Genomic DNA, 57,671 nt, shown 5'->3' with positions numbered 1-57,671 from the left:
TGGTGGTGGACTTGCCGGAGCCGTTCGGGCCGATCAGGCCGTAGACCTCGCCCAGGGCAATGTTGATCGAAACCCGGTCGACCGCGAGCAGCGGCTCCTTCCGCCCGGCGGGGCGGAATTGCTTCACGAGGTCCTTGATTTCAACGGCGAGATCCATGGGCGCGGGCGGAGGATAGAGGGCAAAGCGGCACAGGCAACGTGATTCGCTGATAGAGAAGGGACGCAAGGATGAAGGAGCGGTGAAGAATTCGCGAGGATAGACAGGTTGGCTGCGCGAGACGAAGTTCCGGCTGGCGATCCGGATCGGAACGAAGTTCTCATGTTGTCATGAGACGAATTCTCTCCGCCGCACTCGTGACTGCCGCATGCCATGGGCAAGAGATGAACCCGGAAGTCATGAAGGAGGCACTCGCCTTACAGGTGGAATCCTTCGAGGAATTCAAGCTCTCCGGCGATGGAAAGGCCGCCAGCTTCGAGATCGAGCTGGGCGAGAAGCCGGCCAAACTCGAGGAGGAGGTCTTCGACGGTTTTCGTTTCCGCTGCCCGGAACTGGCCGAGGGCACCGACTTCGTCTGGTACTTCAACGCTCCGACGAACTGGGGAAACTGGTACATCTTCCCTGTGGAAGGCAAACCGGGCCAGGCCTTTCGCAACTGGCTGGATGCGGACAAGCTCTACGAAACTTACGATCAAAGCGGTTCGCTGGGCCGACTGCGGATCCTCCAGACTTTGAAGGGCTCCTACTTCAAGCCGGGGAAAGAATACATCATGTGGTTCCGCAGGACCGAGGAGGGCAAGGGTCGAACGCTGCAGGGCATCGCGGCCTTCGCCAAGGGAGAGGACTCCTGGGACCACGACGACATCGAGAAGGCGCTGAAGCTGAAACCGGCCCCCGCCGCAGCGCAGGTGGCCCTGCTCAAATCACGCGGCGGGGAGATCTTGCTCAACAAGGACTTCTTCGATCCCCGCTATGCGGAGGGACGGATTGATTCCGCTTTCGATAGCATCCGCAGCACGAAGCGAATGCGTGGCGGCTTCTTCATCACCATGCACATCTCCGTGCCTTCCTGCACGACCGAGCCGCTGCTGAAGGAGATCATTGCGAAACACGGTGAGCCGGATTTCATTCGCACGGGGGAAGAACTCGTGACGGTCCGCAAGAAAGCCGGCGGCGACCCGCCGGATGAGGACGATGCAAAGGTCACGACGCACTACTACGACCACTTCGGCTTCGAGGTGGAGACGGGAGCCGCGGAACCGAAGGTGCTGCGCGTGACCACCACGGGCGCGAACTTCCGCGACCTGAAGGGCGAGGAGAAGGGAGACAGCTATGGCAGGATCGATATCGAGAACCTCGTGGTCTTCCACAAGAACAGCATCGAAGTGGGACGCGCCTACTATTTCCTGGAAGGCGGAAAGACCCCGATCTTCATGAAGGAACCGCCGCCGGGGGAATACAAGGGGGGCGATAGCCTCCTGATCGCGAAGGGCAAGGGCGAGTGGGTCTGGGAGAAGCGCTTCGACGACGGCAAGGTGGCATCGCGGATTCCGATGAAAGCCCATCAGCTTCACGGCAAGGCCGAGGGTTTCTACGAAAACGGCGAGCCACGTTTCAAAGCGGAGTATCGCAAGGGTGAACTCGACGGTGAGCTCCTGCAATACAACGAGGCCGGGAAGGAAACCGGGCTGCGCAAGTTCAAGGAGGGCAAGGAAGAAGGCTCCGGAGAGGAAGGCGAGGAGTAAGCGGAGACTCTGAAAGCCTTGTCATCGTCCCAAGCCCGCGCAAGTCGGAGATCAACTTCGGCAATTACACGGAGAATCTCCTGCGCGAAATCCCATCGACATCCCCGCAGCGAGCCATTGTTCTGTATTCAATGGCTGAAGCTTCCTCGCTCCCGCTCTGGGCCACCGAAATCGTCGCGCGCTATGAGAGCGGGGCGGCGGGACAGTTTATCCTTCATGGCAATGTGGCGGATCGCATGCTGATGCGCCTGCCGGAAGGAGCGAAGCTAGGACGGCTGAACGACTACCTGCTGGATGTGCTGCTGCCGCGCTTCCAAGTGGTATTGTCCTATGACCCGGGATTCGGGCTGCGGGTGGAGCGCGGGCAAGAAACCTTTGCCACGTGGCCGGCCTTGAAGGAGCTGGGCGAGATGCCCTCCCTGCCACTGCCGGCGGTGCGGGCAATCGCGCGCTACCTCCAATTCGCTCGCAACCTGCGCGCGGTGGGGGCGAAGCCGGTGAGCGTGGCCGTGGTGATGCGGGATGCGCAACTCTATGTGCCGGTGCTGCCGCAGACGATAAATCACGAGCTGAGCGCGATCGCTTCGATCCTGCGTTCCTGGGGCGGCGACACGACTTTGGCCGCGCAGGGGCAAGCGGTTTTCCTGGTGGCGGATCGCATCAGCCATTTGCACCCGCTGGTTTCTAACAACCCGCGCGCTGCAGACATCGAGATTCCGCTGCCCGATGTGGGCGAGCTGGCCGGAGCGCTGGAAGTGCTGGCGCCGGAATGCCCCCGCGCCTTGGAAGGCACCACGGACTTCAAGCGGATTGCCTCACGGCTTGCAGGTACATCGATTGCTGCGCTCGAGGCCTTCCTGCGCCGCCGGAACCACAGCGGCAAAGCTCTGGGCGACGCCGACCTAGGCGATCTCCGCAAGGCCTTGGTCGAACGTGATGCGGGTGAACTGATCGACTTCATCGAACCGGACCGGACCTTGGACGACGTGATCGGTCTGGAAGGCGTGAAGAAACGCCTGAAGCAGGATCTCGAACTCTGGCGCCAGGATGAAATCGGAGCGCTACCGATGGGCTATCTCTTCTGCGGCCCCGTGGGGACCGGGAAGACCTATCTGGCGGAATGCCTGGCCGGGGAGGCAGGCGTGCCGGTGGTGGTGCTGCGGAATTTCCGCGACCGCTGGGTAGGCTCCACCGAGGCGAATCTGGAGAAGATCTTCGCGCTGCTGCACGCGCTCGGCCGCTGCATCGTCTTCGTCGACGAAGCGGACCAAGCCTTGGGCAAGCGGGCATCGGGCTCCGGGGATTCCGGGGTATCAAGCCGCGTCTACTCGATGCTGGCGGCGGAAATGTCGAACACGCGCAACCGCGGCAAGATCCTGTGGGTGCTTGCCTCCAGCCGCCCCGACCTGATCGAGGTGGACCTGAAGCGACCTGGCCGGATCGATGTGAAGGTGCCGATCTTCCCCACCTCGACGGCAGAGGAAGGCATGGTTCTGTTAGGCGCGCTGTGCAAACGCCGCGGCATCCCGCTTGATGATGCTGCCAAGGCTTCGCTCCTCCCCCTCGTGCCGAAGTGGCTCACCCCGGGTGCCGCCGAGGCACTCGCCGTGAAGGCCTACCGTCTGACGAAGACCGGCACCCCCGCCGCCGCCGATGCCCTGAAAGCGAGCCTGCAAGGCTACCTGCCCCCCGTCGATCCCGCCATCATCCGCGCCCAGATGCAAATCGCCGCGGAAGAGGCCACCGACGCAGAGTTCGTGCCGAAGGAGGTGCATGCGTATTTGCAAGAGCCATGAACATCGGCGAGAAGGAGGACTCGACCGTCGAACACCACTTCATCGAGCTGGCCACGCGCACGCTTGAGAACGATCCTGCAACCCGGGATGAAACGCGCGCCGAATTGGCCAGCCGGCTTGCCCGAGAGCGGTCCCGGGGGAAGGAGCTTCCGGTCGAAGCCGCACTCTATCAGCTCGCGAAGTTCGTGCCAGTTAGACAAGGCATCGGAAGCATCCTCGCCGGTGCCGTCGTCATCCTCATCCTTGCCGCGATCGCGCTCCTCCAAGTCGGGGCGACCTTGCCCGAGATCAAGCTGCTGCCGATCGCGATGAACGACAACCCTTCCGCTCAGAAGTGGTTCGATCGCCTGCCCGCGGAGGATCGGGAGTTCTTTGCGGCAGGTCTCGGGGAAGGCCTGTTCATGCTCCGCCTTTCCGATGAGGTCTTACAGCTCGAGTCCCTCGACAAACTGCGGCAGCAGCACCCCGCAGATCTTGGCCTCTTCGAACTCTACTCGTTCAGGCACGTGGGTCTTCACGGCGACGTGCCGCCCGGCTTCCGGGAGACCTGGCAAAAGCTGGATCCGGGAAATGGCATGTGGGATCTTCTGGAAGCCGCATCCCTCGCCATGGGTAAGACCTCTGGCGTCAAATGTTCAGAACAAGACCGGGCACGTGCCGTCCAACTCTTCCACCAAGGCGCATCATCCGGTCGGTTCCAGACCTACCTGCCTGAACTGCGAGAGCGGAAGCTCGCCCGGCTCCCGGAGTTCCCGGCCACCTACGTCGGCAACGCGGCGCTGGCCAATCTCGCGAGCCCCTTGCGAATCGATTTCGATGAACTCACCTACCGCCAGCGGGCCCTTGCCGTCTTGGTCTATACGATGAGCGAGGAGCTCTCGAAAAATCAGGAGAAGGCGGGCCTGAGAACCTTGGCCGAGGATTGGAGAAAAACCTCGCTCGGTCTTTTGGCCGCTTCCCGGAACTGGGAAGATCTCAACGCCAACATCTACTTCGTTTCCTTCATCGAGTATCTCGCGGACTCCGCGAGAAATCTTGGCCTCACCGAAGAAGAGAAGCACTTGAGGGCGCTGATGGCGGAGATCGCGCTTGAGACGTCTCCAGTGCCGGCTTCCTTCCGTGCGGGCTCGGTACTCACCCTGAAATCGGCGGTGGACCCCAAGCAGTTGGACAGCATCTCACGCCAGACTGCGAGACGATATCCGCTCCCTCTCGACATCACGCGTCAGGATGCGGGTCGCCTTGCCGAATATCTCGCCGCCGAGCGAGGCTTCGCCCTTCTGGCATCCATTCTGGTTCTCGTTGCCCTTACTCTCGCATGGCTGGAATCCTTCCGCCGTGGCAAGCGCGTAAATGGCATGGCCGATGGCCTCGCCCCCCTGCTCCAGTGGCGGGATACCGCATGGATCCTCGGCCTCGGCGTCATCGCGCCTTTCCTGTGTTATTGGACCATCACCCGCCATACGCCTTTAAGCGCGCGCGATATCGGCATGACTTTCTTCACGGGCTTTCCGCCGGTCCTGATCCAGATGATCTCAGGTCTTCTGCTGCCCGGGGTGCTCACGCTCCAGATCATCCAGTGGCGGATCAAGCGCCGGCTCGGTGTTCTAGGTTTGGGTGGTCGCTCTGCCCTCGCCGGATGGGGGGTGGTGATCGTCACCGCCTTGATCTTGCCCGCAGCTGGAGCGATTCACTGGCTACCCGTACACGAAGACCCCATCTCCAAGGGAATCGCCGCTGCCTGTGGCATCCCCCTGCTCTGGATGCTTTGGCAAGGGGGCTCGGTGCTGTTCTCCCCGACGTCCGGAGCCCTCGGCGGCGTTTTGCTCTGCCGGACTATCGCCACCCCTCTCGCGCTGGCGTGTCTCATCCTTCTCCGCTGTGGGCCGACTTTGAGATCGATTGAGGAGTCGCGGATGATCCAAGCCTCCATCACCAACCTGAATCTCTCGGAGGTCGGCACTCTTCCCGGTGAAGCCCGGGCGGTGGCAGACCTGACCAAAAGAATCACCACGATCCTGGAGGCCAACAAGCTCCCCGACCCGTGACCGAAAAGCGGTTGCCTCCGACAATCCGCCCATGGCACGGCTTTACTCTAACAATGTCCGACTCCGATCCCAGGCTGGAGACCTTTCTCAATCTCGCAACACGCAACTTGGATGCGGATCCGCCGGCTCGGGATGAAGCCCGCGACGAGTTGCTTGTGCGGGTCCTTTCGGCGGAGGAAGCCGGAGATGCCGCGAATCGGCTGAAAGACCGCAAACCCGGGCGAACTTGGATTCATGCCGGGATCGCATTTGGCGCGCTAATCATTCTCGGCACCATCGCAGGCATTCTGATCCATGGCACCGTGAAGGAGATGTGGTCGCTCAAGAACTTGTCCGCGGGCAAACTCGAGCTGGATGAGATCGAGATAAGGCCCGAAAGCGAACGCGATTTCGTAAGTGCCCGACTGGCAGAAGATTTGCCCATCCAGCTCCGCAACGTGGAGCGACTTGTCCAGGAACGACCCGAGGATCGCGGTCTCTTCGAGGAATATGTCGGCTTGAGCGTGCAGGCCAACAACACACTGCCGCCGAACTACCGCGAAACCTGGCAGAGGATCGATCCGGGGAACGGCGCCTGGCTACTCCGGGAATCGATGATGAGGGCGGACAGAGCATTCAAAGGTAGCGGCGGCAGCGGTCCGGTCACGGACGAAACAGCCTTCACCGAAGCACTCGTCCTGCTGAAGCAAGCGGCGGATGCGGGACGATTCGAGAGCCACGCTGCGGACCTCCGCCGACGCAGGATGGCCTCCCTCCCGGAGCCGGAAACCTTGGCCGATGAAGCAAGGGCGATGCTTCTCTCGATCTCCACTCATGACATCTCGTGGTCGCGTATCCAGCAATTCTGCGGGGCAATCATCCGCGAGCAATCGAAGCGCTTGGCCGACGCGAATAATAAGGAGGGCCTGCGGGAACTGATCCGGGTCTGGCGCGAACTCTCCCTCCATCTCGGCACCCGCTCCTCCACGCTCCTTGATTCGGTCACCGCACTGGGCTTCACCATCCACGGGAAGGAGGCTCTTCTCGACGCAGCCACCCGGCTCGGCATGGTGGAGGAACAAGACCGGCTCAACGCCGTGGACGATCTGGGCACAGAGGCATCCTCCATCTTTCGAGCCAGCCCGCATCGCAAGTCAATGTCATGGATGGCGGGAGGCTCGGGCTTGGCCTCGCCGCCCCCGGATGTCGCGGGCAATCCCGCCCTGTTCACGGCAGGGCGCGGGGTCGAGTATGCCTTGGTCGATCGTCTCTACGCTCTGGGTTCCGGAGTGCTCTGCCTGCTCTTGCTGGCCATCGCCGGCGTGGAAGGCATCCGCCGGGGCATGGTCCTGAATGCCGTGGCGGACGGCTTGGCCCCGCTATTCCGCCCGGCAGATACCGCATGGATCCTTGGCCTGGGCCTGCTGGTGCCGGTCGCCTACTACTGGGTCATCACCCGGTTCACGTCTTTGGGTTGCCGGGATATCGGGGCGATCTACTACCCCATTCCCCCATCAGCCCTGCAGACTTTGGCCGGCCTCTTGCTGATATGGGCGTGCCTGCAGACACTGGTCCGCTGGCGGGTGGTCAAGCGGATCTCTTTCTTGGGAGCGCGCGCCGGCTTGCGCATCGATCTCGCCACCGTCGTGCTACTTGGCCTACTGGTCGCCGCGATCGGCGGGGTGCGATGGCTCGGAAAGAATGAGGAAGACTACCTGAAAGCCATGGCGGCGGCCTGCGGCCTGCCATTCCTCTGGCTGGTCTGGCAGGCAGGCGTGGTGCTGCTGGCCCCGAGGGCCGCCGCACTGCCCGGGATTCTATGCGCCCGCAAGCTCGTGCCGCCGCTGGTCCTGCTGACGGGAGCCCTGCTCGCCTCGGTGCCGTTGCTGCGCGGGATCGAGCGGGATTGGCTTCGGCAAGATACCCTGGGCCGGGCACCACGCGGTGGCGGAGGCATCACCATGGCTGAAGAGCTATCGGTGCGATGGATCGCGGAGCGCTTCGAGAAGGCGCTCGCCGAGAAGCCTTGAGTAGCCCCATCGAACTCTCTAACCTTCCCAACGAGGCTGGAAAAACGAGCGATCATCCCTGCGCGGAATCGCAAACTCGGGAATCTGCGGGGTCTACCCACTCGGGAATTCACCTGCGGATATGCTCCGATGGACGCTTTTCGACCATTAAGTCCCGACCTTTGTTAGACAGTTCCCCCATCCCGGGAAGCCCCTCATTCCCATCAATTTCTGCTCCGAACCTAACCGATTCAAATGAACAGAAATCCGAAGTGGGGAATCTAAGTCATACGCAATGGCACGCAAGCAGCTTTCGAAACCCTACCACTAACAGTGGATTTTAAGGTTGCCGACCCCCGGCAAGACCCGTAAAAGCTGGAGTCTCGAATAACGCGATCCGTTCATTATCAAGCACGCCTAACAAACCGCATGATTTTCCGCCTCGCTTCCGCCGCCGCGCTCGCTGCCCTTTTTCTTTCGAGCTGCGCCTCGGACTCCGACCTGAAGGTCTTGTCCAAAACCAACATCAAGCCGTCTTCTTCCTCGTCTCGCGGCTACTACGATTATTCTTCCTCGAACCCTGCGCTTTCCCAAGCCGGAGGGTTCACCACGGCCCAGCCGTCCTCCGCGGTAGTCGCGCAGACCGCTGGCAAGCCGAAGGACAAGCACGGCATGCCTTTCTACAAGGCTTCCGACCGTACCCGCCTGGTGCGCACGACCGCCTACACCTGCTCCGAGGATGACCACATCGAGTATGGCTCGATGAACGCCGCCGGCACCCCGCTCCGCTACACGGACCGCGTGCGCAGCGCCGCCGCCGACTGGGCCGTCTATCCGCTCGGCACCGTTTTCCGTATCAAGGGCATGTCCCAGCTCTTCGTGGTGGATGACTACGGCTCGGCCCTTACCGGCACGAACACCGTGGACATCTACACCCCGTCCAAGGCCCATATGGGCGCTTGGGGCCGTCGCAATGTCGAGCTGACCGTGGTGCAGTGGGGCTCCTACGCCCGCAGCGCCGAGGTGCTCTCGAAGCGCACGCACTACGCGCACTGCGCGCAGATGTATGCGGCGATCAACAAGATGACCGCCGGCCGCACCGCTGCCACGGCCTCCCGCTAAGCTTCACCCGATGACCCGGGCCGAACGTGCCAAGCACGTGGACCGGCGGCTCGCGGAGCTCTATCCGGAAACGCCGATCCCTCTCGATCACCGCGACCCGTACACGTTACTGGTCGCGGTCTTGCTTTCCGCGCAGTGCACGGACGCCCGGGTGAATACCGTGACGCCTGCGCTCTTCGCTCTGGCCGACACGCCGGAGAAGATGGCGCTGGTGCCGGTGGAGAAGATCAAGGAGATCATCCGCCCCTGCGGGCTTTCGCCCAGGAAGTCGCAGGCCATCCGGGATCTATCCGTGATCCTGGTAGAGCAGCACGGCGGCGAGGTGCCCGCGAGTTTCGAGGCGCTGGAGGCCCTACCCGGAGTCGGCCACAAGACCGCCTCCGTGGTCATGGCGCAGGCTTTCGGCGTACCGGCCTTCCCCGTGGACACGCACATCCACCGGTTGGCGAAACGTTGGAAGCTTACCGAAGGGAAGAACGTCGAGCAGACCGAGCGGGACCTGAAGAAACTCTTCCCCCGCGAGCGCTGGAACGTGCTGCACCTGCAGATCATCTTTTACGGCCGTGGCCACTGTACCGCACGGGGCTGCGACGGCAGGTCCTGCCTGCTCTGCGGCGAGTTGTTCCCGCCCAAGTTAAAGGGCACCCGGGTGGCCCCCGGATGCCCTTTGCGTAACGACGTACCCTGAGATGTTCAGTTCGTGTTCAGGACCACGCGGTAGAACACCTTGCCGGACGGAGGATTGGTATCGGTCCAAGTTCCGCTGGTGCCCGTGGTGTTCACGGTTCCCACATTCTCCCAGCTACCGAGAGTGGTGCTGCGCTGCACGGTGAAGCCGAGTCCCGCCGCGGCAGGCCAGGTGAGCGTATTGCCGCTCAGGCTGCCCTTGAAGAAGGAGCTGCCATTGGCCGGGCTGAGACCGAGCAAGTACTCGACGAGGTTCGAGGTCCCATCGCCATCGAAGTCACCGCTGGCAGTCTGGGCGAGGCCGCCGAAGTTCGCCTGCTCCCAAGTGTCATCGAGTCCGTCGCCATCGCTATCGTTGCTGGTAACGGGAATGAGGAATTCGGAAGGCGCGAGCACCTTCGGGCTGATCCTCACCTCATCGATGTTGCCGCCGAAGGGATCGGCATCCGCGCCGTTCCACTTGCCGAGGCCGATGACCCATGGGGCATTCACTCCGGCATAGTTGTAGAAGGCACCGTTGATCGGCAGGGTGGCCTCAAGCACATAGTTGGCGTCGCCAGCGGCCTTGAGCCAGAGCTTGAGCTCGGTGGCACTGGCGGTCACCGCGGCCGAATACCAGGAGCCGGTCGTGATCGAGCGAAGGCTTACCGCTTCGCGAGCCGTGCCGGAGCCGTCCACCATGCCGGCCAGCAGCTTGTTGTCGGTGGCGCGGATCTTCAGCGAGAAGGGCGGCTGTCCTCCGATCGGGTTACCACTCTTGCCGATCACCACCTGCCACACGTTGGTGGCCGTGGTGTTGAAGCTGGCTTCGATCGTGAAGGCGCTGAAGACCTGGCTGTTCAGGGGGACTGCGCCGGTGGTGTAGACGTTGTCGGTGATGAAGAGGTTCCCCCCATCGCGGGCGAAGGCGAGCGAGGCCGTATTCGTCGCCCCGGTGAGAGGCACCGTGGCAAAGGGCAGGTTCGTCGAATAGGTCGGCGAGGTATAGTCGCGCCAGGTCATCATGTGATTCCCCAATCCGGAGGAATCGAGCACGGTGTTCGCCTGGTTGCCGCCGCTGTTATCGCCGACAGGCACGACACCCGTAGTACGTTCCTCGAAGCGCCAGTAGGCCACCGAGGTGGGATAGGAGGAGGCGCTGGTCGGATCCGTTTTCGCCGCGAACTCCATGCCGTTGGTGAAGCTGTCGCCATCCGGATCATCGGTAGCCGACTGCTTGGCAATAACGGTCGCAAGCGACTCTCCCGGCAGCGCGAAATAGTGCACCTCCCAGCCATCCGCCAAGCCGTCCATGTCGCTGTCCGGGGAGGACAGCTGATCCGTCGGGTCCGTGCCTGCAGTGAACTCGTCCAGGTTCGGCACCAGGTCGCCATCCGGATCCGCCGAGGGGATTCCCGCCGCAATACTGCCAAAGTAGTGGATCTCCCAACCATCGTTCAGACCGTCGCCGAAGCCGTCTTCGGTGTCGGGGTAACTGCCCGCGAAGCCAGGGTCCGTTCCCGCCGCGAACTCCACCGCATTGCTGTTGAAGTCGCCGTCCGGATCACCGGCCGCCGTCTGTGCCAGACTGTTGTTGAAGTAGAACAGCTCCCAACCGTCGCCCAAACCGTCCCCGTCCGTGTCCGGATAGGAGTTGGCGTTGGCCGGGTTGGTGCCCGCGAGGTACTCGGCCAGGTTGGTCGAGAAATCGAGGTCGAAGTCGCCGCTCGCTCCTTCGGTGAGATTCCCCGCTCCGAAGTTCGCATATTCCCAGGTATCGGGCAGGCCGTCGCCGTCGCTATCCCCGGAAATGCGGGTCAGCACGCCGGAAGCTTCCGAGAACTGGTAGGTCCCGGACGCCGAGGTCCAGATACCTTCGTTCTCGGTGAAGCCCGCCACGGTGAAGGCGGCGCCGAAGGTTTCAGTCAGCGTGCCGACGTTCACCAAGGTCCAGCTGTTGCCGACGGTGTTGCCCGCGTCAGCGAGGTCGATAGTGAAGGTGCCGTTGAAGGTCGCAGGTCCGGTGCCGCTCACCGAGTTGTTCACTCCATTGGCGCCGATGTCGAAGACCAGGCTGCCGGTGTCTGCCAAGGTGAAGGCCCCGTTGACCACCAGGTTGCCGGTGAAGGTATTCGCCGCAGCGAAGGTGGTGCCGAGGTTGGCGATGATGGTGAGTTCCCCGGTGCCCGCGATCGGGGCGGTCACCACGATCGGGCCTTGCGTCGCGGAGAGGCGCGAGCCCGTCCCCGTCACGGTGAGATTGCCCGCCAGGGTGAAGACCTGATCGAAAGCGTTGAGGTGGTCAATCAGACCACCGGAGAGGATCAGGTTCGGCACCGTGATGACGGCGCTGCTGTTACCCTTGAAGGTCATGTTACCGGCGCTGGTGGCGATCGTCAGCGACGAACCGGCAAAGGTGAAATCACCGGTGGCGGCGGGGGTGCGGAGGCGCAGGATGGAAACGACGTAGTCGTTACCGGCGACGGGCGCACCGGAGGGATTCCAGTTGCCCGCCGTGTTGAAGGAAGACGCTCCGAGAGCGTCCAGGGCGGAGAGGTTGACCGTCGCGGCATGAGTGCCACCGGCGGTCACGAAGGCCAGAGCGAGACCGGCCAGTCGCGCCGGAGCCCGGTGGGCCATGTGGATGTTTCTGATCGGGTTCATGTGTTTCGTTGGGTCCAACAAGCTCACGGAGGGGGGACGGGGAATGAGCTTTGCATGCAATTTTAGCACTGCGGATACCACCGCCAACGCTGATCCGAAAAGGGACTGGGGAATCGGCACAAATCGCGTCGATTCGGCGCGATTGGCAGTCCTGACTCAGAAACGGAACAAATCCCCGAGACTCATAAATGGTATGTTTCCGCCACTTGGAGCAGAATACATCCACCTCTTGACCGGCATTCCTCGGAAAAGGACTCAGAGAGACTCCAGCCAGAGATCCAGGATCGCAACCGCTGCGGCCTGATCAATGATCCCCTTCTGTTGCTTCGCATTTCGGCCCGCTTCGCGCAGCTTCGCGGAGGCATCCATGGTCGTGTAAGCCTCGTCCACATACACGAGAGGCAATTCAGGGAGGCGCTTGGAAAGCTTTGCGCCGAAGCCGCGAACCTTCTCCGCTGCCGTGCCTTCCGTGCCGTCCACCCGCACCGGCAGCCCCAAGACAAGGGTCTTCACCGAGCGCTGCCGCGCAAGGATGGCAATGCGTTCGATGGCATCAGTCTTCCGGACCTCGATGGTCTCCACCGGGTGCGCGAGAATTCCCAAGGGATCGGTCGCGGCGATGCCGATGCGGGCCTCGCCGTGGTCGATCCCGAGCGCCGGGTGATGATCGCTGCCATCCACGCCGCGACGATGCGCCGCCCGCCGACGGCAGATCAAGCTTCGCGGTGGAAGCACATCGGTCACTTCTGCCCAAAAGCCGTGATAAGACACGATTCGTCATCAATCATGTGATTACCAATATGATTGCGCGATCAACCACATCAAAAACGGACACTAATATCTTTTATAAGCCTAAATCCATACATTTTTATTCAGACATTCTTGACACTTGCCGGTATTTTCATCTACGGGCTTAGAAATCCCAAAAAGACCGATTTCCGGCGTTTGGGAGACAAAAAAGCCACAATGAACTCCCAAGTCCAACAACCCGGCATCCGCATGAAGGCGCCCTCCCGCTTCATGATCTGGATCGCCTTGGCCATCGCGACGCCCTTCGCGAAGGCCGACTTGGCTGCCGACTTCGGCAGCATCACGAGCACCTCGGCCGGCCTCACGGTTTCCGGCTGGGGCTCGCCCGGTAGCATCGCCCGCCATGGCACCGCCTCCTTCCCGGTGCTGATGGATGCCAATGGCGTCGCCATGATGGCGGCCGGCCGCTACAACGACAGCTATGCCTCGACGGCCGCCTGCGCGGTGGCCTTCTCTCACAACGGGCCGCTGAACGGCGGCGCGAACTCCATGCCCGCCCTGCTGGAGGCGAGCGTGAAGTGGGCAAGCCGCAAGACCACTCCCTCCACCATCACGGTCGGCTGCGGTGCGGGCATAAATACCAGCTTCTGGACCAGCCGCGGCTATCTCGTGAAGTCGGTGACCACAACGATGAGCTCCTCCACCAACGACCTGAGCGGGGTGGACGTCTTCGTCTTCGACTGGCACTCGGGTTACAGCGCCTCGGCCGTGACCAAGATTCAGACCTTCACGGCAGCTGGCGGCGGGATCGTCTGCGGCGCAACGCCATGGGCTCTGGGTGCCACGCCCTCGGCAGATGCCTATGCCGTGATGGGAGCCTTCGGCCTTACCTACAGTGGCTCCGGCTGGGATGGCGCGAGTCCCGCCACCGTGCCATCCGCCGCGCCCTCGCCCTATTACAGCGCACTCAATGGCAGCGACGACCTGATCGATGACAAGGAGGGACTGATCACGATGAGCCTGGCGAACAAAGTCATCGCCGCGGCATCGATCGATCAGGTGCTCGCGGTGCGCACGAACGTGGCTGCGCTGAATGCGGACATGGAGACGCTGGGTGACTCAAGCCACTACGGCGTGATCGCACCCACCGCGGCGGCACCGATCGCCAAGGCAAGCAAGCCGGTGGAAGCATCCTTGGCGCGCTACCAATCGAACAAGTACGACGCGATGACACCGGCCCAGTTGTTCGCGCACCCGAGTGCGAGCGACTTCCCCGGCGCACCGCTGGCCGGCAGCACCGTCAGCAGGACGGTCTCGGTCAACGGGAACACTGCTGCGGACTTCTACATGAACCAAGGCAGCAAGCCGGTGCGGATCGAGACCGGCGTGTATGCCGCCCCGGGGGCAACCATCACGATCACGATTCCCTCCGACAAGACGGGAGCGGGCCTGCAGGCCCACATTTCCCCGAACGGCAGCGAGGACCAGATCTGGAACCAAAGCAACTGGACCTTCTTCCCGAAGCTCTGGCGCAGGGTGTCCCTGACCAGCGCCACGACCCAGACCGGTTACGTGATGGGTGGCTTGGTCACGATCCTGGTGCCTGCCGGCTCAAGCCTCGGAACCTTCGATGTGACGGTAAGCGGGGCCCTGCCCGCACCGGCCTTCACCCTGGGAGTGAATACGGATGCGGAGTGGAATAGCACGCTGAAGAACAACCCCGCGCCCTACGGCTTCATCAAGACCGACAAGCTGGTGATGTATGTCGAGCGGCCGCAGCTCGCGGCTCTGACCAATCCCACGCAGATCGCGAACCACTGGAAAGCGGTGATGGACACCGCGGACGAGTACTATGGCTATAGTGCCTGGCGGAAACGCGGCGAGGCCATGGCCAGCGCGCGCTACGTGGCCTACGGTGCCGCCTACGCCGGCTATCCCACCGAGAACGGCTGGGGCGTGGGTGAAGATGTATTCCTGAATGCCGCGCTGACAAACTCTTGGGGGAATTACCACGAACTCGGACACGGATTCCAAGACAACTTCGACGGTGCCTTCGTGATCGCCACGCATGCCGAGGTGGACGTGAACCTGCTACCCGGGATGGTCACCACCATGATCCACAAACGGACCGCATGGGACAACGCGAGCCACAGCACCTTCGATTCTTCGACGCGGATCAGCTCGCGTGCCTCTTTCGGAGCACTGCCTGCCGCGCAGCAGACCTGGGCGGAAGCCTGCGGGAACACCGTGGGCTACGACTTCTACTTCAACATCGCGGACTCCTTCGGCTGGGTGGCCTACAAGACCGCGCTGACGCGCCTGATGAACTACCTCCAGAACCCCACCGGTTCTACGGACAACGACATCAAGAACCTCAACACCAGCGACCCGAACTTCAAACGCAACCGCTTCTACATCCTTTTCTGCGATGCGACCGGCCGGAACCTCGACAGCTACTTCCAGCGCTACGGGCTGGGCGTGACAGGACGCGGCTACGAGATCACGCAATCGGTGAAGGATCTGGTCGCGGCCAAGGGCTATCCGGTCTGGACCGATAACACGGCACCGAGCGCGATCAGCAATCCTGGCACGCTGACCTTGGCCGAGGATACCATGCAGGGCACGCTGATCCATGACTTCAGCGTGACCGATGTGGACCCCGGCGAGACCCACACCTATGCGATCACCGCAGGTGACTCGAATGGCGACTTCAGCATCGATCCGCTGACGGGTGAGCTTCGGGTCTTCTCGCTCGATTACGAGCGGGCGACTTCCTATTCGCTGACGATCACGGCATCCGGCAACGCGGTTCCCTTCAGCGGCACCCGCCACACCATCACGCGCAGCTTCACGGTCAACGTGACGAACACGCCGGACGCCCCGGTGGTGGATGGCGAGCTCTTCACCGCAAGCTCCGCGATGAGCGCCGGCACGGTTCTGGGCACCGCCAGCGTGACGATCGATCCCACCCGCACGGTCAGCTCCTGGACGATCACCGCCGGCAATGGCAGCGGGATCTTCGCGATCAATGCATCGGGCCAAGTGACGCTGCAAACACCGGGCTCGCTCGGCTCACCGGCAGCCTACCAGCTCACGGTGCGCGCGACCGACAGCGCGGGACAATCCGGCTACGGTCAGGTCATCGTCTATGCGAATGCCAGCCTGGGCCTGAGCGAGGAACGCTGGACCGGCCAGGTGATCTCGGGCAGCCCGGGCTACACCGGCCACCTGACCTCCTTCACCTCCGCACAGAACGTGGCCGAGAACTACACGCGACGCCTGACAGGCTGGCTCTTCCCGCCGAGCTCCGGTCTCTACACCTTCTGGATCGCCTCGGACGACGGCTCGACGCTTTCGCTCAGCACGAACTCCAGCTCGGCGAACAAAGCCGCGATCGGGGCGGTCTCCGGTTATACCGGCTTCCAGTCTTGGGACCAGCAGGGTTCGCAGAAGAGCAAGACGGTGTTCCTCAAGGGCGGACAACCCTACTACATCGAGGCAATCCAGAACGAAGGCGGCGGCGGGGATCATGTCGCGGTCGCGTGGCAAGGTCCGGGCATCACCCGCGCGGTGATTCCGGGCTCCGCATTGATTCCCGCGGCACCAGGTGTCGCGCTGAATGATTACGCACCAGCCGCCCCGACCATCACGCTGACCTCACCGACGAACGGCGCCAGCTACGGCAGCCCGGCGAGCATCGCGATGGCGGCCACGGTGAACGACAACGGCAACAACATCACCAAGGTGCAATTCCTCGATGGTGCCACGCTCGTCTCGGAAGACTATGCCCCGCCCTATACAGCGACGCTGAACACCTCGGCAGCCGGAAGCCATCCGCTCAAGGCGAAGCTGGTTTACGGCACTTCCACGCTCGACTCCGGAACCGCAACGGTGACGGTGACCAGCTCACCAACCGACACGGATGGCGACGGCTACCCTGACACGCTGGAAACGGCACTGGGCACCAATCCTAACAGCTCGTCCTCGCAGCCATCATCCCTCTACAGTGGCCTGAAGTCGTGGTGGAGGCTGAACGAAAGCTCCGGCACCAGTGCCGCCGATAGCTCCGGCTATCAGCGCACGGGCACGGTCAGCGGAGGAACCTGGACCACGGGCAAGGACGCGAACGGCCTGCTCCTCGACGGAACCGACGACACCGTGCTGGTCGGAAACAGCGCAGCGCTCACGGGCACTACCGACTTCACGCTCGGAGCTTGGGTAAAAGTGAACTCCGGTTCACCCTTGGGCACGGTGATCCAGCAGCGCGAACCGGGCGGCAGCGGCTACATCGGCGAGTATATGCTGAACGTGAACGCGAACGGGACGGTGAACTTCTTCGTCTACGGCAGCGGCGGGTATCAGTTCGACCTGACCAGCACGACGGCGGTGAACGACGGCCAATGGCACTACCTGAGCGGCGTGCGCAGCGGGACCACGGGCTACCTCTACATCGACGGCGTCCAAGCGGCCACCGCCACCGGCACGGTGCAATCCTTGAACGCGCTGGCCGTGAGCATCGGCTACGACTACCGGGACACGAACAAGCACTTCACCGGGACAATCGATGACGTGCGAATCTACTCGCGGGCGCTCAGTGGCACCGAAGTGATGTCGATCGCGAATCCCTACCTGTTGCCCTCGCCATGGACGGCACAGGACATCGGCAGCACGGGGGTGGCGGGAACATCCACTCACAGTGCAGGCACCTACACGCTGAATGGTTCCGGCGCGGACATCTGGGGAACGGCGGATGCCTTCCACTATGTCTGGCAGCCCTTGAGCGGAGACGGGCAGATCATCGCCCGGGTGGCCTCGGTCGAGAATACCGATGGCTGGGCCAAGGCCGGCGTGATGATCCGCGAGAGCCTGACCACCGGATCCAAGCACGCGATGATCGTGATCTCGCCAAGCAACGGGGTCTCCTTCCAGCGAAGGACGGCCACGGGCGGATCGAGCACGAGCACCACCACCGCGGGCATCACCGCTCCGCGCTGGGTGAGGATCACGCGAACCAACAACACGCTGGCCACCTCGTATTCCTCGAACGGGACCACGTGGACAACCTTGGGAAGCGCCACCATCTCGATGGCGGCGAACATCCAGATCGGTTTGGCAGTGAGCTCGCATAATAACACGACGGACTGCACCGCGGTCTTCGATAGCGTGACGGTCACGCCCTGAAATCCCCCGGAACAAGAATCCACCCCGACGGCAATCCATCATGAGACCTATTACTCGGGTTCAGGTGCTGATGGCGGCTCTTGCCGCCGGGGTTTGGATCGCGATACCGCCCGCCAAGCAGGCGGCGAGCGAAGCCCTTCCGGCCAAGTCCGGAAGGAATCTTCCCCGAACCTCACCCGCTCCATCGCACTTTGCGATGCGGGCGGGAGAGCGGCCGGAGGAAGCGATCGAGGAAGCTTGCCAACTTGAAGGCCGGGTGCGCGACGAAGCCTTGGCAACAGTGGCGGTGGAAGCTGCTGTATCTTTCCCCGAGAAGGCGCTGAAAGCAGCCCACATGATCGCGAATCCGCGGATGCGGGGCGACATGCTCGGCTTTGTCCTCGCACAACGGGCGGCCACCGATCCGGATGCCGTCTTCAAGTGGCTGGAATCCGATCAACGCGACGAGTCGATGCGCTGCGCGATCGAGCGCAACGCCTTGGCCGCCTTGGCGGAGCAAGATCCCGCACGGGTGGCGACATGGCTTTCCGACGACAAGGTCAGCATAGGCGCCGTTGAAATCGTGCTCGCGGCGACGATGCAGCGCTGGAGCCAGCAAGATGCTCCGGCAGCGGCGGAATGGCTCGCCAGCTTTGAAGAGGCAGCGCTGATCCGCGCGGCAGTGCCACGCCTGATCGAGCACTGGGTGCGAACGAACAAAACAGAAGCGATCAAGTGGATCGAGGCCCAGGAGCAAGGATTGCTGCGGGATGAAGCCTGCGCCGCCTGCGCGATCGCGCTCACACTCCGCGCCCCCGATGAAGCACTCGCTTGGATCGGGAAGATCGAGGCCGAGAACTTGAGGGCGCAGACCCGGGAGAGAATCGGAGTATGCAGGTAACAGCGGCTCTCAGGCCACGCCCTACTTCTGATAGATCCGAACGTAGTCCACCTCGTATCTCTGCGGGAACGAGGTGCCCGAAGGATCTCCGCCTTGCGGCCCGCCGATGGCGAGATTCAGGCGGAAGGCATGAGGGGCGAGGAAGGGATTCACCACGGGCCCATCCTGATTCTGCACATGCTTCATGAGCTGGGTGTTCAGCATTTCCCCGTCGAGCCAGATGCTCATCTTCTCTTCGTCCCACTCGAGCACCCAGTGATGGAATTGATCCTTCCATGAGTCTTCCTTCACAAAGCGCCCGATGGAGTGCGAGCCGGTGTTCCAAAGATCGCGGCCATGCTTTCCAGCCCAGCAGAAGTTCGCGTAAATACGACCGCTGTAGTACTCGAGGATGTCGATTTCACCCCCGTGCGGCCAGCGTCCGCGACCCGTGGTCCAGATCGCTGGCCAGAGACCGGGCAGCGGGGTGAATCGGGCCCGTACTTCGAAGCGCCCGAACTTCCAGTCATGCTTGCCCATCGTGGTGATGGACGCAGACGTGTACTCCGCCTCCCAGCGATTCTTCTTCCAGTCGCGCGAGCCCTCCTCGAAACGCGGATTGCGGACCTTTTCCCGGCGGGCCTCAATCACGAGCAAGCCGTCTTTACGAACCGCGTTGTCTTTCTGATACCACTGGAGTTCGTGGTTGCGCTCGAAGCCTTGCTCGAAGCGCCACTTGCTTTCATCCACCGGACCGTCGCCATCGAATTCATCCGCCCACACCAGCTTGTAGGCCGGATCACGGGGCGGCTGCACGACCTCCTCGGCAGGGGCGAGCGAAACCAAGGCGAGGACGAGGGCGGGGAGTCGGATCATCGGCAGGAAGAACGCTGAATGGACACGAAAGGTTTCGGACCGCGGGCACGAAATCGACTCCTCTTTTCAGGGGAGACGGTTCAGGTTGCCAGAATGACTGCCCCTGAAGTCCTCGCCGAACTCGAATCACTGGGAAGCGAAACCGTGAAGCGGATGCTGATGAAGAACCACGGCATCAAGGAACCCTGCTTCGGCGTGAAGATCGGCGACATGCAGCCGTTGCGTAAGCGGATCAAAAAGGACTACCAGCTCGCGCTCGATCTCTACCAGACCGGAAACTATGACGCGATGTATCTGGCCGGCTTGATCGCGGACGACGAGCGGATGACCAAGAAGGACCTGCAAGGCTGGGTGGAGCAGGCCTATGGCGGCTCGCTTCCCGGATCAACGGTGGCAGGAGTAGCCGCGGCCAATCCCCATGGACGCGAACTGGCGCTGAAATGGATCGACTCAAAGAAACCGCAGATCGCCGCCGCAGGATGGTCAACGCTCAGCGGGATCGTGGCCCTGAAGAAAGACGAGGGACTGGACCTTGAGGAGTTGAAGTCGCTGCTCGCACGGGTGCAGAAGCAGATTCACCAGGCCCCGGACGAAGCGCGCTACGCCATGAACGGCTTCGTGATCAGCCTCGGCGGCTATGTCGCCGCTCTCACCGAACTAGCCATCCGGACAGCAGAGGAGATTGGACCGGTGACCGCGGACCTCGGCAACAACAGCTGCGAAGTCCCCGCGGCCGCGGACTACATTCGGAATATGCAAGCGCGGGGGAGCATCGGGAAGAAGCGGAAGACGATGAAGTGCTGAACTCCCTCGATGCAGCTTAGAACTCCGGCAGCTTTCTCTTGCGGCGGATCGAGCGCCACACTCCGCGCACAGCGATGAATAGAAGTAACGTGGCAACACTCATCTTGAAGATCGCCGTGGTCAGCTTCAATATCCTATCCTCGCCGGAGAGTTTACGATGCGTTACACTCGGGGTGGTAGCTTCGCCCTCACCATGAAGCGGGCGCGTGTTAATGAAACTGGCGGCGGTCTTGTCGAAGAGAGCTCGAACATCGGACTTTTTTTCCACGGGACCACCCACCTGAAGTTGTATGGCTTCGTGCGCGAGAGGGATTTGGAGCGTATAGACCCCCATCCTTCCTCCCTCTGGCGTCGGCGTTGTGATATAGAGGAGATCCATCTTGTGGCCCCGCCACTCGAACTCCGAGTGTTGGATTTCCATACCCGAGGGAGCTTGAAATTTGGATGGATCGTTGCGGCTTCCGACCTTGATCGTGCCACCTAAAGCTTCGATGTGGATTACGGTAACCGACTGGCCCGGCTCCTCAGAGGGTCGGACAAACTGGTAAATCGCTTCTTTTTCCTTCGGATCGATATCCAGCGGGGTGAAATCATCCGGCACGGTGAGACGGAAGCCATACTTCGGATCGTCGACTTCCAAAGCACGGGCAAAGGAGGCCACCATCAGGACAAGGGCGACCAGAAGGCGCCACGGCTTGATAAACACAAACTTCATTGCCCCAATTAGTAGGAGCGGGGCAATGGTTCCGGCAAGACTGCTGTCCCTTAAAGCAGCTCCGGCGGCAGCTTGTCCGCGAGCTTCTTGATCGCATCCGCCTGATGACGATTGGCGATCAGCAGCGCGTCCTCCGTCTGCACGATGATCAGGTCATCGACGCCGAGCAGCGCGACGTGCGAGCCTTTCCTCGCGTTGAAGACGATGTTGTTCTCCGAATCGATCTCGGAGACCGGGGTGTTCACGCGGTTGTCGCTGCCAACGTTCTCGAGATACTTCGCCACGGATAGCCAGGAGCCAACATCGTCCCAATCGAAGGTCGCTTCGATGTTCAACACCCGGCGGGCTTTCTCCATCAGGCCGTAGTCGATCGAGATCGGCGTGAGCTTCGGGAACTGCGCGGCCACCGTGGCGGCCACATCGCCGGAGCGGCGGAGTTCGGAGACGAAGGAAGCCAGCTCCGGTTGATGCGTGCTGAGCTCGCGGATGACCGTGGGGATAGACCAGACGAACATCCCGGCATTCCAGCAGAAGCCGCCTTGCGAAAGGAACTGCTCGGCCAGCTCGGTGCTCGGCTTCTCGCGGAAGCGCTTCACCTCCGCCGGCATCTGCTCGCAATCCAGACCGGGGATCGAGGCCCGCTGGCCGCGCTCGATATAGCCGTAGGAAGGGCAGGGCCAGGTCGGCTTGATGCCGATCGTGACGAGCCCGTCCGACTTCTCCGCCGCTGCAACCGCGTCTTTCATCACCGACTGGAAGGCGGCGGTATCGCGGATGAGCTGGTCGGCAGGCAGGACGATCATGACCGCATCCGGATTCCGGGCGGCGACGAGGCCAATCCCGAGGGCCACCGCCGGGGCGGTGTCGCGCTTGGCGGGCTCGGCGAAAATGTTCCCGGCCGGCAGTTTCGAGGCCACCTGACGGACCGCCGCCTCCTGCTGGGCATTCGTCAGGATCAGGATGTTCTCCAGCGGCACCAGCCCTTCCAAACGGCTGATCGCCTGCTCGAGCAGGGTCTCTTCACCGAAGAGATTCAGAAGCTGCTTCGGCTTCTCATTGCGGCTGAGAGGCCAGAAACGGGTGCCGGACCCTCCGGCGAGGATCAGGGCGTAGGTGGATGCAGGGTCAGGCATGGGTGGGGGGAATCTAACGTCTCCACCCGGCGGGGAAAGGGTGAAACCGGGGTTTTTCGGACACCTCCCCATCGCCGGGAAGGCCAGCGCTATTATGTCGATCCCGGAAGAATCCGCCCCGCGATGGCGTATCGTTTCCGGGATTGTGTGTCGCGGGCCCGGGTGTTAGGGTGCACCCATGAACCCCGACGACGACGGAGAACGGGATTGGACCGAAGCCACCGCGCTTGCGGCGCCGGCCCTGCTGGGTGCGGCTGCCGGTCTGATCCTGGGTGATTTGATGAACCCGAATGCGCGCCGCGGCGTGGCGCTCGGTGTCGCCGCGCTTGGCGTGGCCAGCCTGCTGCCCCTCACCGTGGGCTTCGTCGTCGGCTTGGTGAACGGCCCGGAGAGCAAGTTCGGCGCCCGCCGCCGCCTCCGGAAGATCCGCGACGCCGGTGTGGGTGCCGGCTACGCCGACGACGATATCGACGAACTCCGCGCGATTTGACCGCGTGCGGCTCGCGATCACCGGTACCACGGGGCGAGTCGGTCGGGCACTGGCCGACCGGCTGTCACGGGACCATGAGGTGATCGAACTGCCACGCACCCGGCTGGATCTCGCCGACCCAGCGTCGGTGGAGCAGCTGGAGGACCTCGATTTCGATCTGCTTCTCAATCCGGGTGGCCTGACGAACCTCGAACAATGCGAGGATGACCCGGATCTAGCCTGGCAGGTGAATGCCGAGGCCCCCATCCGGATGGCGGAGATCTGTCGCCGGACCGGGCGCAAGATTCTGCATTTCAGCACGGACTACGTTTTCGACGGCATCGAGCCAGGAAGGCGGAGCGAAGAGGATCCCCCCTCCCCCATCTCGGTCTACGGCCGCACGAAGGAGAAAGGCGAGCGGGGCGTGCTCGCCACCGGAGGCACGGTGCTGAGGGTTTCTTGGGTCTTCGGCCCGGAAAAAGCCGCGTTTCCCGATCTGGTACTGGCCCGTGCACTGGCCGGTGAGGAGGTCTCCGCCGTGGCGGACAAGTTCTCGCTGCCCGCCTACACCCGCGATCTCGGCGAGTGGACCTCCGCCCTGATCACAAAGGGCTGCCCTTCCGGCCTCTTCCACGCCTGCAATGGCGGCCCTGTCACGAGCTGGCACGGTATCGCCGTGGAGATCTTGGCCTATCTCAAGGAGACCCGGGGGATGAATCTTCCGGCTCCCAAGCCTCTCCTCTTGGCGGAGATGAGCGCCTTCCGGGCCCCTCGCCCGAGGCACACCGCGATGGCCACGGAACGCTTGGAATCCCTGCTGGGAGAGCCGCTCCGCGACTGGCGTCTTGCCCTCCGCGAGCATCTGGATTCGCGGATCTTATCCCGTTGACCCTCCCCCGGTGGCGTGGCACCTTGCCCTCACTTACATGAAGCGGCATCTCCTCATCTTCGGCTCCTGCGCCCTTGTCCTGGCCTCTTGTCAAACCGGTGAGGTGGTGAGCAGCGGCAGCTTCGATCCGCTCGTCGCTCCGGGATCCGGCCGCACTCCGGTGTCGTCCCGCGCCGGCTACAAGCCCGGCAGCTTTGTCCGCACCAACATGGACAACGTGGCCTTCTTCTCGAAGCGCCCGCAGGGCGACATGTCCGCCGAGAAGCAGCTCGCCGGGAACACCGAAATGAAGGTGATCTCCGACGACGGCACTTATGTGAAGGGCGAGCTCAACAGCGGCGAGGTTGGCTTCGTCCTGTCGATCCAAGTCACCGACCAGAGCTCCGCGCTCCCGGCCGTCGGCTCGGTGAACGAGTTCCAAGTTTACCCGCCGCCGCCGGGCGGTGTGATCCCGCTGCCGGTGGACGGCGAGGTACCCACCATCCCGCCGGTGATCGATCCGACCATCCCGGAAGTTCCAGCCACGCCGGACGCTCCTTCGCTGGAAGACCCCTCGGTGCCTCCGGCTTCACCGGATGCCACGCCGGCCCCGGCTCCCGCCGCGCCGCCGCAGTCCACCCCGCTCCCGCCCGGAAATGAGGCGGAGCCAAAAGTGGAACAGTGAACCACCTCCAATGAAAAAGGCCGCGGGTGATTCCGCGGCCTTTCGATTATCGGGGGATTCGCTCGGAGCTTAGGCCAGCGACTGCAGGGTCGCCTTCACGCCGGCGAAGTCCGGGAGATCCTTCGGGTGATCCTGGATGTCGAGGAAGCGGACCACGCCTTCCTTGTCGATCACGAAGGCCGAGCGCTTGGCCACGCCGCCCATGATCAGGTTCGCCTCGGGCAGGAATTGCTCGTAGGCCACGCCGTAGGCCTTCGCCACGTTGTGCTCGTAGTCGCTGAGCAGCGGCAGGGTGATGCCGGACTTCTGCGCCCAGGCTTCCTGCGCGAAGGGGCTGTCACCGGAGATGCCGAAGACCTTTGCGTCCAGCGCCTCGTATTCGGAGATGCCTCCGGAAATATCACAGAGCTCCGTGGTGCAGACGCCGGTGAAGGCCATCGGCACGAAGAGGAGGACGATGTTCGACTTGCCGATCTCGTCCGACAGCTTCACCAGCTGCGGGCCTTCGGCGGTTTTCGTGACGAGGGTGAAATCCGGTGCTTTGTCGCCGACTTGGATAGCCATGGGAATTTGAGAGGTTGTTCTTGAAAGAGCGGCCACTATAGGGTCACCCACTCGCCGGTCAACGGCACCCGCGTTCATGAGCCACGAATTCTCCAACATGGGCCGGCAGCTTGCCGGCGGCAGCGGCATCGAGGAACTGATGGAAGACTTGGGCAATGCCCTCGCCTCCGGAGGCCCGGATATCTGCATGCTCGGCGGCGGTCAGCCCGCACACATCCCGGAGGTGAATGCCATCTGGCGGCGGCGCATGGAGGAAATCATGGCCGAGCCCGGTGCGCTGGAGAAGATGCTGGCCAACTATGACCCGCCGCGCGGCAACCCGCGCTTCATCGCGGCGCTGGCGAATCTTTTCCGCCGCGAGTTCGGCTGGCCGCTGGGGCCGGAGAATATCGCCATCACCTCGGGCGGGCAGACGGCCTTCTTCTTCCTCTTCAACACGCTCGCAGGCGACATGCCGGGCGGCCGCAAGAAGAAGATCCTTCTGCCGCTCGTGCCGGAATACATCGGCTACGCCAACCAAGGCTCCTGCGGCGATCTCTTCCGCGCCGTGCCGCCGAAGATCGAGAAGACCGGCCCGCACGAGTTCAAGTACCGCGTGGACTTCGACGCGCTGGAGGTGACGGATGACATCGCCGCCATCTGTGTCTCCCGCCCGACCAACCCGACCGGAAACGTGCTCACCGATGAGGAGATCGCCCGCCTTTCGGATCTGGCGAAGAAGCACGGCATCCCCCTGATCATCGACAACGCCTACGGGGCCCCCTTCCCCAACATCATCTTCACCGAGGCGAAGCCGATCTGGGAGGAGCACATCATCCTCACCCTGAGCCTCTCGAAAATCGGCCTGCCGGGAACCCGCACCGGCATGGTGGTGGCTCACCCGAAGATCGCCGCGGCCATGGCCTCGCTCAGCGCGGTGGTGGGACTGGCGAATCCGAACATTGGCCAGACGATCGCGCTGCCGCTGGTGGAGAGCGGCGAGATCCTGAAGATCGCGAATGAAACCGTGAAACCCTTCTACGTCGAGAAGTCACGCCAGGCACAGGAGTTCGTCGCCACCAGCTTCGGGGAGGATTTCGAATACTACATCCATCGTAGCGAAGGCGCCCTTTTCCTCTGGCTCTGGTTCCCGGGCCTGCCGATCACCTCGCGCGAACTCTACGAGCGGCTCAAGAACCGCGGTGTGCTCATCATCTCCGGCCACTACTTCTTCTTCGGTCACGACGACGAGTCATGGCGTCACCGCCACGAGTGCCTGCGCATGACCTTCACCATGGATGAAGGCGTCGTGAAGCGCGGAATCCAGGCGATCGGGGAGGAAGTCCGCCGCGCGCATGAAGAGGCGCGAGGTCTTGCTACCGCGTAAGCCGCGGGTCAAATGCTCGCCCGCACCTCGCGGGCGATGCGCATGACCGCCTCCATCGAGCGGGCCGCATTCGCCATCCACTCCTGGCCGAAGCCCTCGAAGCCGAGCGGCTTGGCCGTGGCGCACAGCAGGGCCGCGAGCACGAGCTGGTTGGCCAGGTAGATGATCACCAGCGAGAGGAAAGTACCGTTCTCCCGCAGATCCGGCTGATCCCGCGGGATCATCCACAGCGTCCATAGCAGGTGGAAGGCCCAGAAGAAGCCGACATAGCCGAAGAGGATCTTGTCAGACACCGGCGGCAGCTCGATTGCCAGGCCTAACAGACCGTGGATCACCACGCCCACCACCGACCATAGCGGCACGAAGTAAGGCGACAGTGCGATCGCGATGTTCGTCTTGTCCGTGGTCACGTAGCCGCCGTCGAGGCTCACCCCCCAATCGCTCACCCGGCCGCGGCAGGCCCAGATGAAGAGGATGTGCGTGAGTTCGTGACCGAGCACATAGAGGTAGAGGAAGAAGGGACGCAGCAGACCGGAGAAGAACCACCCCGTCATCAGCACCACACCGGTCGCGAAGTACCAGAAAGCCGGCATCTTCCAGAAGCCGTGATCGAGTGTCGCATCCGAGAACTGCGAGAAGAAAGTCCACGAGGTGATCCAGCACAGCGGCAGCAGCAACACGCCTAACAGCCAGCGCCACAGTCGTGTGGCCACCCCTGTCGGCGGCTCCATATACCCGGCCGTCCCGGCGAAGGAGGCGCGGATGTTCTTGAACTCGCGCTGGTTCAGCTTGCGGTTCACCCGCTCGTGGGCACGGGCATTCGCCCGCGAGATTGCCTCCGTGAAGCCTTGGCGCCGGCGCTGCCGATTGCCACCGGTCGTGGTCGAACCGAGCCGGATCTGCTTCTTGGGGGTCCTCGCCATGTGCGGGACCTGATTACTTTGGCTTTCTTAATGAATCAAGCCTGATCGCTGTTCATACGATCTTGAGGCGGGCCAGATCCTGGGTATCCACCAGACCCACCGCCTTGCCCGCGGCATCCAGCACCACCACATCGTCAACGCGATGCGAGCCAATCGTTTGCAACGCTTCGACAGCGAGCGAGGAGGCCCCCACGCTGATCGGGCTGCGGGTCATGAAATCCGCCACCGGCTTGTCTCCCACGTGGGCGTCCCGCTGGTAGCAGCGGGCGAAATCCCCGTGCGTGAAGATCCCCGCAAGACTGCCATCTGGCTGGGTCACCACACAGGCGCCGGAGCGCGCGGTGGACATGGCCACCAGCGCATCCCTCACGGTGGAGCCCACTGGCACCGCCGCCATCTGATCGCCGGCACGCATGATGTCGGAGACCCGTGTCAGCAATGCACGGCCCAGCGCACCGCCGGGGTGGAAGCGCGCGAACTGCTCCTCGGTGAAGCCCCGCGCTTCCAGCAAGACCATCGCTAACGCGTCACCCATCACCAGCATCGCAGTGGATGACGAGGTCGGCGCGAGGTTCAGCGGACAGGCCTCGCGATCCACGGAGGTGTCCAGCACCACATCGCTATGCTCGGCGAGCGTGGAACGGGGATTCCCGGTGAGGGCGATCAGGCCGACCTCGAAGCGCTTCACATGCGGCAGCAGGTCGAGGAGCTCCGCCGTCTCGCCGGAGTAGGAAAGCAACAATACGGCATCTCCATCCGAGACGATCCCGAGATCGCCGTGCAGGGCGTTCTGCGAGTTCAAAACCACCGCGGTTGCTCCCGTGGAATTCAGGGTGGCCGCGATCTTGTGACCGATGTTCCCCGACTTCCCGATCCCCACCACCACGATCTTGCCGCGACGGTCCAGAGTATCGTGCAGGATGGAGATGGCCTGGCTAAATCCCTCGTCGAGCCGTCCCGCCATGCCCTGCAGGGCACCGGTCTCGATCTCGATCACTTGCCGCGCTTTCGCCAGGAAGTCCATGCCCCGAGCATGATCCGCGGCACGCCACGCGAAAGCGCGAAGTTCAGTCACCGGCATTTCCGCCGCCTCCGCTATCGCCGCTCGAGCCCGGGCGGAAGATCGGTCTGCGCGGCTTTCTTGCACGCGGCTTGGATCTCAGCCTCCGTGATGCCGATGCGGCACTCGGGCCCGCTGTCTCCAAGGATCTTCGCGGCAAAGAGGCTGTTGCTCGGCCCCAGCACCGAGAAGTGATCTTGGCCTTTCGCGACCACAAAGCTAATCTTCGGATTGCGGTTCCGCTCGCGGAGCTCCTCCAGCGAGGCGCTGTTCCCCTCGGACCCTTCGATCACGAAAGTCGGCGCCGAGATCGCGCCCAGGAATTCCACCGGAGCACGCAGGCGGCTCTCCTTCTCATCGCCGACCTTGAAGGGAAGATGATCTTGCCCGTAGCCCGCCACCTCCTCCACCGGGCCGAATGACATCACGGCACGGAACTGTCCGGCGGGAGCTGCCTCCGCGGCCAGCAGGGCGAGAGTGCCACCGGTGCTGTGTCCGCCCAAATAGATGCGGGCGGGATCGACCCATGGCAGGGAGGCCGCATAGACAGCCGCGGCCAACACGTCATCCACCTCACCGTAGAAGCCTTCCTTGTGCCCGGGATTCTTGTTCCCGCCTCGGAAGGAAGGATACATCATCGCGATCCCTGCCTTGCGATAAGCGGCGGCAGACTGGTCGTTCTCGGCGGGCATCCCCACTGCCCAGGCAATCTCCGAGATGCTGTTGCTAAACCCGCCAACGATCCAGATCACCAGCGGGCGCTTCTTTCCGTCATCCGGATCCGGACTCACATACGCCGCCAGATTCCCCGCAGGCGAAGGATAGGCCACCAGCTTGAACACCCCGGGCGGTGGAGCCGGCGGTGCCTCGTCTTCCGACTGCTGCTTGATCAGCTGGGTGCTAAAACCTTCTCGCTCTTGGGCAAGAGTCTGAGTCGCGCCACCCTTCGACGACGCACCCGCGGGCTTCTGGCACGCATTCAAGGCTAGCACCGCAACGGCGAATGCGGCGATCGAGCTGAGGCGTAATGATGTCATACGCTCATCTTAGGCAGACATGGCATCAGGTCCAGCATCAGCCGAGCAATGGGAAGACTTCGTCACAAGCGCGGGTCCACCGGCTCACTCTCCATCGCCAGCACCGCCAGCACACATTCATGCACTTCACGCAACGGCCTGCGGGCGGCGAAGCGCGAGAGTCCCTCGATACCTAGGGCAAACTCCCGCTCCGCCATCGATCGTTTGTGCCCGAGCCCCCGCTCCTTAAGCCGCACGAGATGCTCGGGATGATCATACTCGGGACCATAGATGATGCGGAGATACTCCCGCCCCCGGCACTTCACGGCGGGCTGCACCAGCCCGCGCTTGCCCTTCGCGATGAAGTCGCGCGGCTTCACGACCATACCCTCGCCACCCGCGGCGGTAAGCTCTTCCCACCACGTGGTGGCATCAGCCACCGATGCCTCGTCCTCCAAGGTCACTTCACGCCAACGCGTGAGCGGGAAGAGTTCGGGATCCGCGGCATTCAGCCGCGCCGCCATCTCCATGTGCCAGACGTGGTCGTGCTGCGTGAGCACACCTCCCTCCCCCGCCAAGAAGTGGAAAGGCGCGAGCTTCAGTCCCTGCAAGCCATCCGTATCCCAGCAGTAGTGCCGGTAGGCCTCGCGATAGCGGTCGAGCATGGCCAGTCGGTTATCATTCCGCGCCATCATCCCCGCCAGATGCTCCTTGGCGGAATCTTCCAGAAGGGAATTCCCTTCACCGGCTTGCATCGCAGCCGCCACCGCAGCGGCATGGGCAATCGCCGCCGCACCCACACCCGCATACTGCGATTGTAGTAGCTCCATCGCCTTGGCCGACCAAGGCATCAGCTCGCAATCCAGACAAAGCCAGTCCGTCCCGAGATCTTCCCACAGCCCGGACTTCTCCATGGCCAGCGCCAAGCGGTCGAGCAGGGCCTGCTCCAGCTCGAGATCGTTGAAGAAAGGCCGCCCGGTGCGCGTGTAGATCACACCACGCCTTTCCTGCTTGAGACCGAAACGCGTGACCGCCAGCGCCGGATCGCGACAAACCACCGCGACTGACCGCGAGCCCATGTGCTTCTCTTCGCAGATCACCGTCGTCACGGCCTGCTCACGGAAATACGCGAAGGCCTCCTCCGGTCGCTCCAGCCAGCCATCCTGCTTGCTCGTGCCGCAGGGCGACATCGTGGGCGGCAGATAAACCAGCCAGCGCGGATCCACGGAGAAGCGGCTCATCACCTCCAGCGCGGCGAGCATGTTCTCCTCCTTCACCGTGATCGCCGGGCGTAGCCCGGTATCGATGAATCGCCGCCCGCGCAAATCATCGAGATCGAGCAGGTGATCGTGCACGAGCTGCGCATCGGGCCCCGTCTCGGGCAGCAGCGGTCGCACGGATTCCGCATAGGTGCGGAGCGCCGGGACGGAGATCGTCTCCAGCTCCGGATAACGCAGCGCGGTCAGCGCCCCGCCGAAGCAGCACCCCGTGTCGATGTTCACCGTGTGGTTCAGCCAACGCGGCGCGGCGAAAGGCGTGTGACCGTATACCACCAGCGCCTTGCCTCGGTAGTCACGCGCCCAATCGAGCCGCTCCGGCAAGCCATACTCATCCCGCTCGCCCGTCGTCTCGCCGTAAAGGCAGAACTCCCGGACCTTGCCGGAGCCGCGCCCCTGCATCTCCTCCTTCAGCCCCGCATGGGCCACCACCAGCTTCCCATCGTCGAAGACATAGTGGCTCACCAGCTTGTCCAAAAACTCGATCAAATCCCGGCGATCAATGGGGTCCGCCTCAAGCTGCGCGATCGTATCCGCCAGGCCGTGGGTAAGCTGCACGTTCTTCCCGTTCAGCCAGCGCAGGAACTTCATGTCGTGGTTCCCTGGCACGCAGATCGCACTACCGGCCTTCACCGATGCCATCGCGAGGCGCAGCACGCTCGGAGCATCGGGCCCACGGTCGACCAGATCCCCGACAAAGAGCAACTGCCTGCCCTCCGGATGGGAGGCCACGTGATCCGTCACGGAGTAGCCGAGCTCCCCGATCAAACTACGAAGCTCCTCGTAGCAACCGTGCACGTCGCCGATGATATCGAAGGGCCCGTGCTCGCTCTTGCGGTTGTTCCACAGCGGCTCGCGTTCGATTCCCTGCACCGCATCCACCTCCTCCTCGCTGGTGAAAAAGATGGTGTTCCGGAAGCCCTGCGTCTTCAGGTTTCGGAGCCCCTGCCGCAGCAGGTTCGCCTGCCGCTTCACCACGTTCGGACCGAAGTTCCGGTCCGGCCGCGTGGCGTTACGCGCATGGCAAACGCTCTCCGGGATCTTGAACACCAGCGCCGCAGGCAGGAAATGATACTCACGGGCGATCGCCACCAGCTCGGCACGCGCCGCTGGATCCACGTTCGTCGCATCCACCACCGTAAGCCGGCCCAAGGCCAAACGCTGTCTCACGATGAAGTTCAGAAGCTGGAAGGCCTGAGCACTGACCGATTGGTCATTCTCATCGTCCGAGACAATCCCGCGGCAAGTGTCCGACGACACGATCTCCGTCGGCTTGAAATGACGCCGAGCGAAAGTCGACTTCCCCGAACCCGAAGGCCCGATGAGAAGCACCAGCGAAAGCTCTGGAAGGCGGAGCGTCATTTCAGGGATGTGGAGATTGCTCGCGGCCAGAAGACTCGGCGCCGGCGGGTGGATTGCCGGTGAGATGGCGGATCCCTCCGCCGGAATTGAATATCAGCGCTTCCCAAGGCCGCTGGAGGTTCATCACGATCGGCTCGTCGTCTTCTACCGCGAGGAAGTCCATCCAGTGGCGCACGAACGCGACCCAAGTCGATTCGATCACGAGCGACCTGCCCGTGAAGAAATAGACGGTGTCCTCCCCCTGCCAGGGAAGGGCGGACAAGATTGCGGAGACCTCATCGGGAGCATCCGCGTTGTAGGCGTCCGCCCAGTGGCCGATCAGCGTTTGCTGCGCTGCAAGGATCCAATGTCCGTCCGGCAGGCTGAAGAAACCTCTGGCTCTCCCGCCGAGGTGAGCGCGGCAGATCTCATCCGCTTCGGCCGGCGGAAGCTCGCGGACGAGCACCCATGCTTCAGGGGAGAAGAACTCTTCGGAAAAGGCACGCTTAAATGGCTTCGCGGGTTCTTGTGCGGGCTTCTTCTCTTCCTGTCGAGGGGCGGGTGTTAGAGAGCCGCCGCCTTGCCGGGTAAACACCGCCATCTGGCTCGGCGCCCCGTGCTCCGCGTGCTCCTCGCCCAGCGGCTCGAAGGCGACCTCATACCCGTGCATGCCAGCCACCCGGCCGGCCCATCCCTGGAACTCAGCCCGCGTCCATTCGAAGCGGTGGTCCGCATGCCGCATCGCCCCGGGCTTCATCCCCTCGAAGAGAACGTTGTACTCCCGGTTCGGCGTCGTCACGATGACCGTGCGCGGCGCGGCGGCAGCAAAGACCACTTCCTCCAGCGAATCCAATCGGTCGGCGTCGAGGTGCTCGATGACTTCGACCAATGCCGCCACATCATATCCTCTCAGACGCGAGTCGCGATAGACCAGCGAGCCGAGAAAGATCTCCACCCGGCCCTGCTTTTTGAAGGGCGGGATACGCTCCATCCGCTCGTGCGCGATCTCCAGCACCCGGCTTGAAACATCCATCCCCACCACCTTCGGAATCCTCGTTTGGTGCAGCAGACGACGCAGCAGCTTGCCCTCGCCGCAACCCAGATCAATCACCGAGCTCGCATTCAGCGCTGAGATCAACTCTGCCACGCGATTGAGCCGGACATCGTGCAGCGAAAGCCTCTTCTCGACTTCGGGCTCCTTCGCGGCCTCCACCGCTTCGGCGACTTCGTCTGCACCCTCCTCCTCGGGCTCCGGTTCAGGTGCCAGCCGTTCCAGCGCCTCACGCGCAAGCCGCACCTGATACTTCAAATAGCGGCGCACGATCCAATCCTTCTCCGGATGATCGTTCAGCCAGCCTTCACCCTTCGCCAGGAGCTTGTCGATCTCGTCGCGCCCCACCCAGTAGTGTTTCGCACGGTCCAGAGCCCCGATGATCACGAAGAGATGTTTCAGCACCTCATGCAGCGGCTTCTTGGTCCGCAGGGTCAAATGATGGTAGCGGCTCTCTCCCCACGCCGGGAACGCCGGATCAAGCACAAGGCGCTGCGTCTCGACCTCATAGCCCAGCGGCTCGAAGAGCTTGGGCAGGATCACACCATCACCCGCCGGGACGACGGGCAGCATCACCTCCAGATCCAGCGGCTGCTCCACCAGCTCCGGGCGCTTCGTGCAGCGGCCGTTCAGCGCCGTGCCATAGACACGGGAGATCGCCACGGACAGGAACGACGACGACGCATAGGGCCGGTCGTTCACATACTGCCCGAGCGCCCAGCCACCCTGCCGCGCTCCGGCGGACCGGACCATGTCGATCGGGTCCACATCCACCATCAGCACTGCCGTACACGCCGTCTCATCCGCCACCGGGTAGAAGACCGTGGCCTTGCCGAACGCCAGCTCCACCTCGTGACACCGGGCCGGGTGCTTGTGCAGCAGATGGCCGAGGTCCGTGGCGGATACGCTACGGTTGGTAATGGAGAGAAGCACCTTGCTGCTATCTAGCAGCCATCCGGCGGGCGAGGGCAAGCCTCAAGGGCCTGCTGCCTATCGCGCGCCCGAAGGCAGCGGCTGCGGGGAAGAGGTAGGACCATGGATCTGTAGCAGATCCGGACCACCGGCGGGATCCGGCACAAAGCGCACCCGATCAATCGAGAGCGCCCGCGGCTCCGTGTTGCTCAAGTCGCGGTGACGGTGATAAACGATGAAGATCTCCTTCCCGTCCGGCGACTCCGTGAAGCAATGGTGAGCGGTGCCATGGGCATACTCCGTCGATTTCATCACCGGGTTCTGCTCATTCTTCTTCCACGGACCCAGCGGACTATTCGAGGTGGCGTAGCCCACCGCGTAGTTCGGGTTCTCGAAATGGCTGCCGGAGTAGGTCAGGTAGTAAGTGCCCTTGTGCTTCAGGATTTCCGCGCCCTCCGTCACCTTCGCCTGGTGTTGTTCCCATGGCAGGTCGGGCTTCACCATCAGCTTCAGTGTGCTGGCATCCACACTCTTCATGTCGTCGTTCAGCTTGCCGCCCCAGATCTCATTCCCGTCGCCGAAGGTCACGTAGTAGAAGTAGCGTTGCCCGTCGTCATCCTCGAAGATGTGCCCGTCGATGCGGATGCTGGCCGGCAGCATCGGCTCTTCCTTCTCCTGCTTGAATGGACCCATCGGCGACTTGGACGTCGCCACGCACATCCGCTCGTCGGCCGCATAATAGAGATAGTAGGTGCCGTCTTTCTCCACGATGTCCGGAGCCCAGAACCGCGACTCGCCCCAGCTATCCTCGTTCTTCAGCACGAAGCCCTCGTCCTTCCAGTCGACAAGATCGGCGGAGGTATACAGGCGGATGCCACGCGGCATCCGCGGGAAGTCGGGGCTGTAGGTCGTATAGGCGTAGTACTTCCCATCCTTCTTCATTACCACCGGATCCGCGCAACCCGCCTGCACCGGATTCACATAGCTCTTCGCAAAACTCGGCGCGCGATACGCCGTGATCTGCAGATTCCGGAAGGATGCCGCACCACCGAGCGCCCGCAGGGCGAAGCCGCCTTTCGCGAACGCCGCATCGATCCCATCGAAGACCGGCCACGCATCATCGCCGATCGCTTCATCATCGATGAAGATCTTCGCATTGCTCCCCGCGACTTGGAGCCGCAGGTGATACCACTGCTTCGGATTCACCTGAAAAGGCCGCACCGCCACCGGCCGCCACTTCGGATCCACCGCACCCCACAGCGCCAGCTTCTCGTTCGCATTCAGGCCCACGAAGTAGCCGCGGTAGGCATCCACACCCTCGCCCAGATCATCCGCACGGAAAATCACGCCGGCCTGCGCCTGCTCGCTATCGGCCCGCAGCTCCACATCCAATTGGAAGTCTCCCCCTTGCAGTCCTGAAATCACCGCTTTCGGCCCCTCGCCTCCGCTCACGCGCAGCTCCCCGTTCTCCACCGACCACTGGCCGCCATGGGCCTTCCAATCGCTCGATTCGAAGCGTGAGAAGTCGGCCTTGAAGGGCAGCGCGGGAGCTGCGGCCACGAGGCCGGTAGACGCGATCAAGAGTGCAGTGACACGCAGGAGCATGCCCGAACCTGCGACAGCAGATCCCTCAGGGCAAGCCTCAGCCAAGTGGTTCCAGCAGATGCGAAAGTGTTTCCGCATCGATCTTCAGCTTCGACGTGTCTTCCGAGAGCAGCGCCTCGACCAGCGCCGCTTTGTGCTTCTGCAGATCAAGAATCCGTTCCTCGATGGTCCCGCGGCACACCAGCTTGTGAACGAACACCGGCATCATCTGCCCGATCCGGTGGGCACGATCGGTCGCCTGATTCTCCGCTGCAGGGTTCCACCAGGGATCGTAGTGGATCACCGTGTCCGCTGCAGTGAGATTCAGCCCCGTGCCTCCCGCCTTCAGTGAGATGAGAAACACCGGCACCTCCCCGCTCTGGAATTCCTTCACCATCGCGGCGCGATCCTTGGTCTGTCCGGTCAGCTTCAAGTGACGGATACCCTCTTGCTGCAAATGCTCCTGGATCAGCCCGAGCATCGAGGTGAACTGCGAGAAAATCAGGATCCGGCGCCCATCTTCCAGCAGGGTTGGCAACAATTCCTCCTTCAGATACTCCAGCTTGCCCGACTCCACTACTTTCTGCGCAGCAGGCATCTTCAGTAGCTGCGGATGGCAGCAGATCTGCCGCAGCTTGAGCAGCGCATCCAGCACGATGATGTGCGACTTCGCCAGCCCCTTCCCCTCGATCGCCTCGCGCACCCGCTTGTCCATCGAGGCCCGCACCGTCTCATAGAGATCGGTCTGTTTCTGGCTCAGCTCGATGCCGTGGATGATTTCAGTCTTCTCGGGCAGCTCTTTCGCCACCTCATCCTTCGTCCGTCGCAGGATCAGCGGGCCCACTCTCTTCTTCAGCGCCGCCTGCGCATCCTGCGAACGCTCGCGCTCGATCGGCTTACGCACCCTCGTGTTGAAACTCTTCTCATCCCCGAGATACCCGGGCATCAGGAAGCGCATTAGGCTCCACAGCTCGCCCAGATGATTCTCCATCGGCGTGCCGGACAAGCACAGCCGGTGCGCCGACTTCAGCTTGCAGGCATGGATCGCCACCGCCGCCTTCGGGTTCTTGATGTGCTGCGCCTCATCCAGCACCACCAGATGCCACTCCTGCTGCTCCAGCAGATCGAAATCCCGGCTCAGCAGCGGATAGGAAGTGAAGACCACCGCCGCCTCCGGAATCCGCTCGAAGGCCTCGCGCCGCTGCGGACCATGCAGCATCACGACCGGCATCTCCGGCACGAACTTCGCCGCCTCCGCCGCCCAGTTCGTCACCACCGAGGTCGGCGCGATCACCAGCGAGGGCCTGCCCGGAGCCTTCGCATGCTCCGCCGCCAGATGCGCCAGCGTCTGCAGCGTCTTCCCCAGACCCATGTCATCGGCCAGAATGCCATTGAGACCATGCTCTGTTAGAAACTGCAACCAGCGGAAACCCTGCTGCTGATACGGCCGCAGCTCCGCCTTCACAGTCCCAGGTATGGCCAGCTCCGGCAGCCCCCCGATCTCCCGCAGATTCCGGCCCAGACGCGACAGCGCGCGGGAGGTATCCGAGCTATCAATCTCCAGGCTGTAGGCCAGCGCCGCCGCCTCCAAACGATCCAAACGCAGTGGACCCTTTCCTGTCTTCCCGTGAAACAAGTGCCTCACCTGCTCCACGATCTCCATCAACTGCTTCGCCGGGAAGCGGATGAACCCCTGCGCCGGATCCTCCGAGCGAACGGAGATAAATCCGGATGCGCCCTCCACCGGCAGCCCCTTCGCAATCGCCTCGGCAATCACCGGGATCAAACTGAAGCGCTTGCCATCGAGCTCGTAGGAGACATCGAAACGGAACCAATCGATCCCGTGATCCGATTCCGCCTCGATCTGCGGCAGGAACTCCACCACCTGCCGCGACTTCACCCCGGACCTGGGATCCACCTCGATCACCCATCCCTCCTCGCGCAACTCGTCCAAATACGGGTGATCTAGTATCTCGATCCACGCCGCCTCGTGTGTCGGGAAAGGCCGCGCCGCTACCACCGAATGCCGCGTCTTCGCATCCAGCAGCTTCTTCGGGATCGATCGCATCGCGGGCACCAGCCCCACCGAAGCCAGACGCCCTTCCGCAGACCGCTCCGTCTGCGGATCCCTCGGCCAGATGATCCGCTGGCCGTCTACCACAGCGATATGCTGCCGCGGATCGCCCGGCTCCAGCGGATGCAGCCGGGGACTATCCCCATAGGTGAAAGTCAACTCGCCAAGAATCACTTCGATCCGCTGCCACGCGTCCGCAAACACATGTCGCTGCACCCGCAGGTGCGGTCGCGGCGACACCGCTGCCCGCTGCACCGTCTCCAACGCCATCGGCACCGGCAACTTGAGCGAAGGCATCGCGCCGAGCCTCGTCGCGACTTCCGCCACATTCTCACCGGGAATCACCGGCCCGCCCAGCCAGGCGGACAGGACCGGCCCGGGCACCGCGCCTTGCAACAACCCGATAACTCCACGCTCCGGATCCAGATACCGCGGCGGCACCGTGGGCAGCAATGAAAGCTCCGGATCGATCCCGCGCAGCACCGGCTTCGCCCCGCCATCCTGCTGGATCTCCCATTCGATCCCAACCTCCAACGGATCTCCCGCCACCAGCGGCCGATACGCGGACGAGCCACGGTGGTCGCTCCCGGGCGTGCCGAAATAAAGTCGTCCCGCCTTCAAGCATCCCTCTAACAAATCATCCCAACCCGCCCCCTCCAGCGGCATCTCGCTCCACGCATGATAGCGATGATGCCGCTGCCGGTAGAGCGTGACCAACAGCAGGTCTTCCCGCGCCATGTAGCGCGCCGGCTTCGTGGGATCGGCACTCGCCTGCCCGCCCAGAATCCGGACCGTCCCGTCCTTCAACCGGTTACCCACCCGCAGAATCAACTCGAATTCATGCGACTCCTTCTCCGCCGCTCGCTCGATGCAGTAAGCAAGGAAACGCGTCTCCGCGGAAACCCGCTCCAGCTCCTTGCCGTCCGGATTCCGCGCCGCATTCTCCAGGCCTTTGAGCCATTCGTCCAAAGGCACATCCAGAACCGTCACAGGCACCAGCTCAACTCCCGCCGACACATCGATGAGCCTCTCTTGAAGGAGTTGCAGCAAAGCCGCACCGTGCTTGCAGTAGGCTCCCACCGGGCAGGTGCACTCGCTCTCCACCGCCCACTGCCCCCGCGACTCCCGGAAGATTACGGAAGTCTCATAGGGCTTCCGCCGCGTTCCCTGCACCGCGGCCGTCACGATCAGCTCGCCCGCACCCTCAATCTCGATCCACTCGACATTGCGGATGCTGCGCTCGTTCGCATAGTCCCTTCCGCGCAGCTTGGTCACCCGGTCCAAGCGGCTGCCCCAGCCCTCCGTCGCGATCCACTCATACAGAGCGGGCCGCGCGGAGATAGCGGCTAGGGCATCTTCCATGACCGGGTCAGTTCGCCACGATATTCACCAGACGTCCGGGCACCACGATGACCTTGCGGACCGTCTTGCCGTCGGTCTGCTCCTTCACCTTGGCGGAGGCCAGCGCGGCGGCTTCCACCGTCGCTTGATCGGCATCCTTGGCCACCGTGATCTTGTCGCGCAGCTTGCCGTTCACCTGCACCACCAGCTCGATCTCGTCTGTCACCAGTGCGGCTTCGTCATGCTTCGGCCAGGCTTCATCGGCCAGCATGCCGCTGCCGCCGAGACGGGAATAGATTTCTTCCGTCAGGTGCGGGGCGAAAGGATTCAGCACGTGCAGCAGCAGGCGGAATTCGTTCAGCGGCACCACCTCCGCGGAAGTGAAGGCATTCGTGCACACCATCATCTGCGAGATCGCGGTGTTGAAGGACATCTTCGCGATGTCATCCGTCACCTTCTTCACGGTCTCGTGCACCACCTTCAGCAGCGCCTTGTCCGTGCAGGGCACGTCCTGGATCTTCGCGGAGCGCTGCCATTCACCGGCTTGATCTTCCTCGAAGGCGACACGCCACACGCGGGCCAGGAAGCGCGACACGCCTTCCACGCCCTTCATGCTCCATGGCTTCACCTGTTCCAGCGGGCCCATGAACATCTCGTAGAGACGCAGCGAATCCGCGCCATACTCGCGCACCACGTCATCCGGGTTCACCACGTTGCCGCGGGACTTCGACATCTTCTCCGCCTTGGCGCGGACGCGGATCGAAGGATCGCCCTTCAGAACGAAGTTCTCGCTGTCCTTCTGCACGTCGCCAGCATCCATCGCGACCTTCTGGAGGGCTTCCCCGGTCTTTTGGTGGGTGAAGGTGCCGTCCTGCTCTGTGACATCCTTGAAGCTGATCCAGGTGCCGCTGGAATCCTTGAATCCAAGGAATTCCATCTCGCCCAGGATCAGGCCCTGGTTCACCAGCTTTTGGAAAGGTTCGTTGGTCTTCACATGGCCCAGGTCGAAAAGCACCTTGTGCCAGAAGCGCGCATACAGCAGGTGAAGTACGGCGTGCTCCGTACCACCCACGTAGAGGTCCACCATTCCGGGCTGCGAACCGTCGCCACCCCAGTAGGACTCCGCTTCCTTCGAAATGAAGCGCCCGGCATTCGCCGGATCGCAGTAGCGCAGATAGTACCAGCAGGATCCCGCCCACTGCGGCATCGTGTTCGTCTCGCGGATCGAGCCATCCGGCAGCTCCACCCATTCGCGCGCCTTGCTCAGCAGCGGCTCGGGCGAACCGCTCGGCTTGTAGTCTTCCAGCGGCGGAGCCAGCAACGGCAGCTCGGCATCGGCGACGGCGTAGTGATTGCCATCCTTCCAGGTCAGTGGGAAGGGCTCACCCCAATAGCGCTGACGGGAGAACAGCCAGTCGCGCAGCTTGAACTGCACGCGGCGCTTGCCCTTCGATCCGGACTCCAGCCAATCGATGATCTTTGCCTTCGCTTCAGCGGTCGGCAGCCCGTCCAAGAAACCGGAATTCACCGCCGTGCCCGGGTCGGTGTAGCCCTGCCAGTCCTGATCGCCGTTCGGTTGAACGACTTGCACGATCGGCAGCTCGAATTTCTTCGCGAACTCGAAGTCCCGCTCGTCGTGCGCCGGCACCGCCATGATCGCGCCCGTGCCGTAGCCCATCATCACGTAATCGGCGATCCACACCGGGATCTGCTCGCCGTTCACCGGATTGATCGCATGCGCCCCGGTGAAGACACCGGTCTTGTCCTTGTTCATGTCGCCGCGCTCCAGATCGGACTTGGAAGCACAGGCCTTCACATAGGCCTCCACCGCATCCTTCTGTTCCGCCGTCGTGATCTCGCTCACATACGGATGCTCCGGTGCCAGCACCATGTAGGTCGCACCGAACAAGGTGTCCGGACGTGTCGTGAAGACCGTCACCGTGTGACCCTCCAGCTTGAAATCCACCTCGGCCCCTTCGCTGCGGCCGATCCAGTTCTTCTGCAGCAGCTTGATCCCTTCCGGCCAATCCAGCGGGTCCAGCTCGTCGATCAGGCGCTGCGCATACTTCGTGATCCGCAGCATCCACTGGCGCAGCGGACGCCGCTCGACGATGTGGCCCTTGCTGCGCCACTCCTCGACCTCCTCGTTCGCCAGCACCGTGCCCAGGTCCGGCGACCAGTTCACCGGCGCTTCGTGCACGAAGGCCAGGCGCACCGCATCGATCTGCTCGCGCGTCCAGCCCTTCGCCTCCAGCTCCGCCACCGGCTCCGCCTTCCCCGCCTCTTCATCGAAGTACGACGAATACAGTTGCAGGAAGATCCACTGCGTCCAGCGCACGTAGCCCGGATCGGTCGTCGCGATCTCGCGGTCCCAATCGTAGCCGAAACCCAGCGACTTCAACTGCCGCTTGAAGGTCGCGATGTTCGCCGTCGTCGTGATCGCCGGGTGCTGCCCGGTCTTGATCGCATACTGCTCCGCCGGCAGGCCGAAGGAATCCCAGCCCATCGGGTGCAGCACGTTGAATCCCTGGCGGCGCTTCGCCCGGCCCATGATGTCCGTGGCGGTGTATCCTTCCGGGTGGCCCACATGCAGGCCCGAGCCGGAGGGATAGGGGAACATGTCTAGTACGTAGAACTTCGGCTTCGTGGCATCGAAGTCCGCATCACCCGGGTTCGGGGTGCGGAAGGTCTTCTCCGCGTCCCAGCGCGCCTGCCAAGCGGGCTCGAAAACGTCGAAGGGGAAGGACTTGCGTCGGTCGGACATGGTTCGATTTCAGGATACTCCCGCCACCGGCGGGGCGCGGAACTTCGCCGAACTCCCTAGATTTGAAAAGGAAAACCCCTCCGCCGCGGCTCGCGAGCAGACCATTGACACTCACCCTCCCCCGTCCTTCCCTCCCCTCATGAACATCGCGCTGATCTCCGCCTCATGGCACGTCGATCTCCTCGCCGGGGCCAGCGGCTCCTGCAAGAACGCGCTCGCCGGCCACGGCACCGCCGAGTTCACCGTCCCCGGCGCCCTCGAGATCCCGCTCTTCGCCCAGACCCTCGCCCGCAGCGGCAAGTACGATGCCATCATCGCCTTCGGCCTCATCGTCGATGGCGGCATCTACCGACACGAGTTCGTCGCCGATGCCGTCATCTCCGGCATGATGCGCGTCCAGCTCGATACCGGCGTCCCCATCTTCTCCTGCGTGCTCACCCCGCAGCACTTCGACGAAAGCGAGGAGCGCCTCGCCTACTTCCGCGACCACCTCGTCGTCAAAGGCGGCGAAGTCGGCAAGGCCTGCCTGAAAATGCTATCGGCGCTGAATACCATCAGCGCCGATTCGGGACCCTTCTCTACCGGGCCCTTCGCGAAGTCCTGATCACTTCGCCTTCGCTTTCGCCACCAGCTCGCCGATCGTCTTAATGTAGCCCTCGGTGCCGCCTTCCAGCTCGCCCAGGTCGCCGGAGATTTTCTTACCCTCCGCGTCCAGCAGCAGCACCGTCGGGAATCCGCCCATCAGGTACTCCTTCTTCAGCGCCTCGTTCTGCTTCTTCAGCTCGGGGCTCAGCTCCTTCTTCTTCGGCAGATCCACTTCCATCAGGATCACGTTTTTCGCCGCGAATTCCTTGAACTCCGGCTTCTGGAACACCGTCTTCTCCAGCTTGATGCACCAGCCGCACCAGTCGGAGCCGGTGATGTTGATCAGGATCGGCTTGCCCTCTGCCTTCGACTTGGCCTTCGCCGCTTCCCAATCGGTCATCCACCCCTCGCTCCCGGCGAAGGCGAAGGACATGCTGGCGGCGACAACGGCAAGGGAACGGAGAATCGTTTTCATCGCCCATTAGGACGCTCCGAAACCGGCTGATATTCCAAGGAAAAACCCCGCCCGGCACATCGCCGGACGGGGCCGGGCTGCCATGAACAGCACCGCTCTAGAAAACGTTCAGTCGAGCTCCTTCTTTTCCAGCTCCGCATCCAGATGCGCCAGGAAGGCATCCACCTTCATGAAGCCCGCCGGATTGAAGGTGGAGAACTGCTTCCCTTCCGGAGTCAGCAGCAGCACGGTCGGAAACCCCTCCACCTCGTACTTCTCGCGGATCGGCTCGTTCTTCTTGGCCAGCGCCTCATCGCTCTTCGGGAAATCCAGTTCCACTAGGATGAATTTCTCGGAGGCCTTGTCCGTGAATTCCTTCTTGGACAGCACCGCCTTCTTCACCGCGATGCACGGTGCGCACCAGTCCGATCCCGTGAATTCCACCAACACCGACTTCTTTTCCTTCTTCGCCTGCTCCAGAGCCTTCTCCAGATCAGTGCTCCAGCCTTCCGGCGTCTTGGCAAAGGCGGACCCCACGAGAGCGGAGCCGACGGCGAAAAAGGCGAGGTGCGTGATGGCTTTCATGACTTGCCTATAGGCGTAGCACGGTACCGGATTATTTCAAAATTCTTGGCCGTCAGCACCCGGCCAGCTACCCCATGGTCATGTCCGCCGATCTTCCTGTCCTCGTCATCGCCACCCGCAATGCCCACAAGACGCAGGAGATCCGCGAGATGATCGGCACCCGCTACATGGTGCTTGATGCCAATGATTTCCCCAATCTCCCGAGCGTCGAGGAAACCGGCACCACCTTCCTCGAAAACGCCACCCTCAAGGCCCAGGCCATCAGCCGGGAGGTGACGGGTTTGGTACTCTCGGACGATTCCGGCCTGGAGGTCGATGCCCTTCGCGGAGCTCCCGGCGTCTGGTCCAGCAGCTTCGGCGGCGAGGATGGAAATCACGCCAAGAACAATGCCCGCCTGATGCGCGAGCTGGAGGGACAAACCGAGCGCAGCGCCCGCTTCCGCTGCACCATGGTCCTCGCCGAGAATGGCCAAGTCCTCGCCGATTTCAGCGGCACCGTGGAGGGCCGCATCCTCGATGCCCCTTTCGGAGCCGGCGGTTTCGGTTACGACCCGCTCTTCGCCCCGGAAGGCCACGACCGCAGCTTCGCCGAACTCGGCCCGGAAGTGAAGAACGCCCTCAGCCACCGCGGCCGCACCCTAGCCCAAGTCGTCGCATGGCTGGAATCCGAGGAATAACCCGGAAACTACGCACGATGTTCCCGGGGCACAGGAACGGGCCCGTCCTGGCCATGGGCATCATTTGGACCGCACTCGGTTTGGTCCTTGTAGGAGCGGGGCTCGGGGCGATGTGGAGCGGGATCACCGGCGGTGGCTGGCAGAAGATCCCTTGCATTATCGAACGCTTCGAGATCGCCGCCAAGCCGGACACGGACGCGCACTTCGTTCCCGATCTCGCTTTCCGCTACGAATTCGCGGGCCGGAGCTACACCAGCCATCGCTTGTGGAGAGGGAAGCAGACCAAAGCAAGTTACGGAAGCCTCTCCGAGATCCGCCATACCTTCGCCTCAAACACGAACTCCGAGTGCCACGTCAATCCCCGCAAACCGGAGCAGGCCTGCTTGGTGAAAGAAGATCCCCGGAACATTTGGGGCGGCCTCGCTTTCGCGGTTTTCGCATGCTTCTTCACCGCGATCGGCTTGGCCATGATCTTCGAGAAGCCATCCTTGGTGCGACTCCGGAACCGCGGCTTCGCCAAGGGCGTCATCCCGGTCATCTTCGTCCAGATGTTCGGCACGGCAGGTCTCGGTTTGCTGGTAATGGCCATCGTCGGACGCGAGTCCCTTCCGCTGCTACTGGCACTACCCTGCCTCGCCTTCGGCATGGGCGGTTCTTGGGCATTGCTCAAGCGACACCGTAGGCGCCTGCGCCGCGCCCTCAAAGACCACCAGAGAAACCTCAGGCGAGCCCGCTCCTAAGGCTCTGACATCTCAAGGCTCTTCTTGCCTCTAACTTTTGCGCCTGTCTGCGCTTTCTCGCGGCTCAACAACAAAGTCAGCATTGGAATCCACCTCCCGATTTACAGCGGCGGAGATTTCCCGATCTGCTAGATCCACCCCATGTCCGCACCCACGGAAGACGGAACCCGGAATCACCGCCACGTGCGCTTCGTCGGCATCGGCTTCTGTGCCCTCGTCCTCATCATCTTCGGCCTATCTTTCAAGGAGGCTTGGAGCACCCTCACGGGGCAGTTCTGGCGCAGCACCCCCTGCATCATCGAGCGCTTCGAGATCGTGGCGGATCGCGGGACGACTCCTGCCTTCACTGCCGACCTCCTCTTCCACTACCAGTTCGATGGCATCCGCCACACCGGCACCAGGCTCTGGCCCGCCAAACAGGGCGATCGCGATTACCGCAGCTTGGCCGAAGTTCCGCGAGCCCCTCATCAATGCCGTGGCCAGCACGGCCGTCACCATCCCTCCCGGCACTGCCGCAGTTTGTTTCGTCAATCCCTCCGATCCTTCGCAAGCCGCCCTCGCCCGGCCCCCGGCACCGTGGGCCACCTTGCTCCCCTTCGCCCTTGCCTTCGGCTTCTTCCTCTTCATCGGGGTCTGCCTGCTGATCATCGGGTTTCGCAGGAACTCCGATAGGATCGTCCACTGGCTCATCGAGGCGGTCCTGCTCTTCTTTGCCACTGCGGGTCTGGCTCTCCTTGGCGTCGCTCTCCACTCCTTCCGCGAGTCAGCCAAAACCATCGCTTGGCGGGAGTCGCCCGGCACCGTGATCTGGAGCCGCACCGTCCGCATGGAAGGCAGCCGCAGGCCGCCCACCGTGCCCGATATCTTCTACCGCTATGAAGTCGGCGGTCGCGAGTATCGCTCGAATTGCTACTCGCCCGATCCCTCCGCCTTCACCGGCTCGCAAGCCACTCTGGCCTCAGAGCAGCACCCGCCCGGCAGCCAGCTCACGCTTCTTTACGATCCTGCCGCCCCTTGGCGATCCTTCGTCAAGCAAGGCGACGACATGGAGCTGCTTTTCACCCTTCTGTTAGGCATCGCCTTCCTCGGCTTACCGGTCGGCTGCCTCTTGCTGATCCGGAAACGACGCAGGCTCGCGCAGCGTCCCGCGGTCCCGCACAATCCTGGTCGCCGCCGCTCCATGCGGGATCGCTCCCGCGGACGCTGGTAGCCGACCCGCAGGATTTCCAGCGACACATAACTCTCCCGTCTGCTAGAACCCCACTGTGACAAGATCTGGCACCACGGTTCCGGGCAAGGGCTGCGGATTGATTGGCTTCGGCCTCTTCTGGACGCTCTTCAGCTCGATCTTCCTCATCGTCGGCGTCTGGCAGATCCGGGAGAGCTTCCGCGCCGGCTCATGGCAGCCGGTCCCCTGCACCATCGATCGCTTCGAAATCGTGGATGCCGATGGCGCCGAGGGCGGTTTCCGTGCCGATCTTGCCTATCGCTACGACTACGGTGGCCAGAGCTACACCGGCACCAAGCTCTGGACCGATCAGAAGAGCAGCAAGGCCTATCAGGAACTCGCCGAGATCCGTGAGCCCTTCCTCCAAGGACCGGAGGGCCGCCGCCCCTCTCCTGCCGGTGCCAGCGCGGAGTGTCGGGTGAATCCGGAGAATCCCGCCGAGTCCTACCTCCATCCGCAGGGCAGCCATGGCCAGTTGATCTTCGGTCTGATCTTCTCCGGTGTCGGCGGACTCTTCGTGCTGATCGGCTTGGCCATCCTCTTCAGCAGCCGGAAGGAGCGCGTTGTCTCCTACCCCACCACCACGGAGGCGCCCCCTGCCCTTGGTCTCGTTTTCTTCCTTATCTTCGGCCTTGCGGGTCTCGGCATTTTCGGCGGCCTGATCGTTCCGAAATTCCTGGAGTGGCTCGACATGCGCGGCTGGCAGGAAACCAGCGCGGAGGTTGTCCGCGGCCGTGTCCGGGAAAGCCGTGGTGACGATAGCACCACTTACGCCGTGGACCTGCTCTACCGCTACGAGGTCGGTGGCCACGAGTATCGCTCGAATCGTTATGATCTCATCGGCGGCAGCTCTTCCGGTCGCAAGGGCAAGGTGGAGGTGGTGAATGCCAATCCGCCGGGCACGAAGATTACCGTCTTCGTCGATCCGCAGAACCCTTGGCGCGCGGTGATCAATCGCAATCCCGGCTGGTGGGCTCTCTTCGCGCTCTTCCCCCTCCCCTTCATGGCTGTGGGTCTTGGCGGGCTCATCTGGTGTTTCCGGAAGGGTAGGAAACCCGCGGTCCGCTCGGAGGCGCGCCCGGGCCTTGCCGTGCGAGAGATCGGGAATCCCGCCATGGTCGCGGGCGAGTGGACCCGTTTCCGCACGGTGCCTCTCGCGGGCTTCATCTTCATCCTGATCTTCACGCTCTTCTGGAACGGCTTCATCACCTTCGGCTTCTTCGATACCAAGGGCAGCTTCTTCACCCTCTTCCTCATCCCCTTCATCCTCGTCGGCCTCGGGATGATCGCGCTCACCATCTACATGTTCATCGCCCTCTTCGGCCCGGTCTATGAACTCCAGATGAACGAAGCCGAACTCGCACGCGGCAGCAGCCACACCCTGCGCTGGCGGCGCGGCGGAGGCCGCGGCCAGCCGGCATCCTTCTGCCTGCTCCTCGTCGGGCGGGAGGAGGCCACCTACCGCAATGGCACCAACACCTCGACCGCGAAGCTCGTCTTCCACGAACAGGTCATCTTCGAGACCCGCACCCCGCAGGCGATGGACACCGGCCACGCCACTATCCTCATCCCGGCCGATGCCGTGCCCAGCTTCGCTGGCAGCCACAATCGGATCAGGTGGTTCCTCTGCCTGCGCGCGGAGATTCCCCGCCTGCCCGATGTGAAGGCGGAGCGTGAGATCACCGTAAGCTTCCCGAGAAAGGAGGAACTGCCATGAACTCGATCACTCTCGCCACGCGCGCCTACACTCCCTTTGCCACGGTCAGCGGCTCGGTCCGCTGGCGTCTTGATGAGGCCCCGAAGTCCCTTGAACTCCGCCTCTTCTGGTTCACCCGCGGCCGCGGCACCGAGGAAGCGCAGGCCGTCTCCACCATGGATCTCGGGAAAACCGCCAGTGGCGAACGCGCTTTCTCTTTCGACCTCCCCGGTAACCCGTGGTCCGTCGATGGCCGCTTGATCAGTATCGTCTGGGGCATCGAACTCGTGGACAAGAAAGAGGGCTCGCTGGCCGTGGAGGAGTTCGTCATGGGACCCGGAGGCCAGGCCACCGTGCTCTCCGCCGTCCAGTCGCCCCGCTCGGAAGGCAAGATGGGCAGCGGCCTCAAGAAATATTTCGGCATGAACCGATGATCGCTCGCGACAACCCCTTCGCCCCCTCACGGCTGGAGAAGGTCCTCGCCTTCGATCCCGCCCTGATCGGCACGACCTGGGAGAATCTCGATACCCTATGGCTGCAACACGGCCAGCGCGCCGCCATCACCGGCCACAAGGGCTCGGGGAAGACCTCGCTGCTCCAAGCGTGGGGCCTGCGCCTCGAAGCCGCCGGACGCCCCACCGCCCGCCTCTTCTTCAACCTCGAGCGCAATCGCCTCGATGCCTCCGACCGCGAGATCCTCCGCACCTGCACCTGCACCGGCAGAATCCTCCTCGTCGATGGTGACTGCCACCTCCCTTGGCTCCAGCGCCGCGAACTCCGCCGTGCCTCCCGGGCCGCCGCAGGCGTCCTCCTCGCCCGCCACCAGCCCGGCCCTTGGCCAGTGCTGATCCGCCTCCAACCGGACCTCCGGCTCGCCGAAACCCTGCTCCGCCGCGCCGCACCGCAATTTGCATCCCACCTCCAAGCCTCTCTCCATCAGAAGCTTGGAAACCACCGCGGCAACCTCCGCGAACTCTGGCTGGACTACTACGCGCAGCTTTCGGAAGCCTAGCCGCCTCTTCTCATTCGGCACCCCTCTGGGGTGCTATCCCCCGGTTTTTGGAGGGAGGAAGAAACATTTTGTAAAAATTTAAGAAATCTTTAAAGTCCGCACCGTGAAACGACTTTTACTCCTGCTCCCGCTGCTGCTCTTGGCCTCCGGCCTGAGCTCCTGCTCGCGCCAAGTGAAGGCCAAACACCCCGTTTCCTACAGCTTCAAGAGCGGCCGTACCGCCATGCTGAAAGACGGTCTCGCCTACGCCCCGAGGAACGCCCCGATGGCCGTGAAGCGCGCCATCGCCGCCGGCAATCGCCTCCAGAACAAGCCCTACAAGTGGGGCGGTGGCCACGCCAAGCACCTCGACAGCGGCTACGATTGCTCCGGCACCGTCTCCTACGTTCTCCGCGAGTCCGGCCTCATGAAGGGCTCCATGCCCAGCAAGGGCTACTTCAGCTACGGCAACAAGGGCGAGGGTGACTGGATCACCGTCTACGTCCGCAATGGCCACGTCTTCATGACCGTCGCCGGCCTGCGCCTCGATACCGGCGGCCCCGGCGGTCGCAGCGGCCCCCGCTGGAAGCCACAGACCCGTGCCGGTGCCGGCCACGTCATGCGCCACCCCTCCGGTCTCTGATTCTCCCGCGAGTCTGATTGGCCACTTCCCGAAACACCCAGCTCGATGGCTGGCGAGCGATCGCCGTCTTCGGCGTGATGTGGCAACACTGGGCCCCCGCCTCATGGCGCGGGCCTTTTCCTTTTGAGATCGGCCTCTACTTCTTCCTCACCTTCAGCGGCTTCCTGATCACCCGCGGCCTCCTTCGCGATCAGGCCAAGGGCGAATCCTCCTCCACCGCTTGGCGCGGCCCCGCCTACAAGGACTTCCTCAGCCGCCGCGCCATCCGCATCCTCCTCCCCGCCTACGTCGCCATGCTCTTCGCCTGGCTCGTCGCCGCGCCGGATATCCGCGCCCACCTGCTCTACTACCTCACCTACACGGTGAATTTCCACATGTCGCGGCTGACGGACTTCCCCTCCGGCACCGCCCACTACTGGACCCTCGCCATCCAAGTGCAGTTCTACCTGCTCTGGCCCCTCCCCATCTACGCCGCTCCGCGCAAGCACATGGCCAAGGTGCTGGTCGCCACCGCCTTGGTCGCTCCGCTTTCCCGCGCGATCCTCGTGAACTTCTTCCCGGAGATCCTCCGCCCCGGCGCCATCACCACAAGCGCCTTCGATTACTTCGGCGCGGGAGCCCTCCTCGCCCTCGCCATCGAGAACGGCATGAAGCCCGGCGACCGCCGCCTCACCATCGCCTCGTGGATCGCTCTCGTCCCCTACTTGGTCCTCTACCACTTCGACCGCATCGGGCATCCCCTCCCGGGCATCCGCCACTTCCAGCAGACCCTCGTCTCGGTCGTCTTCGCCGGCCTCATCTCCGTCACCCTCGCGGGCTTCCGCGGCCCCTTGGGCAAGCTTCTCGATCTCCCCTTCATCCAGCACGTCGGACGCCTCAGCTACGGCTTCTACCTCTTCCACACCCCCATGCCGCTCTTCCTCGGTTTCGTGCTGCCGTGGATCTGGATGTGGAATCTCCCCACCGCCCTGCAGCTCCTCTGCTTCTTCCTCGCCTCATGGGGCGCGGCCTGGCTCTGCTGGCGCTACCTCGAATCGCCTTTGGACCGATTCCGGCCCCAAAAGCGTGCGGCCTAGTCACTTTTTCCGGGCAAACGACAATTCCCTAGCCCCGCCTTTCCGGTCGTGGAGCATTCGCCGCGGCACCCCGTTCCCATGAAAGCGCTCGTCAAAGCCACTGCCGGCCCCGGACTCGAAATGATGGACGTCCCCATGCCCGAAGTCGGGCCCATGGACGTGCTCATCAAGATCAAGAAGACCTCGATCTGCGGCACCGACGTGCACATCTGGAAGTGGGACGCCTGGGCCCAGCGCACCATCCCGGTGCCCATGCACGTGGGCCACGAGTTCTGCGGCGTGGTCGAGTCCGTCGGCTCCGGCGTGACCGATATCGTCCCCGGTGAACTCGTTTCCGGAGAAGGCCACATCGTCTGCGGCCGCTGCCGCAACTGCCTCGCCGGCCGCCGCCACCTCTGCCCGGAAACCTTGGGCGTCGGCGTAAATCGCCCCGGTGCCTTCGCTGAATACCTCTCCATCCCCTACCGCAACGTCTACAAGGTCGATCCCTCGATCCCCGAGGAAGTGATCTCCTGCTTCGACCCCCTCGGCAACGCCGTCCACACCGCACTTTCCTGGGACCTCGTCGCGGAAGACGTCCTCATCACCGGTGCCGGCCCCATCGGCTGCATGGCCGCCGCGGTCTGCCGCTTCGCCGGTGCCCGCCATGTCGTCGTCACCGATGTGAATCCCTGGCGCCTCGAACTCGCCAAGAAGCTCGGCGCCACCCGCACCGTGAACGTCGCGGAAGAGTCCTTGGGCGATGCCATGAAATCCCTCGGCATGAAGGAAGGCTTCGACGTCGGACTCGAAATGTCCGGCCACCCCTCCGGCCTGAATGACATCCTCAACCACACCTCGAACGGCGCGAAGGTTTCCCTCCTCGGCATCTTCCCGGACAAGGTCGCCATCGATTGGGACAAGGTCATCTTCAAGGGCCTCGTCCTGAAAGGCATCTACGGCCGCGAGATGTTCGAGACCTGGTACAAGATGAGCAGCATGATCCGCGCGGGACTCGATATCTCGCCCGTCATCACCCACCGCTTCCCGATCGCCGACTTCAAGAAAGGCTTCGAGACCATGATGTCCGGCCAGTCCGGCAAGGTCGTGCTGGATTGGGAAGCTTGACCGCCGCTCAGTCCGAGTTCGGCCACGTCAGCACGGCAGAGCGGGGGTAGGGACCGAAACCCGGAAATTCCTCGTTTGAGCCCGATCCATCATCGAGCACCCCGACATGGATCCATGCTTCATAGGATTCCCGCAGTTTTGTCCGATCGACTTTAATAACACCATTCGGGCGGTGCTTGCAGAGAATCCCCTCGATGAAAGCGGCATCTTCTTCGTCGATCCCGCTGCTGGCCCCTGAGCCTTGGTGCTTGACGCCGGTGAAGTAGGCCACCAGCTCATCGGTCGGAGAGATCGGCCAATCATCATTGGAGAGCGGAACGAATATCCCTTCCATCTCCGGCTGCAAGCAGGCATGGCCACCGGCTTGGTTGGAATAGATCACTCCGCTTGGGAAATCGATGATCAAGCCAAGGCCGTCATGATTATAGAGGCGAACTTTGGGCTTCATGGGACCTCACACGCTGTTCCAAAGATAAAGCCCGCGCCCGCTCTCCTTCGCCACCTTCGCCACGCGCACCAGCTCTTCGATCACCGGCCGCAGATCTTCCGGATCGCATTCCAGCTCGTCCGTCTCCGCCCATTCTTCTGCCGCGGATTCGATCGCCGCATCGCCCAGCTTCACGGTCAGCTCCACGAAGCTGTCCGGAAAGCGGAAGATCATCTTCTCCCCCTTCTCGTCCTCCATCACGCTCTCGAAGGCGTCCATGTGACCCTCCTCCCACGGCTTCCCCTCCACGATCGCCCACAGCGTGGAGAACTCGATGTAGGTGAATCCCGTGAGCTCCGCCCGTTCGCTCTCGGGGAACTCCTTGCTCCCGTCATAGGCGAGGGCGTTCTCCGGCGTGGAGACGTAGATATCGGCAAGCACTGACATGCGCCCAGCCTGCCAAGCCGTCCCGCCCGCCTCAACCCGAATCGCGAATCACCACGCGCAACGGAAAAACCCCTGCCCGTATGCACCGGGCAGGGGTTGGCACGAATCCTTGGGGGGCAGGATGATTCTTGTTACTTGGCGGCGGAGGCCTTGAAGGTGCCTTTCAGGAAGGGCTCGCCTACGACGCCCTTGAACTCCTTCAGGATCTTGAACTGGCCGTCCGCACGGGTCTCGCCGATGTAGACGTTCTTCGTCACGTGGTGGTTCTTCTGGCTGGTTACGGTGCCGCCGGGGCCATCGAAGGAAATGCCCTTCTCAAGCTCGGCCACCACCTTGTCCACGTCGAAGGACTTGGCTTGCTCCACGGCCTTCTTCCAGAGGTAGACACCGTCGTAGCTGAGCACCATCGGCGAGCAGGTCACGCGGCCTTCCTTCACGATCCCCGGGGTGTCGGTCTTCTTCAGCCAAGCTTGGAAGCCATCAACGAACTTCTTGTTGGCGGGAGTGCGGATCGATTGGAAGTAGGTCCAGCAGCCGAGCTGACCCACGAGCTGCTTGGCCGGCAGACCGCGGAACTCGTCCTCGGAGATCGAGAAGCTCACCACCGGGCAGGTCTCGGCAGTCAGGCCGGCCGCGGCATACTCCTTGAAGAAAGGCACGTTGGTATCGCCGTTCAGCGTGTTGATCACGCAGGCCCCACCACCGGCGGCGAACTGTTTGATCTCGGAGACGATCTGCTGGTAATCGGTGTGACCGAAGGGAGTATACTTGCCCGCGGAAACGATCTCGTCGCCTTCCTTGCGGAAGCCACCGCCGATGTTCTCCAGCGGCACACCCTTGCTGCGCAGGTACTCCAGCAGCACCAGGTTCGTCGTCTGCGGGTACACGTAGTCGGAGCCCAGCAGGTAGAACTTCTTCTTACCTTCCGCCAGCATGTAGTCCACGGCGGGAGTCGCCTGCTGGTTCACCGCCTCCGCGGTGTACATGATGTTTGGGGACATCTCCTCGCCCTCGTATTGCACCGGGTAGAAGAGCAGGCCCTTCTTCTCTTCAAAGACCGGCAGAACCGACTTGCGGGAAACCGAAGTCCAGCAGCCGAAGGTCACGGCCACCTTGTCTTCTTCCAGCAGTTGCTTGGCCTTCTCGGCGAAGAGCGGCCAGTTCGAGGCACCGTCCACCACCACGGGTTCGATCTTCTTACCCATCACGCCACCGTTGGCGTTGATCTCGTCGAAGGTGTAGAGCAGCACGTCGCGCAGCGAGGTTTCGCTGATCGCCATGGTGCCGCTAAGGGAGTGGAGCACGCCGACCTTCACGGTCTCTTCGGCGCTGGCGGGTGTCGCGGCAAGGGTGGTGGAAAGCGCTGCCAGGGCCAGCAGGCGTTGGAAAGCGGAACGGTTCATAAAATTGGGGACAAAGTTGGGTTAGGTAGCGATTGCTTGGAGATGGTGGGGGGAAAGAAAGGGACCACCGGAGCGGCGAAAAGGCCCGTTCCCGAAGGGGCTTCCGGAACGGACCTCTCCGCAGCAACCGATTGATACCAAGGAAGGGGGAAACGCCTTAGAAGGCGCAGCCGATGCCGATGTTGGCGGTCAGGAAGTCGTTGTCCGGACGGCCTGCATCGGAGTTCGCGACCACGTCGCTGTCGGTGACGTAGTAGGTGAAGCCGCCGTGCACGTTCCACTCGCCGGCGCTATCGCCGAGGAAGGTCAGCGGCAGCGTGGCATTGATGCCGATCGAGCCGTAGCCGAAGCCGCTGTCCGTGCTGGCCGGGTGGAAGTCATCGTCCACGAAGTAGGCGATGTTCAGCGGGAAGGCGATCGAGACCGGACCGGCATCGATGGAGTGCGACACGCCGGCCACCACGATGGTGCCGTTGCTACCGCCGGAGGCACCGGGATCCACGCGATTGTGGATCGTGAGCGAGGGGCTCAGGAAGGTGTCGTAGGCGAACTTGAGGTCCACGATCTGCTCGTTGGCGCTGCCGTAGATCCAGTTCTGATAGAGAGCGGTCACGCTCAGGTCGCCCACCTTGTAGCCGAGGCCGGCCCACACGTCGATTTCCTGCAGCTTGCCGCCGATCGCGGAAGGCACCTTGCCGTTCACATCCCACCAAGTGCCGAGGATCAGCGAGAAGTTCGCAGGCAGACCCCAGGTCAGCTCGATCGCCGGGTTGAAGGTCGGGCCTTCCAGGTCGTTGCCGTCGCCCCACACGTCGAAGCCGTAGGAAACGAAGTGCGAATTCACATCCAAGCTCAGGGTGCCGGAGAAGTTGCTCTCTTCCTCGGTGATCGTCGGAGCCGGTGCCGTCGTGGTAGTCACGGGATCTCCGGCGAGGGAGACGGCGGTTCCGAGAATGCTCGCCACGAGGGCGGTCTTGAGGATGGAGGCTTTCACAGGTGTCTTCATGGTTGTCGGTATGGTTCTGACGGGAGGCTTGCCCGCAGAAGGGCACCGAGCATTCGGATGGCCAAGGGTTTGACCCATGGCCCGTGTATGACAGGAAACCGAATCCCACCTAACAGCCCTCTCCATGATGTGCATTCATGGATATCCAGAAATAGACATCATTTGGCATGTACCGTGCCTAAAAATGAATTCTGATTCAAACGAGTCCTTTGCTGATTCCACCCGCAAAACCCCCGGAATCGGTCAACCCCTCACAAATTCAATCGGCCCAATCTTGGCACGGCCCGTCCAGCCGCCTCATGGAGCACTCGCCGCAGCACGCCCAAGAGCTCCCTCGCTGCCAGACTATCCGCACACACCGCCCGGATCACCGCCACTCCTTCCTCCAGCGGACCATGGCCTAGGTAAACCTTCTCACCATTCAACTCATCCAAGCGCTCTCCCGGCCAAGCCGTTCCCAGGATGCCCGAGGTATAGACCGTGAGATAGTGCGACTCCGGAAAGCGCTGCTTCAAGGCCGCCAAACTCTGGGTCGCGGGATCCAGCGTATAGCGCTCTCGCGCCAGCAATCGCTCGCCCACCCGCAGATCCAGCTCCCAACGCAGGCTCTCATACTCGAACACCTCACCCCGCGCCACCCGCCCGGGCGCGATCCACTCGAAGAACAAAAGCCCTGCTCCCGGCGCGAGATCGATACTCGTCCGCTGGTGATACTTCGCACCCGCCTGCGGGATGAAGGGCTCCGGAATCCATTCCAAGAAAGCACCTTCTTCCACCGTCAGTTGCTGCGAACAAATCGCCGCTTCGCTACCCCGCGCCCGATAGACCCGCGAGGCTCCCGGCGTGCTCAGCACCACCGAGCTCCCGGCCCCGGCTTCCACCCGCAGGTCCAGCCGGTCCCCGTCGAAGAATCCTGCCGTGGGATTCACCAGATGCACCACCAGCGCACCGGACTCCTGGTGCGGCTTGCTCAGGTGAATCGGCGCCCGGAAGGACTGCCGCGAAATGTAAGTCGTGCCATCCGCTCTGCGCTCGCAACGCAGGTCGAGATGCCCGCGGATAGCCATGCCGGAAACTCCTTCGCTGCGCGGTTCCGGGTTCATCTTAGGCAGGGACCTTTCTCCGAAAAGTCAGGCGGGGAATGGCATGAACAAAGGATGCGATGCGGACTTGCCGGTCTGGCTACCAGCAGCCGGACCGTTCGCATCTGTCACGCATCATACAGGTTCAAAGGATTAGTCGAATTCAAAGACAGCATATGAAGGATCTCCGATGGAAATCTCTTCTTACGAGGCCAACACCTCCTCATCCGTGCAATCCGTCACATCCGTATAATCCGTGATCAATTCGCCCGAAGCCTCAGGTGAATTGCTCTTCAAGAACAAGTCCTTGGCGGCTTCAAGCCAGCAGCGCGGCCAGACGCTTGCAGACCTCTTCCACGTTCGCACGCGAGTTGAAGGCCGAAATACGGAACCAACCCTCGCCTGCCGCACCGAAACCCGCGCCCGGGGTGATCACCACCTGCGCTTCGTTCAGCATCTTGTCGAACATGTCCCAAGAGCCGAGACCCGCCGGGCAGCCGACCCAGACATAGGGAGCATTCTCACCGCCGAAGACCGGCAGCCCCGCCGCCTTCACGGCTTCGATCAGCAGCTTGGCATTGCCCATGTAGTGCTCGATCAGCGCCTTCACCTCGGCCTTGCCCTGCTCGGAGAAGACCGCCGCGGCACCCTTCTGCACCGGGTAGCTGGCCCCGTTGAACTTCGTGCTGTGGCGGCGGCTCCAGAGCTGGTGCAGCGGCACGCGATTGCCTTGGTCGTCTTTGCCCGTGACCGTCTTCGGGATCACGATGTAGGCGCAGCGCACGCCGGTGAAGCCACCGTTCTTGGAGAAGGAGCGGAACTCGATCGCCACGTCCTTCGCTCCTTCAATCTCGAAGATCGACTTCGGAATCGAAGCGTCCTGCACGAAAGCCTGATAGGCCGCATCGAAGAAGATGATCGTGTCGTTCTCCTTCGCATACTTCACCCAGGCCTCGAGCTGCGCGCGGGTCGCCACGGCACCGGTCGGATTATTCGGGAAGCAGAGGTAGACCAGATCCACGCGCTCCTTCGGCAGATCCGCCACGAAGCCGTTCTCGGCATTGCAGGGCAGATACACCAGACCGGCATAGGCACCCTTCTCGTCGGAATCACCGGTGTTGCCGGCCATCACGTTGGTGTCCACATACACCGGATAAACCGGATCCGTGATCGCGATCACGTTGCCCTTGCCAAAGATGTCCAGGATGTTGCCCGTGTCGCACTTCGAGCCATCCGAGATGAAGACCTCGTCCGCGGAAATGCCCAAGCCGGCGAACTCGTTGTCCACGATCGCCTGGCGTAGGAACTCGTAACCCTGCTCCGGACCGTAGCCCTTGAAGGTCTCGCGCACGCCCATCTCATCAATCGCCTCGTGCATCGCGGCGCGTACTGCTCCCGGCAGCGGCTCCGTCACATCGCCGATGCCGCAGCGGATGATCCGCGACGCCTTGTCCGGATTCGCATCCGAGAATGCTTTCACCCGTCGTGCGATTTCGGGGAACAGATAACCGGCTTTGAGCTTCAGGAAGTTCGAGTTGATCGAGGCCATTTCGCCGCGAGGTGTAGATCCCCCCCGCCATCGGAGCAAGGCCAAGCTCACCTCCAAAGTCCCAAAGAAGCGACAAGGAGACAGCCCAAGGCAAGAAGCATCGCGACGCAACCCTTGGTCACATCGCAAGGACATCGGTGCCCTGCAGAGCGCGAGGAGCTCGCAGGTTCCACCACCACCACGTCCGACGCCCCTCAAAAGCCCCTTTGGGCATGCGCGTCAGGTTAAGCCTTCGGCTTTTTCAGCACCGACTTCGCCGGTTTGACCCGTCTCAACACGAACGTGTTCCGGTCCTCCAGTACCCATTCCAGTTCTTCTCCTTTCTCAATCCCCGC

47 protein-coding genes (1 of these 47 running past the window's edge) are annotated in these 57,671 nt (G+C 62.8%); 24 read left to right on the top strand and 23 right to left on the bottom strand.

Annotated features, from left to right (window positions below; genetic code table 11):
- On the bottom strand, window positions 1-157 hold the 5' end (the start) of the coding sequence (locus OJ996_RS03220; protein ID WP_264511097.1) for an ABC transporter ATP-binding protein. It extends 698 nt beyond the left edge of the window; the window shows 157 of its 855 coding nt (coding positions 1-157); it begins with the start codon at window positions 155-157; its stop codon lies beyond the left edge, outside the window.
- Window positions 158-327: 170 nt separating this feature from the next.
- Between OJ996_RS03220 and OJ996_RS03215 the strand changes: the two genes are divergently transcribed.
- The 6 genes from OJ996_RS03215 to nth all read left to right on the top strand — a co-directional run bounded on the left by OJ996_RS03215 (window position 328) and on the right by nth (window position 9,385).
- Complete coding sequence (locus OJ996_RS03215) at window positions 328-1,743, top strand: toxin-antitoxin system YwqK family antitoxin (RefSeq protein ID WP_264511096.1); 1,416 nt, start codon at window positions 328-330, stop codon at window positions 1,741-1,743.
- Window positions 1,744-1,874: 131 nt separating this feature from the next.
- Entirely contained in the window at window positions 1,875-3,539 is a 1,665-nt protein-coding gene (locus OJ996_RS03210) for an ATP-binding protein (protein WP_264511094.1), read from the top strand.
- Window positions 3,536-5,587 carry a hypothetical protein gene (locus OJ996_RS03205; protein ID WP_264511092.1) on the top strand — a complete coding sequence of 684 codons (2,052 nt, stop codon included), beginning with the start codon at window positions 3,536-3,538 and terminating at the stop codon, window positions 5,585-5,587. The genes OJ996_RS03210 and OJ996_RS03205 overlap by 4 nt, the downstream gene beginning before the upstream one ends.
- Window positions 5,588-5,640: 53 nt before the next feature.
- Complete coding sequence (locus OJ996_RS03200; RefSeq protein WP_264511090.1) at window positions 5,641-7,596, top strand: hypothetical protein; 1,956 nt, start codon at window positions 5,641-5,643, stop codon at window positions 7,594-7,596.
- 408 nt (window positions 7,597-8,004) lie between these two features.
- A complete protein-coding gene (locus tag OJ996_RS03195) occupies window positions 8,005-8,697 on the top strand; it encodes a 3D domain-containing protein (protein ID WP_264511088.1) in 693 nt (230 codons plus the stop codon).
- A 10-nt stretch (window positions 8,698-8,707) separates the two neighbouring features.
- Window positions 8,708-9,385 (top strand): endonuclease III, encoded by a 678-nt coding sequence (nth, locus tag OJ996_RS03190; protein WP_264511086.1) that lies wholly within the window; start codon window positions 8,708-8,710, stop codon window positions 9,383-9,385.
- A 5-nt stretch (window positions 9,386-9,390) separates the two neighbouring features.
- Here nth and OJ996_RS03185 read toward each other — a convergent pair whose 3' ends face one another.
- Both OJ996_RS03185 and ruvX read right to left on the bottom strand, forming a co-directional pair.
- The gene (locus OJ996_RS03185; RefSeq protein WP_264511085.1) at window positions 9,391-12,027 is read right to left on the bottom strand and encodes a LamG-like jellyroll fold domain-containing protein; all 2,637 of its coding nucleotides are present in this window, start codon (window positions 12,025-12,027) and stop codon (window positions 9,391-9,393) included.
- Between the two features lie 255 nt (window positions 12,028-12,282).
- Window positions 12,283-12,762 carry a Holliday junction resolvase RuvX gene (ruvX, locus tag OJ996_RS03180; RefSeq protein WP_264511083.1) on the bottom strand — a complete coding sequence of 160 codons (480 nt, stop codon included), beginning with the start codon at window positions 12,760-12,762 and terminating at the stop codon, window positions 12,283-12,285.
- Window positions 12,763-13,026: 264 nt separating this feature from the next.
- Here ruvX and OJ996_RS03175 point away from each other — a divergent pair, with 264 nt between their 5' ends.
- Entirely contained in the window at window positions 13,027-17,958 is a 4,932-nt protein-coding gene (locus tag OJ996_RS03175; protein ID WP_264511081.1) for a M60 family metallopeptidase, read from the top strand.
- A 40-nt stretch (window positions 17,959-17,998) separates the two neighbouring features.
- The gene (locus OJ996_RS03170) at window positions 17,999-18,838 is read left to right on the top strand and encodes a hypothetical protein (RefSeq protein WP_264511079.1); all 840 of its coding nucleotides are present in this window, start codon (window positions 17,999-18,001) and stop codon (window positions 18,836-18,838) included.
- Window positions 18,839-18,859: 21 nt separating this feature from the next.
- Here the strand turns inward: OJ996_RS03170 and OJ996_RS03165 are convergent, their stop codons facing one another.
- Window positions 18,860-19,693, bottom strand: coding sequence for a glycoside hydrolase family 16 protein (locus OJ996_RS03165; RefSeq protein ID WP_264511077.1), 834 nt, complete (start codon window positions 19,691-19,693; stop codon window positions 18,860-18,862).
- Window positions 19,694-19,786: 93 nt separating this feature from the next.
- On the opposite strand from OJ996_RS03165, the gene OJ996_RS03160 reads away from it, so the two are divergent.
- On the top strand, window positions 19,787-20,497 hold the full coding sequence (locus OJ996_RS03160; RefSeq protein WP_264511075.1) for a DNA alkylation repair protein: 711 nt from the start codon (window positions 19,787-19,789) through the stop codon (window positions 20,495-20,497).
- Window positions 20,498-20,513: 16 nt separating this feature from the next.
- On the opposite strand, the gene OJ996_RS03155 is transcribed toward OJ996_RS03160, so the two are convergent.
- Complete coding sequence (locus OJ996_RS03155) at window positions 20,514-21,212, bottom strand: hypothetical protein (RefSeq protein ID WP_264511073.1); 699 nt, start codon at window positions 21,210-21,212, stop codon at window positions 20,514-20,516.
- Window positions 21,213-21,262: 50 nt separating this feature from the next.
- Window positions 21,263-22,345 (bottom strand): mannose-1-phosphate guanylyltransferase, encoded by a 1,083-nt coding sequence (locus tag OJ996_RS03150; protein WP_264511071.1) that lies wholly within the window; start codon window positions 22,343-22,345, stop codon window positions 21,263-21,265.
- A 178-nt stretch (window positions 22,346-22,523) separates the two neighbouring features.
- Here OJ996_RS03150 and OJ996_RS03145 point away from each other — a divergent pair, with 178 nt between their 5' ends.
- From OJ996_RS03145 to OJ996_RS03135, 3 genes are read left to right on the top strand one after another with little or no spacing between them, the layout of a single operon-like run.
- Window positions 22,524-22,835: a hypothetical protein gene (locus tag OJ996_RS03145; protein ID WP_264511068.1), complete on the top strand. Its 312-nt coding sequence runs from the start codon at window positions 22,524-22,526 to the stop codon at window positions 22,833-22,835.
- Between the two features lie 4 nt (window positions 22,836-22,839).
- Window positions 22,840-23,703: an SDR family oxidoreductase gene (locus OJ996_RS03140; RefSeq protein WP_264511066.1), complete on the top strand. Its 864-nt coding sequence runs from the start codon at window positions 22,840-22,842 to the stop codon at window positions 23,701-23,703.
- Window positions 23,704-23,713: 10 nt separating this feature from the next.
- Window positions 23,714-24,367: a hypothetical protein gene (locus OJ996_RS03135; RefSeq protein WP_264511064.1), complete on the top strand. Its 654-nt coding sequence runs from the start codon at window positions 23,714-23,716 to the stop codon at window positions 24,365-24,367.
- A 69-nt stretch (window positions 24,368-24,436) separates the two neighbouring features.
- Here the strand turns inward: OJ996_RS03135 and OJ996_RS03130 are convergent, their stop codons facing one another.
- A complete protein-coding gene (locus tag OJ996_RS03130) occupies window positions 24,437-24,931 on the bottom strand; it encodes a redoxin domain-containing protein (protein WP_264511062.1) in 495 nt (164 codons plus the stop codon).
- A gap of 76 nt (window positions 24,932-25,007) precedes the next feature.
- Between OJ996_RS03130 and OJ996_RS03125 the strand changes: the two genes are divergently transcribed.
- Complete coding sequence (locus OJ996_RS03125; RefSeq protein ID WP_264511059.1) at window positions 25,008-26,297, top strand: valine--pyruvate transaminase; 1,290 nt, start codon at window positions 25,008-25,010, stop codon at window positions 26,295-26,297.
- An 8-nt stretch (window positions 26,298-26,305) separates the two neighbouring features.
- Here OJ996_RS03125 and OJ996_RS03120 read toward each other — a convergent pair whose 3' ends face one another.
- The 8 genes from OJ996_RS03120 to leuS all read right to left on the bottom strand — a co-directional run bounded on the left by OJ996_RS03120 (window position 26,306) and on the right by leuS (window position 41,640).
- Window positions 26,306-27,220 carry a hypothetical protein gene (locus tag OJ996_RS03120; RefSeq protein WP_264511057.1) on the bottom strand — a complete coding sequence of 305 codons (915 nt, stop codon included), beginning with the start codon at window positions 27,218-27,220 and terminating at the stop codon, window positions 26,306-26,308.
- Between the two features lie 52 nt (window positions 27,221-27,272).
- On the bottom strand, window positions 27,273-28,244 hold the full coding sequence (locus tag OJ996_RS03115) for a KpsF/GutQ family sugar-phosphate isomerase (RefSeq protein ID WP_264511055.1): 972 nt from the start codon (window positions 28,242-28,244) through the stop codon (window positions 27,273-27,275).
- A 71-nt stretch (window positions 28,245-28,315) separates the two neighbouring features.
- The gene (locus OJ996_RS03110; protein WP_264511053.1) at window positions 28,316-29,317 is read right to left on the bottom strand and encodes an alpha/beta hydrolase family protein; all 1,002 of its coding nucleotides are present in this window, start codon (window positions 29,315-29,317) and stop codon (window positions 28,316-28,318) included.
- 62 nt (window positions 29,318-29,379) lie between these two features.
- A complete protein-coding gene (locus OJ996_RS03105; protein WP_264511051.1) occupies window positions 29,380-31,935 on the bottom strand; it encodes a polynucleotide kinase-phosphatase in 2,556 nt (851 codons plus the stop codon).
- A gap of 1 nt (window position 31,936) precedes the next feature.
- Complete coding sequence (locus OJ996_RS03100) at window positions 31,937-33,898, bottom strand: 3' terminal RNA ribose 2'-O-methyltransferase Hen1 (protein WP_264511049.1); 1,962 nt, start codon at window positions 33,896-33,898, stop codon at window positions 31,937-31,939.
- 57 nt (window positions 33,899-33,955) lie between these two features.
- On the bottom strand, window positions 33,956-35,482 hold the full coding sequence (locus tag OJ996_RS03095) for a family 43 glycosylhydrolase (protein ID WP_264511046.1): 1,527 nt from the start codon (window positions 35,480-35,482) through the stop codon (window positions 33,956-33,958).
- A gap of 37 nt (window positions 35,483-35,519) precedes the next feature.
- Complete coding sequence (locus OJ996_RS03090) at window positions 35,520-38,897, bottom strand: DEAD/DEAH box helicase (RefSeq protein WP_264511044.1); 3,378 nt, start codon at window positions 38,895-38,897, stop codon at window positions 35,520-35,522.
- A 7-nt stretch (window positions 38,898-38,904) separates the two neighbouring features.
- A complete protein-coding gene (leuS, locus tag OJ996_RS03085; RefSeq protein ID WP_264511042.1) occupies window positions 38,905-41,640 on the bottom strand; it encodes a leucine--tRNA ligase in 2,736 nt (911 codons plus the stop codon).
- A gap of 139 nt (window positions 41,641-41,779) precedes the next feature.
- On the opposite strand from leuS, the gene OJ996_RS03080 reads away from it, so the two are divergent.
- Window positions 41,780-42,244: a 6,7-dimethyl-8-ribityllumazine synthase gene (locus tag OJ996_RS03080; RefSeq protein ID WP_264511040.1), complete on the top strand. Its 465-nt coding sequence runs from the start codon at window positions 41,780-41,782 to the stop codon at window positions 42,242-42,244.
- Here OJ996_RS03080 and OJ996_RS03075 read toward each other — a convergent pair whose 3' ends face one another.
- Both OJ996_RS03075 and OJ996_RS03070 read right to left on the bottom strand, forming a co-directional pair.
- The gene (locus OJ996_RS03075; protein WP_264511038.1) at window positions 42,245-42,700 is read right to left on the bottom strand and encodes a thioredoxin family protein; all 456 of its coding nucleotides are present in this window, start codon (window positions 42,698-42,700) and stop codon (window positions 42,245-42,247) included.
- Between the two features lie 108 nt (window positions 42,701-42,808).
- A complete protein-coding gene (locus OJ996_RS03070) occupies window positions 42,809-43,264 on the bottom strand; it encodes a thioredoxin family protein (protein WP_264511036.1) in 456 nt (151 codons plus the stop codon).
- A gap of 80 nt (window positions 43,265-43,344) precedes the next feature.
- Between OJ996_RS03070 and rdgB the strand changes: the two genes are divergently transcribed.
- The 10 genes from rdgB (at window position 43,345) to tdh (ending at window position 51,422) form a co-directional block, all read left to right on the top strand.
- Window positions 43,345-43,941 (top strand): RdgB/HAM1 family non-canonical purine NTP pyrophosphatase, encoded by a 597-nt coding sequence (rdgB, locus tag OJ996_RS03065; RefSeq protein ID WP_264511033.1) that lies wholly within the window; start codon window positions 43,345-43,347, stop codon window positions 43,939-43,941.
- A gap of 53 nt (window positions 43,942-43,994) precedes the next feature.
- Window positions 43,995-44,681 carry a DUF3592 domain-containing protein gene (locus OJ996_RS03060; protein WP_264511031.1) on the top strand — a complete coding sequence of 229 codons (687 nt, stop codon included), beginning with the start codon at window positions 43,995-43,997 and terminating at the stop codon, window positions 44,679-44,681.
- Between the two features lie 141 nt (window positions 44,682-44,822).
- Window positions 44,823-45,353: a hypothetical protein gene (locus tag OJ996_RS03055; RefSeq protein ID WP_264511030.1), complete on the top strand. Its 531-nt coding sequence runs from the start codon at window positions 44,823-44,825 to the stop codon at window positions 45,351-45,353.
- A complete protein-coding gene (locus OJ996_RS03050) occupies window positions 45,268-45,891 on the top strand; it encodes a DUF3592 domain-containing protein (RefSeq protein ID WP_264511028.1) in 624 nt (207 codons plus the stop codon). The genes OJ996_RS03055 and OJ996_RS03050 overlap by 86 nt, the downstream gene beginning before the upstream one ends.
- Window positions 45,892-45,946: 55 nt before the next feature.
- Window positions 45,947-47,626 carry a DUF3592 domain-containing protein gene (locus OJ996_RS03045; RefSeq protein ID WP_264511026.1) on the top strand — a complete coding sequence of 560 codons (1,680 nt, stop codon included), beginning with the start codon at window positions 45,947-45,949 and terminating at the stop codon, window positions 47,624-47,626.
- Window positions 47,623-48,039, top strand: a complete 417-nt coding sequence (locus tag OJ996_RS03040) for a hypothetical protein (protein WP_264511024.1) — start codon at window positions 47,623-47,625, stop codon at window positions 48,037-48,039. The genes OJ996_RS03045 and OJ996_RS03040 overlap by 4 nt, the downstream gene beginning before the upstream one ends.
- Window positions 48,036-48,617 carry a hypothetical protein gene (locus OJ996_RS03035; protein ID WP_264511022.1) on the top strand — a complete coding sequence of 194 codons (582 nt, stop codon included), beginning with the start codon at window positions 48,036-48,038 and terminating at the stop codon, window positions 48,615-48,617. The genes OJ996_RS03040 and OJ996_RS03035 overlap by 4 nt, the downstream gene beginning before the upstream one ends.
- A gap of 103 nt (window positions 48,618-48,720) precedes the next feature.
- A complete protein-coding gene (locus OJ996_RS03030) occupies window positions 48,721-49,239 on the top strand; it encodes an NlpC/P60 family protein (RefSeq protein WP_264511020.1) in 519 nt (172 codons plus the stop codon).
- Between the two features lie 17 nt (window positions 49,240-49,256).
- Window positions 49,257-50,315, top strand: coding sequence for an acyltransferase family protein (locus OJ996_RS03025; protein ID WP_264511017.1), 1,059 nt, complete (start codon window positions 49,257-49,259; stop codon window positions 50,313-50,315).
- Between the two features lie 78 nt (window positions 50,316-50,393).
- Window positions 50,394-51,422 (top strand): L-threonine 3-dehydrogenase, encoded by a 1,029-nt coding sequence (gene tdh / locus OJ996_RS03020; protein ID WP_264511015.1) that lies wholly within the window; start codon window positions 50,394-50,396, stop codon window positions 51,420-51,422.
- Between the two features lie 7 nt (window positions 51,423-51,429).
- On the opposite strand, the gene OJ996_RS03015 is transcribed toward tdh, so the two are convergent.
- The 6 genes from OJ996_RS03015 to OJ996_RS02990 all read right to left on the bottom strand — a co-directional run bounded on the left by OJ996_RS03015 (window position 51,430) and on the right by OJ996_RS02990 (window position 57,336).
- Window positions 51,430-51,870 (bottom strand): DUF6210 family protein, encoded by a 441-nt coding sequence (locus tag OJ996_RS03015; protein WP_264511012.1) that lies wholly within the window; start codon window positions 51,868-51,870, stop codon window positions 51,430-51,432.
- 6 nt (window positions 51,871-51,876) lie between these two features.
- Window positions 51,877-52,296: a hypothetical protein gene (locus OJ996_RS03010; protein ID WP_264511010.1), complete on the bottom strand. Its 420-nt coding sequence runs from the start codon at window positions 52,294-52,296 to the stop codon at window positions 51,877-51,879.
- Between the two features lie 131 nt (window positions 52,297-52,427).
- A complete protein-coding gene (gene urtA / locus OJ996_RS03005) occupies window positions 52,428-53,699 on the bottom strand; it encodes an urea ABC transporter substrate-binding protein (protein WP_264511008.1) in 1,272 nt (423 codons plus the stop codon).
- Between the two features lie 157 nt (window positions 53,700-53,856).
- The gene (locus tag OJ996_RS03000; protein ID WP_264511006.1) at window positions 53,857-54,705 is read right to left on the bottom strand and encodes a hypothetical protein; all 849 of its coding nucleotides are present in this window, start codon (window positions 54,703-54,705) and stop codon (window positions 53,857-53,859) included.
- A 251-nt stretch (window positions 54,706-54,956) separates the two neighbouring features.
- The gene (locus OJ996_RS02995) at window positions 54,957-55,808 is read right to left on the bottom strand and encodes an urease accessory protein UreD (protein WP_264511004.1); all 852 of its coding nucleotides are present in this window, start codon (window positions 55,806-55,808) and stop codon (window positions 54,957-54,959) included.
- 295 nt (window positions 55,809-56,103) lie between these two features.
- A complete protein-coding gene (locus tag OJ996_RS02990) occupies window positions 56,104-57,336 on the bottom strand; it encodes an LL-diaminopimelate aminotransferase (RefSeq protein WP_264511002.1) in 1,233 nt (410 codons plus the stop codon).
- Between the last annotated feature and the right edge of the window lie 335 nt (window positions 57,337-57,671).

Origin of the sequence: Luteolibacter rhizosphaerae, assembly GCF_025950095.1 — a bacterium.
In the GTDB taxonomy this organism is placed as follows: domain Bacteria; phylum Verrucomicrobiota; class Verrucomicrobiia; order Verrucomicrobiales; family Akkermansiaceae; genus Haloferula; species Haloferula rhizosphaerae.
The sequence above is the reverse complement of the archived record's forward strand: the minus strand, read 5'-3'. Positions and strand labels throughout refer to the sequence as shown.

Excerpts from the sequence above, each read along its gene's own strand:
- OJ996_RS03000 (WP_264511006.1), bottom strand. The coding sequence starts at position 54,705 with ATGAAGACACCTGTGAAAGCCTCCATCCTCAAGACCGCCCTCGTGGCG.
- leuS (WP_264511042.1), bottom strand. The coding sequence starts at position 41,640 with ATGTCCGACCGACGCAAGTCCTTCCCCTTCGACGTTTTCGAGCCCGCT.
- OJ996_RS03160 (WP_264511075.1), top strand. The coding sequence starts at position 19,787 with ATGACTGCCCCTGAAGTCCTCGCCGAACTCGAATCACTGGGAAGCGAA.
- OJ996_RS03035 (WP_264511022.1), top strand. The coding sequence starts at position 48,036 with ATGATCGCTCGCGACAACCCCTTCGCCCCCTCACGGCTGGAGAAGGTC.
- OJ996_RS03015 (WP_264511012.1), bottom strand. The coding sequence starts at position 51,870 with ATGAAGCCCAAAGTTCGCCTCTATAATCATGACGGCCTTGGCTTGATC.
- OJ996_RS03215 (WP_264511096.1), top strand. The coding sequence starts at position 328 with ATGAGACGAATTCTCTCCGCCGCACTCGTGACTGCCGCATGCCATGGG.
- OJ996_RS03170 (WP_264511079.1), top strand. The coding sequence starts at position 17,999 with ATGAGACCTATTACTCGGGTTCAGGTGCTGATGGCGGCTCTTGCCGCC.
- OJ996_RS03145 (WP_264511068.1), top strand. The coding sequence starts at position 22,524 with ATGAACCCCGACGACGACGGAGAACGGGATTGGACCGAAGCCACCGCG.
- OJ996_RS03130 (WP_264511062.1), bottom strand. The coding sequence starts at position 24,931 with ATGGCTATCCAAGTCGGCGACAAAGCACCGGATTTCACCCTCGTCACG.
- OJ996_RS03125 (WP_264511059.1), top strand. The coding sequence starts at position 25,008 with ATGAGCCACGAATTCTCCAACATGGGCCGGCAGCTTGCCGGCGGCAGC.
- OJ996_RS03080 (WP_264511040.1), top strand. The coding sequence starts at position 41,780 with ATGAACATCGCGCTGATCTCCGCCTCATGGCACGTCGATCTCCTCGCC.
- OJ996_RS03120 (WP_264511057.1), bottom strand. The coding sequence starts at position 27,220 with ATGGCGAGGACCCCCAAGAAGCAGATCCGGCTCGGTTCGACCACGACC.
- rdgB (WP_264511033.1), top strand. The coding sequence starts at position 43,345 with ATGTCCGCCGATCTTCCTGTCCTCGTCATCGCCACCCGCAATGCCCAC.
- OJ996_RS02990 (WP_264511002.1), bottom strand. The coding sequence starts at position 57,336 with ATGGCCTCGATCAACTCGAACTTCCTGAAGCTCAAAGCCGGTTATCTG.
- OJ996_RS03060 (WP_264511031.1), top strand. The coding sequence starts at position 43,995 with ATGGGCATCATTTGGACCGCACTCGGTTTGGTCCTTGTAGGAGCGGGG.
- tdh (WP_264511015.1), top strand. The coding sequence starts at position 50,394 with ATGAAAGCGCTCGTCAAAGCCACTGCCGGCCCCGGACTCGAAATGATG.
- OJ996_RS03095 (WP_264511046.1), bottom strand. The coding sequence starts at position 35,482 with ATGCTCCTGCGTGTCACTGCACTCTTGATCGCGTCTACCGGCCTCGTG.
- OJ996_RS03185 (WP_264511085.1), bottom strand. The coding sequence starts at position 12,027 with ATGAACCCGATCAGAAACATCCACATGGCCCACCGGGCTCCGGCGCGA.
- OJ996_RS03115 (WP_264511055.1), bottom strand. The coding sequence starts at position 28,244 with ATGGACTTCCTGGCGAAAGCGCGGCAAGTGATCGAGATCGAGACCGGT.
- OJ996_RS03040 (WP_264511024.1), top strand. The coding sequence starts at position 47,623 with ATGAACTCGATCACTCTCGCCACGCGCGCCTACACTCCCTTTGCCACG.
- OJ996_RS02995 (WP_264511004.1), bottom strand. The coding sequence starts at position 55,808 with ATGAACCCGGAACCGCGCAGCGAAGGAGTTTCCGGCATGGCTATCCGC.
- OJ996_RS03175 (WP_264511081.1), top strand. The coding sequence starts at position 13,027 with ATGAAGGCGCCCTCCCGCTTCATGATCTGGATCGCCTTGGCCATCGCG.
- urtA (WP_264511008.1), bottom strand. The coding sequence starts at position 53,699 with ATGAACCGTTCCGCTTTCCAACGCCTGCTGGCCCTGGCAGCGCTTTCC.
- OJ996_RS03010 (WP_264511010.1), bottom strand. The coding sequence starts at position 52,296 with ATGTCAGTGCTTGCCGATATCTACGTCTCCACGCCGGAGAACGCCCTC.
- OJ996_RS03205 (WP_264511092.1), top strand. The coding sequence starts at position 3,536 with ATGAACATCGGCGAGAAGGAGGACTCGACCGTCGAACACCACTTCATC.
- OJ996_RS03070 (WP_264511036.1), bottom strand. The coding sequence starts at position 43,264 with ATGAAAGCCATCACGCACCTCGCCTTTTTCGCCGTCGGCTCCGCTCTC.
- OJ996_RS03105 (WP_264511051.1), bottom strand. The coding sequence starts at position 31,935 with ATGACGCTCCGCCTTCCAGAGCTTTCGCTGGTGCTTCTCATCGGGCCT.
- OJ996_RS03165 (WP_264511077.1), bottom strand. The coding sequence starts at position 19,693 with ATGATCCGACTCCCCGCCCTCGTCCTCGCCTTGGTTTCGCTCGCCCCT.
- OJ996_RS03210 (WP_264511094.1), top strand. The coding sequence starts at position 1,875 with ATGGCTGAAGCTTCCTCGCTCCCGCTCTGGGCCACCGAAATCGTCGCG.
- OJ996_RS03200 (WP_264511090.1), top strand. The coding sequence starts at position 5,641 with ATGTCCGACTCCGATCCCAGGCTGGAGACCTTTCTCAATCTCGCAACA.
- OJ996_RS03155 (WP_264511073.1), bottom strand. The coding sequence starts at position 21,212 with ATGAAGTTTGTGTTTATCAAGCCGTGGCGCCTTCTGGTCGCCCTTGTC.
- OJ996_RS03150 (WP_264511071.1), bottom strand. The coding sequence starts at position 22,345 with ATGCCTGACCCTGCATCCACCTACGCCCTGATCCTCGCCGGAGGGTCC.
- OJ996_RS03075 (WP_264511038.1), bottom strand. The coding sequence starts at position 42,700 with ATGAAAACGATTCTCCGTTCCCTTGCCGTTGTCGCCGCCAGCATGTCC.
- nth (WP_264511086.1), top strand. The coding sequence starts at position 8,708 with ATGACCCGGGCCGAACGTGCCAAGCACGTGGACCGGCGGCTCGCGGAG.
- OJ996_RS03195 (WP_264511088.1), top strand. The coding sequence starts at position 8,005 with ATGATTTTCCGCCTCGCTTCCGCCGCCGCGCTCGCTGCCCTTTTTCTT.
- OJ996_RS03110 (WP_264511053.1), bottom strand. The coding sequence starts at position 29,317 with ATGACATCATTACGCCTCAGCTCGATCGCCGCATTCGCCGTTGCGGTG.
- OJ996_RS03055 (WP_264511030.1), top strand. The coding sequence starts at position 44,823 with ATGTCCGCACCCACGGAAGACGGAACCCGGAATCACCGCCACGTGCGC.
- OJ996_RS03090 (WP_264511044.1), bottom strand. The coding sequence starts at position 38,897 with ATGGAAGATGCCCTAGCCGCTATCTCCGCGCGGCCCGCTCTGTATGAG.